The sequence below is a fragment of the Arachidicoccus sp. BS20 genome, from assembly GCF_001659705.1.
Classification (GTDB): Bacteria; Bacteroidota; Bacteroidia; order Chitinophagales; family Chitinophagaceae; genus Arachidicoccus.
This window is the reverse complement of the sequence record NZ_CP015971.1, coordinates 922,743-980,413: the sequence shown is the minus strand read 5'-3', so window position 1 is coordinate 980,413 and position 57,671 is coordinate 922,743. Positions and strand designations below refer to the sequence as shown.

Sequence of the window (57,671 nt, the reverse complement as noted above, 5' to 3'; positions counted from 1 at the left end):
GAAAGAGCATTCGGTAGATATTCTTCCTCTGTTTGAAACGATTGAAGATTTGCAAACTGCCGGCGAAGTGATGGAAAAATTGTACAACAACAAAACTTATCGCAATCATTTGCAGCATCGCAATAATACGCAAAGCATTATGCTTGGCTTTTCCGATGGTACAAAAGACGGTGGTTACCTCATGGCTAACTGGTGCATTTATAAAGCGAAAGAAGAGCTTACGCGCATTTCGAGAAAATACGACATTAATGTAGTGTTCTTCGACGGACGCGGCGGTCCGCCGGCGCGCGGTGGTGGAAAAACCCATAAGTTTTATGCATCAATGGGCAGCAATATTGAGAATAAAGAAATTCAGGTAACTGTGCAGGGACAAACTGTAAGTTCCAATTTTGGAACAGTACAATCTGCCCAATACAACATCGAGCAATTGTTAAACGCAGGCATTTCAAACGATGTTTTATTTTCCAAAAAAGAAACATTGACCAAAGAGGAGGAAACCTTATTGTCTCAGCTTTCTGAAGAGGGTTTTGCTTCGTACAGCGAGTTAAAAGAGCATCCTTATTTCATGGAATATCTTTCTTACGCAAGTCCCTTGAAGTTTTATGGTGCCACCAATATCGGCAGTCGTCCAACCAAAAGGAACGCTTCGGCAAAACTCACATTGAACGATTTACGGGCTATTCCTTACGTGGGCGCATGGAGCCAGTTAAAACAAAATGTAACAGGCTATTATGGTGTTGGAACAGCTTTGCAAAAGCTGGAAAAAGCGGGCAAATTCAAGGCTTTGAAAGATTTGTACAAAAATTCATTATTCTTCCGTGCGCTGATTGATAACAGTGAAATGTCTATGAAAAAATGTTTCTTTCCATTGACACAATTTCATGCAAAGCACCCTAAGTACGGCGAGATTTGGAAAAAGATTTACGAGGAATATTTACTTACCGAAAAAATGGTATTACGCCTCAGCGGACAAACAGAACTGATGGCGAATTATCCTGTAGAGTCTTTGTCTATTCAAATGCGCGAACGTATAGTACTGCCGCTTGTAACTATTCAGCAATTCGGCTTGCACAAATACACGGAGCTTGAACAATCCGGCGCCAAAAGCAATTTAAAAGAAGTATATGAAAAGCTGATTATGCGTTGCTCTTTCGGTATCATCAATGCAGGAAGAAATTCGGCGTAAGAAGGATGATAATAATTAAAAAAAACGCAGGCATCAAGCCTGCGTTTTTTTTATCCTTTCCACTCATTATTACTTCTGTCAATATCCGGCAATTGGTGTTGCGGGTCAAGAATAATATCGGTTACTTTTGAAGTCGTGGGAGCGAGTAAAGTCCATGTGCCGCTGCGCTGCCATATTTCCACAGGGAGATGAATGGTTTGCGTTTTACCATTCTCTTCTTTTATTTCAACGCTTACAGGCATTGGTAATTGTTCTTTGTTTTCAATCGTAACCAATGCGCCTTTTGACACATCATCATCTTTATATTTCACGGAAGTAATGGCTTGGTCCAGTAACCAGTTATTAGCAAACCAACCGCGCCAGAACCAGGTTAAATCTTCGCCCGCGGCGTTGTCCATTGTCCTGAAAAAATCTGTTGGCGAAGGATGTTTGAACGCCCAGTTTTTTGAGTAAGTGCGAAACGCATAATCAAAACGCGCGCTGTCGAGAATTACATCGCGCAGCAAAACCAATCCAAATGCTGCTTTAAAATATGCCAGCGGGTGCACGTCTTTAGAATCGTACCAGTCGGGAGGAGTAAGTAATGTTGCGCCATTTTGTAAAGCCTTAATTACCGGTACAATTTCATCCGCCGGATTGCCGCCTTTTGGTGCATATTCTCCATCGCGCTTGGGCGCAAACTCGCCGTTGTTGAAATCACGCTGAGAATAAATATCGATGAATGTGTTAAATCCCTCGTCCATAAAAGGATAGCGACGCTCGTTCGAACCGTCAATCATCGGATACCATGTATGACCAATCTCGTGAGAAACCAATGACCAGAAACCTTTGCCGTTGCCTTTGTAATGGTCAAATGCCAATGCCGGAAATTCCATACCGCCGATAGGTCCGCCTACGTTTACCGCTTCTGGATAAGGAAACTCAAACCAGCGTTTTGAAAAATCTTCTACCGATGCTTTTAAATATTCCGTTGCACGTGTCCAATCGCTTTTTCCTTTAATGCCTTCCACCGGATAAACAGATTGAGAGAAGACTGTTTTTCCGCTTGGTAAATCAGTTTTAGCGCCGTCATAAATAAATGCTTTGGAAAGCGCAAAAGCTACGTCGCGCGTGTTTTTCATGGCAAAATGCCAGGTTACGTTTCCTGAACTTTTCTTCGTAGGAGAGATGCCTTTTTCTACATCTTCAGCAGAGCGGATAATGACGGTCTTTTCTGATTTTTTTGCTTCGGCAATGTTGTTTATAATTGTTGAATTAAAGACTTCGTTTCCATTTAATAATTCGCCCGAACCAACTGCTAACATATTTGCGGGCGCTGTAATTTTGTAGTCTATATCGCCGTACTCGAAATAAAATTCGCCGCTGCCGATGAATGGCAAAGTGTTCCAACCCAACAAATCATCATATACACATAAACGTGGAAACCAATAACCGAAATCATAAATTTTCCCGTTTTTCGTTTCCAGAATTCCGGCGCGGTCGCCCGCCGAAGATTTTAATAATTTGAATGAATAAGCAATGCGTATTTTCAACGTACTTTTTGCTGCAAGCGCATTTTTCAAACGCAATTGCATACGAGTGTCGTTAATCAAATAATCAGCATTTTGCCATTCTCCGTTTTGAAATACTTGAATCTGTTTGAACTTGAAACCCTTATCCTCAGAAACTTTCAAGCCTGCCGCGCCGGCAAGAGCATGCGCGCGCGAGTCTTCTCTGTCATTATTTTGGTCAAGCTCAAACCATAGATAATCAAGATTGTCAGGACTGTTGTTGATGTAATTGATTTCTTCTGTTCCGCTCAAAATATTGGAAGTTGTGTCAAAAGAAACATTGAGCCGGTAATCAACTTTGTTTTGCCAATAATTGCCGCCCGGCGCACCGTTTGCACTACGGAAGGAATTGCCGTTGCTTGTATAAAAATCAGGAGCAAATGCTTCCCGCGGATTGTAATGTTGCGCGCTTGCAGTCAAAGCGACGCCCGCAAAACACAATGATAATAAAGATGTACGCATGATAGAGATTTTTTAACAGAGAAAAACCAAATATAAATGTTTTAAGCCTTTTCTTAAATTATGACAAGATAAAAAATACAATATGTATGTTATGTGTAGTATTGTTTTTAATTTGCTTTTAAATCATCATTACTTAATCTTTTTTGTTCTCTTGGTTCTCCAACCTTTAAATTTCCCAGTCTGAAATTAAATGAAATACCAAATTTTAAAGCAGGCGTATATGTGAAATTATAGCGAGAAAATCCGATACCAGATATTTCTGTTCCTTCTTTAATATTTTTATTTAAGAAGTTTTCAAAATAAGCAGTAATAGAGCCTCTATTTTTTATTACTGTCTTGGATATTGACAGTGTATAATTGGAAGAATATATTTGTTTACCTTGATAAGACGGAGCGTTACTTATATAACGGCTAATAAATGAAATATTTATATTTTTTAAAATAGAATAACGAATATTGCAGTTTAACTGATTCAAATTGCCATTATAAACAATATTATCTATTTGATTGCGCAATGAATAAATTGATAAACTATTGTACATATCTATAAAAATCTTATTCTTTAGGTTCAAATTGAATCCAGTTATAATGTCAAAACTTTTTGAAGCTCCAATATTTTTATATTGGTAAATGGTTTGGGAAGTGGTACTATCAAAATAAATATATGATGCGAAATTGTCGGGAATATAATTGTAGTTATCCTCTATATAATAGGAAACAGTATTTGTTTTAGAAATATTTATACTGCTTTCTAAGCCTACGGCTATCTTATTCAGTATTTGTTGGGTCAATTTGTTATTGCCGATAACAATTGTTTGCGGGTCGTAATAATTAACGCTAATGCCGAGAATTTTGTCAGCAGCTCTTCGAACATCTCTATTATATTTAAGATAGAATATATTGTTTTTTCTTTTTGATGGCTTTATTCTAAATATAAGCGAAGGTAGAAAGTTATATTTTGTAGTAAATAATACATTATTTTCATTAAGAGTAGATTTATATAGAGATTTATCTATATTGCCTCCAAGTTTGATTAGGAAAGACTTTTGTCGATAAGTAAATCCTTGGTATGCCCATATAATTTCCTGTTGATAGGTTCCTATCCCAACTTTATATGCACGTGTTTGCTCTATATTATCAATGATAGAATCAGAAGTATATGAATCGTTGTAATTTCTGTTTATATATCGAAAGAAAGTTTCCCATTGTAATTTTTTGAATATTGGCGAATTATAACTAATCTCAAAACTTAAATCATTCTCAGCATCTTTTTCATAAGAACCCATCAAAAAAGAATTATCCTGATTGAAGATATTAGTGGATGAATTGGGTATGCTTCGAACATTTCGAAAAGAAAAATTTAATTTCCGACTTTTACTAAATGATTTTGTAATGTCTCCTCCCAATTCATAAGATGTAAATTGATTTTTGTCTAATAGAAATAAATTGTATGTACTATCTGTTATATCATTTTTAATAGAGTAAAAATTTTTCCCGTCTCTATTACTAATGCTTTTTCCTATTTTTGAATATATTGTAGCGTCTAAACTGCTATCAAACATATAGTTTAAAGACAGGTCTCCGTCTATTAGTTTTGTTTTCCTATTTTGAGAAGTATTTGTTTGCTGAATGTTTGTTTCTCCATTATTTGAAAGTATAATGTTGTTATGTATTTGAGATAATGTGCCATCTTTGCTTCCATATATATTTAACTGAATTCCTAATTTATTTTTTTGATAATAAAGAAACGGCTGATAACTTCCATTTATATTTTGTTTAGTGTAAGTCAAATCAACATTATTATTTCCTATTATTCCTTTTAGATAGCCGTTAGTTACAATATTCACAATTACAGCGTACCCCTCACTTCTGTATTTCTCGGGAGGGAGTGTGTTGACTTCTATTTTTTTTATTAAATCGACAGGAATAACCTTTAAGGCATTTGATAAGTTGTCATTGAAAGCTTTATAGTGCAGTCCATTTAAAAGTACCAAAAATTTTTGAGCATTTTTATACCCAATTTTATTTCTATCATATTGAAAAAAGAAAGGCAATTTTAATACAGCTTCGTATCCGCTTTTGTTCTTTATGGAAGAATCTTTATCTACTAAATAAATCATTTTATCAACTGTTATCTCCATGGCATTGGTATTACCTGAGATTGTTACATCTTTAAGTGTATGATAAGAAGGAGATAATAAAAATATTTTATCCTTTAGATAATATGGGTTGGAAGGAGTATATTTTACGAATAAATCTTTATATCCCAAACATTTTATATGTAAGATAATTGCCGTTGAAGAATCGATATATATACTAAAATTCCCCAAATTATCGGCTGATATATTTTTGATTGTAGAAGAATCCTTGGCATTCAATATTATGATAGTAGAACTCAATGGCTGATTCGTTAATGAGTCCAATGTCACACCTTTTATAATATATTCCTGTGAAAAGATGGGGGACGCATAAAACAAAATAATAGCAGAAAGTAGGATATGCTTCATCTCTTATTCAATTTGCTTAATAGATGTTCTATTCCCTCATTTTGCGGGCTTTGATATTCTATATTTATTACCTTTTTCGTATCTGTTGTAATGATTGCCGGATATATGTTATTATTGTCTTCGGGATATGTAAAAATATTTAAAGTGTCTAAAATAATTTTATTACTCCTTAGAGCATTAAGCCCAACTCTGACAAGAACTAATTTTATACTATTCATTCTCGTAAAGATGAATTTTAAATTTTGATATTTATTATAGTTTTCTCTTACGAACGCTTCTGTGTAACTTATACATCCTTCACATCCCTGATTAGGAATCACAACATAATATTTTGATAAGTATGAATTATCTTTTTTATCAATTTTTTTCAAGTTTGCAGACACATCATCGTAATTCTGTTTTGTGTTACATGAAACAACCATTATTATAGAGAAAAACAATCTATATAGTAATTTTAACTTTGACATATTCACAAGTGTTTAAGTTTTTATTGTTAGAGTTTAAAAAATATATTCCATTTTTGTTGATAAAATAGTTATCAAGTGATAACCCTTGGGGAAATAAGGTTTCTCCTATATAATTCAAGTTGCTATTTAATCAGTAAGTCTATTCAAGGTATAAGCGAAAATAAACATCAATATTTTCAGTAAAAAACCTTTAAAAGTTACAGCGTGAATCTTTCTAAGGAACAGATTTTTGATTTCGCTGAATGTTGTTTCAATTCTTTTTCTGCTGTGTTCTTTCAAAAATCTTACCCAAGGTTCATCCTTTCTTTTGCTGTTGGACTTCCTGCCAATCATTAAATGAATGTTCTCTGCTTCCAACATATCATCTTCGATGGTGTAATCCGTATAAGCGGCATCGCCGTAAATACAACTTTCAGGCGCTACGCTTAACGGCAGCTTTTTCAATGCCTGCACATCGCTCTCACTGCCGGGAACAAAACCAAATTCAACCGGTATGCCTTTCGCTGTTGTCAGCACTTGCACCTTTACTCCGTAAAAATATCTGCGCATACTGCTTTGCCTGCCACGCCATTGTTTGCCTTTCAGCATCTTGCTGCGCGATATTCTTATATTGTCGCAAACCGCTACAGGAAAGGAATCTATCACATAACTGCTTGCTCCGCTGATGTCTTTCAAATACCCGCCAAGCTGAAAAAACATACTGCACAACAATGGCTCTAATCTGTGCAAACGCCTGTTGTATCTGCTTTTGTCCAACATCTGAGGACACATGCCCGTCATTTGCATAAAACCTCTCGCATTATCATGATGTCCCCCCAAATAAAGAGCCGCTACGATTGCCGTTGTTATCACTTCGCTATCGCTTACTCGACAACGTACATCTTCCTGATGACCAATTCCTTTTAATAAATCATCTACCAAACAAAATATTCTTATAACTTTATCCCCGTTGAGCATCGATAAATACCGTTTTAAGTGTGGTAACTCAAAACTATTATTTTATTCGATGCTCTTCGCTTTTTATACCATAACCCGCAACTTGGGTTATATAGTTGAATGATTTATCAAAGCATATGAGGTCAATCTGTTTATATTCTTTTCCTTGCTTAGTAATTGGTATTTCTAAGAATCTGTAATACAAATTACGATATTTGTCATAAATAATATTTCGATAACTTGGAGTTTCTAAGTAATAATTAAATAAAAACCTTCTATTATCCATATTTTTATCTTCCTTATTTATATCTAAAGGGACAATACAGAAGTCTTTTCTACTGCTTGCATCATATGGCATCACGCTAAGAGAGGTGTTGTCTATCTCAAGGGCTTTATGACTTGCTGGCAAACTAATGACAGTAGAATTGTTGTCTGGGTTATAGGCTGAATAAGTGATTCGATAATTGCTCCCACCCCAATTATAATTCCAATATATCTTTGGATATGGGATTAAAGTTTTAATTATTCCGGATTTCAAATCAAGAATAGAATATATTGTACGGTGTAATGGTTGCTCTTTACTGTTTTCTCCAACAAAATAACCAATTCCATAAGCAAGATTGTTATTAATAACAATAGGAGAACAATTTGTTGCAAATGGGCGCGATGGCTCATATTCAAAAGAGGGTCTTTTATCAGAAAAGAAGTTATACTTTTTAATTATTTTTTTCTTCTTTATTGAATAAATAAATAAACTGGAATTGTCGTTACAATAACAATAACAACTATCCGCGTTTATAAAAGTAAAAAAATCGATTTTGGTGTTGACATAAAAATTAACAACAGAAGATAACACAGTTTTTTCTTTCAATATTTCGCTATAAAACAACATTCTATGGTTATATTGGTCATAGATTATTAAAATATCTTTGCCCGAATCATATTGAAGAGGTGTACTGTTCGCAATGACCAATGTGCTATCTATATAAAATTTAATCGTATCTATACATAATATATTGACTTTTCTTTCATTTTTATATTCTGTACAATTGGTAATATTATTGTTATTATTGCATGAGAGAAAAAGGATTAAAACAGGATTTAATAAAAAAGTTAATATTTTTATTGCTTTTTTATTCATATTTAATTTATGTAGATGTAATTTTTAATGGGATTTAGTATAAGATATATAAACCATATATTTATTATTATTCCAAAATAAAAGAGGCTGCCTTCTAAAAAATCAAGACAGCCTCCAAATCAATCCTCTTATGAAGGCTCAGTAGAAGAAGATTTTACGCAATCATTACTTTGATACCAAGCGGAATTTGCGCAAGTATATGTGGTAGTACCATCAGCTGTACTTTCCACACAGTGACCATTGTTTTCACTAGGACGATTTAAGCATCCGTTACCCCCAACAGGCGGCTCTTCAATGTTGGGAGAAATGTCATTAATGCTGCTAAAGGACATTAGTAATAAGCCGCTCATGCAGATTGGAATTAATAATCTTTTCATAATTATTTCTTTAAAAAAGTTAAATAATAGCCAAATCTATCTATTTTTTATAATAAAAACAATTTTTAATACAATTATTTTTTTAGGATAAAATAATATTTTATATGTATTTGATTATAAATTAAATATAAATTAATTTATAATATGTTATTAATATTTCGGTTATGCTTATTAAATAAAAGAGTTCAAACAGTACTTTTGCATAAAAATTTTTTATGGGTATAGCAGATATTTTATTTCAAAAAAATCAGGAAAAAGCAACAGCCAATTTAAAAGCAGGGGAGGAGTTTCTTGCAGAAAATGCAAAGAAGGAAAATGTAATTGCATTGGAAAGCGGTTTGCAATACGAAGTATTGAAAGAAGGCGACGGTGCAAAGCCAACTGTAACAAGCAATGTAACTTGTCATTATCACGGAACGCTGATAAACGGTACTATTTTCGACAGTTCGGTGCAGCGCGGACAGCCGGCAACTTTTCCGTTGAACAGAGTTATTAAAGGCTGGACGGAAGGCTTGCAACTGATGAATGTAGGCAGCAAATTCCGTTTCTACATTCCTTCGCATCTGGCTTATGGAAACCGTGCTGTAAGTGCGGAAATAGGTGCAAATTCTACATTGATATTTGATGTGGAATTGCTGGGGGTTTCATAGCCTTTGATTGCAGATGTGAATGCAAAAAGAAATAGCGGACTCATTTTTCTGAGTCCGCTATTTCTTTTTTTATAGATAAAGAAAATTATTTTTTTTCATCTACTGTACCTTCAATCGATAAATTGACGGGGCGTTGAGCCTGTGCAAATTTTACATCAACCGAGCGTACAAAATGCCCCACAGCCGCGGCATTGTAAGTAACTTTAATTTCGCCTTTTTTACCTGCAAGAATAGGTTTTTTGGGATATACCGGCGTTGTACATCCGCAAGTTGCTGTTGCCGTTTCTATAACCAACGGCGTTTTTCCTTTGTTTTCAAAAGTAAAAATGGTTGTTGCCGGAACGCCTTGCGGAATATTGCCGAACTGATGTCTTAACTCGCTAAACTTGGCTTGGGGAACCGGTGTATTTTGTTCTTTTTCCTGAGCCATTGTGGCTGTTGCGCCTGCGCAAATGAATAATACCGCGAAGATTATTTTTTTCATTTTCGTATTTTTTTATGTTAGATATATTTTACCAGTTAAAGTTTATTGTGTGTCTTTATCTTTTTTAATGCCTGTGCCTTTGAAGTGTAATGTTTTTACAATTTGCCCTACTTTATTGTCTTGAAATAAGATACTCAAGTTTTTTTGAAAATTGCCTTCTTCGTATCCGTTAAAGCCTATTGTTATATCCATTTCCGCTCCCGGCGGATATGAGCCTTTTTTGTATTCCGGCGTTGTGCAACCGCAACTTACAACTACGTTGGTCAATGCCAATGTATCATTACTGATATTCTTCATCTTTACGGTATATTTGACGGTTTTTCCGTATTCGATATTGCCGAAATCATGGTCGGCATCATCTATATGTACATATTTATAACCGTTTACCGGAGGTGTATGTTTTATGGTTTGCGCTGTGGCGCCGATATAACAAACGGTTGTGAGAAATAGAAAAAATATTTTATACATAATCGATTTGATGAATTATTTTTGCGCAATGCTGATTGCTTAGCATGACAAAAATAATGCTAACTCTTCATTAATCGAAATCGGATAATAATCTTGATATGATATTTAACTTTGCCTTATGCAGTGCTTAATTATTAAACAAAAAGAATCACTGAGTGAATATTCCTATGCCACCTATGTATATAATATTATTGCGGATGAATTTTTGGCAAGAGGAAATACTTTGATAGAAGTGATAGATGAAGAAAATTTTGTACCACTCGACGATGTATCTAAAGATGTTCTCTATGTCGTAAATGCCCCGGACAATAAAGAAATGATGATGAAGCTTTGGTATAGCATATCATTGCCCAAAATCATTAAGCAACTTCGGGCAGATAAAATAATTTACCTGAACGGATTGCTTGGTTCTCATAAGCTGATAAGACAGCCGCAAATTATGCTGCTTTTCGGTACGGATTATTTTGTAAATCCCAAAAATGCAACAAAATGGCAACAGCTTAGCCTGAAAAAGATTGCCAAAAATGTAACGTATGCGAGTTTGGTTTTTACCTATTCCGAGTCTGCGATTGACACGCTGGCAACCATTTTGAATAGCTGCTTGTCGGCGAAAATAAAAACACTTTATCCTTTGCCAAGAAAGATTTTTAGTGTGCTGAACTGGGACGAACGTGAAAAAGCAAAAGCCGCATTCAGCAATGGAGAAGAATATTTTTTGCTGAAATCTTCCGGCGACGATATTACTGAAATCGTACTTTATTTAAAGGCATTTTCTTATTTCAAAAAATGGCAAAAAAGTTCTATGAAGCTGGTATTGCTGGCGTCTGAGGAGCTGTTGAACAATGCAAAATTTAAAGAAATTTTTTCGACTTATCATTTCAGGGAAGACGTGGTTTTCTATTCTCAAATGGCACGTGAAGATTACCATCTGCTGCTTGCTGCCGCTTACGGATTTTTGATGCTTACAGGAAGAGACAGTGATTTGCCTTATTTACTGGAATCGTTTCAGTGCGGAACTCCGGCGCTTACCTATACTAGTAATTCTATTAAAGAAATTGCAGACGACGCGCCCTACTATTTTTTAGGAAAAAGTTATACGGATATCGCCCAGGGAATGATTGCCATGTATAAATCGGAAATGATGCGCGCTACGCATATTGAAAAAGGACTTGCTGTAGCGGCAACATTTGACTATGATGCCAACAAGCAAAAGCTGATGAACTGGATATTTGAGGCATAATATTACAAAGCCTTGTATTTTCTTTCATAAGCAATCAGCCATGCCGTAACTAAATTATAAGTGTTGATGCCTTGCGGTTGATGATTGGCTTTTAAATATTGGCTGTAAATTTTGGTCGTAAGCTTTTCAACAGGATTTTCGTGAGCTTTGATGTAGTTGCGTTGTTCATACAAATCCGCCTTTACGAGTGTATCCAGCATTTTATAATTATTTTTTGCCAGCGCAGAATCTCTTTGCCACAATTCCCAATTTGCATATTCATACAAATTGAGATAAGCCGAATATTTGAACAAAGGGTCGAAAGAATTTGATGCCGCAAGATAACCTACAAAATTTGCTTCGTCTTCCGTGGCATAACCAAGCTGGTGCGCCATTTCGTGGCAAGTTGTATAAGGTAGTCCAAACTTTGGTAAGGCTGTGTTTACCTGCGCTTCGCCCGTGAAGGGATTGTAATATCCGGCAGTACCCAAATAACTGTTGAGCATATTGTAAACAGATGTTTTTACACTTTTAGCTTCATAATGCAAAAACGGATATGTTTTCTCAATATTCGCATAAGCCTGCAATGCCTCATTGAACATTGTTTGGTTATTGGGATAAATTGCTTTTTTGCCAAGCAAAATTCTTCCGGCATTTGTTTTTACAACCAGATTTTTTACCAGCGAATCCAATTGTTTGGTAGAATATTTTTGGGAAATATTGAGTTGCAATTGATGTGCAATTCCTTGTCTTGAATAATTCATTCCCCAAAGAGCATAAAACAGAAAATAAACCGTCAAAACCGTGAAAAGTAGCGTGTAGATTGATTTTGCGAGATATGTTTTATCAATTTTTCTTTTGAATAATTTTATAAAGAACCGAACTATTCTGAATAAAACAAACGCGAAGAATATTGTATAAAACACATCGCCGATGCTGAACGGAATTTTTCCGAAAATGCTTCTCATCGTTTTTCCGATAAAAGGATAAATGCCCGTCGCGTACCAATTTTCGACCAAAGTTTCGCTTCGTGAAAAAAGACTAAGCAACGCGCACAATAAGAGCAAAACGATTAATGTGATATTCTTTCTTTGCTTAAAAAATTTTTTCATCATTCGTTCAAAAATAAATCATACATCACATAAATCACAAATCTAAATTCACTATTCAAATATTATCTTTGCAGCATGGAATTGAGCAAAAATTTTATCCCTTCGGAAGCAGAGCAAAAGTGGACTGCAATTTGGAAAGACAAAAAATATTTTAACAGTAAACCCGATAACCGCAAGGCATTCACGGTAGTGATTCCGCCGCCGAATGTTACGGGCGTACTGCACATGGGACATACATTAAACGAAACGGTTCAGGATATTTTGGTTCGCCGTGCACGTATGAGCGGCTACAACGCTTGCTGGGTTCCCGGCAGCGACCACGCTTCCATCGCCACCGAAGCAAAAGTGGTACAAATGCTGAAAGAAAAAGGCATCGATAAAAATACTTTGACGCGCGAAGAATTTCTGAAATACGCCTTTGAGTGGAAAGAAAAATACGGCGGCATTATTTATAACCAAATCGAAAGGCTTGGTTGCAGCGTTGATTGGAACAGAGTTACCTTCACGATGGACGACCATTATTACAATGCGGTTATCAAAGTGTTTGTGGATTTGTATAACAAAGGGTTACTGTATCGCGGTGCGCGTATGATTCATTGGGACCCTGCAGCACAAACGGCTTTAAGCGATGAAGAAGTAGAATATAAAGACATTCAGGGCAAGTTGTATTATGTAAAATATAAAATTGTTGATGACAATTCTGTACAAGAACCGGTTGCCGTTTATCTCAGCACAAAAGAATTGCTTGCAAGAGCAAAGAGTGTTATTCATAACTTACTCGAAAAAATCAAAAACGATAAATCGAATACGATTGAAAAAACAGTTATCGGAAATGTTACGGAAGAAGGAGCTGCATTTCTTACTGTTTTAACAGGCGAAGAAATTACAACCGAATATAAGCACACGATTGACAGGAGTGGAATTAACCACGTTTTAAATAATCACAGCAATTCAAATATTGAGGATAGTCGCGGACAAATTGCAATTACCGAACAAGATTTTGAATTAATAGTTGATGTGCTTAATCAACCTGATGAAATAATTGCTTCAGGACTCGACAAGCAGCAAAAAGAAACCATTACTTACACTAAAAAATTTGATGACGGTACTATTATTTATTTAGAGGAAATAAGAACGGGTAGAAAGGAACTGATGCTGCAAACAATGCGCAAAATGAAAGGGAAGACCGGTTTAGAATCTTCCCTTAAAAACAGGCGAGCTATGCCTTCCGATGAATCGGAATCCTTCTCTCACACGTCCGAAACGACTCCTGTTATTGCAAATATACCAAAAATTATTGATTTTAGCATATTAGGAAATATTTCCGGTACAACCGGTTATTTAACCGTTGCAACTTCACGTCCCGAAACCATTATGGGCGATGTGGCTTTATGTGTAAATCCGAATGACGAACGTTATATTCATCTCAAAGGAAAAAAAGTAATTGTGCCTTTAGTTAATCGCGAAATTCCGATTATTGAAGACGATTATATTGATATGAGTTTCGGTACAGGCGTACTGAAAGTAACGCCTGCGCACGACATTAACGACTATAATATCGGATTGAAACATAACCTCGAAGTCATCGACACTTTAAATGCCGACGGAACGTTGAGCGAAGCTGCGCAAATTTATGTTGGCATTGACCGTTTTGTTGCACGCAAAAAAGTAGTAGAAGAACTGGCGCAAAAAAATCTTTTAATCAAAGAAGAAGAATATCCGACCCGTCTTGGTTATTCGCAACGTTCGGGCGCTGTGGTGGAGCCGCGCATTTCCACACAATGGTTTCTGAAAATGCAGGAACTCGCCAAACCTGCGCTGGATGCGGTTTTGAGCGGAGAAATAAAAATTCATCCCGGCGATAAATTCCTGGCTACGTATAAACATTGGCTGGAAAATGTAAAAGACTGGTGCATTTCGCGGCAGCTTTGGTGGGGACAACAAATTCCTGCCTGGTACGATGAAGAGGGAAAATGTTACGTTGCAGAAACAGAAGAAGAAGCCCGTAAACTCACGGCTCACGACTCACAACTTACTCGTGATAACGACGTTCTCGACACATGGTTTTCTTCATGGCTGTGGCCTATGGAAGTGTTCAATGGAATTTCCAGTCCGGGCAATGAAGAACTGAAATATTATTATCCGACTTCCGTGCTTATTACCGGACAAGACATTATTTTCTTTTGGGTGGCGCGCATGGTAATGGCTGGTTTGGAATACGAAAAAACGATTCCTTTCAGCGATGTATATTTCACGGGAATGGTGCGCGACAAGCAAGGGAGAAAGATGTCTAAATCATTGGGCAATTCGCCGGATTTGCTCAACCTGATTGACACGTATGGCGCGGATGCCGTTCGTTTCGGCATTATGATTTCTTCTCCGGCAGGTAACGATTTACTGTTCGATGAAGCGTCTTTGGAACAAGGCAGGAATTTCAATAATAAAATCTGGAATGCACTGAAGCTGGTAAAGATGTGGGAAGAAAAACAGGTTGCAAGTTCAGGGTTGCAGGTTGCGGGTTTTGCCATTGATTGGTTTGAAAATCGCTTGAACGAAGTGAAAAACGAAGTTGCACAACTGCATACACAATTCAGGCTGAGTGAGGGTTTGAAAACAATTTATTCTTTAATTTGGGATGATTTCTGTTCCTGGTATCTCGAATGGATTAAACCGAACTTCGGCGAAAATATTGATACGGAAACTTACAATAAAACCGTTTATTTCTTTGAAGAATTATTGCAACTGTTACATCCGTATATGCCTTTTATCACGGAAGAAATGTATCATTTATTAAAAGAGCAAAAAGAAGATTTGTGTGTGAAACAATTTGCTGAGATTGGCGAAACGGATAAAAATATTTTGCAACAAGGCGAATTGTTAAAAACGATTATTTCTTCCATCCGCGATGTGCGCAACAAGAATAATGTAAAGCCGAAAGAAACAATTGAATTGAAAATTCAGACGGAAAACAAAAATTCTTATACAAATATCCTTTCCATTTTGCAAAAGCAAATAAATGCTGAAACCATTGATTTTACGGATGTTTCCATTGATAACAATGTAGTGATTACTTTGGAAAAAGATAAATTCTTTGTTCAGCTCAATCAGGAAATTGACAAAGATGCTTTGAAAAATGATTTACTGAAAGACTTGGAATACCAGCAGAAATTCCTGCAATCCGTTCAAAACAAATTGAGCAATGAACGCTTTGTCCAAAACGCAAAACCCGAAGTTGTTGCCATCGAAAGAAAGAAACAATCCGACGCCGAAGCGAGAATTAAAACCATTGAAGAAAGTTTGGCGAGCTTGTAAATTGATTTTTCTATAATCCTTATGCAGCGCAGGTTTCACAGCCTGCGCTTTTTTATTTTCGTCAAACTGATTTCTATCATCTTTTTCTGTGATGTTTATCACATTTGGCGCGATTGCGTGCACATAACTTTGTCGTGAAAATAAAAACATTGTTTTATGAGCAAGACGCCCGTCCCGTTTAATGATAAAGATTTCAAGCCAACAGGCGCAATTGTTTTTTTCATATTGCTGCTTGTGTTATGTATGCTGATTTGGTTTTCTGTTTACAACATTCAGGTTCAAAGACATTAAAATAAACGTTATGAACAAGTACGAAATACGAGTAATGCTGGCAACCGGCTGCATCATGATAATCTTTCTGTTTTCCCTGCTATATAATGCTTTCAGCCGAAAGATAGATGTGCCGAGTTGTGTTCCGTTCAGCAAAACATTTGAACATCCTCAATTAAAAAAGATTGATGATTCTACTTACGAATTATATGTAGTCGCACAAATGTGGGCTTTCGCACCGGACGAAATCGATATACCGACAGGCAGTACAGTGGATGTTTATCTCACATCAAAAGACGTTGTGCACGGATTTAATATTGACAGGAAAGCCGTTAATCTCATGGCTGTTCCGGGCGGTGTAAACACTGCAACCATCAAGTTTACGGAAGCCGGCGTTTACAACATTGTGTGTCACGAATATTGTGGTGCAGGACATCAGAATATGTTGGGAAAATTTGTGGTCAAAGATGAGTAAGTGTAATTAATAATTAAAAATTGGTAATTAATAATTAGTGGTTTTCAAAAATGAAGATGATTGAAAAAGAGGAAGACGTTTGCCGTCATGCTGAACTCGTTTGGCTTCGCCGATTTTCAATTCTGCATCTTATAAAATTCAAGCATAAGATTCCTAAACAATCCTGAACATATTTCAGGACGGAATGATATGTAAACATATTCGATATTTTCTGAAATGCCTGTTATAACTGCATTTCGGAAGATTTATACAATAACGTAACAAGAAATTTAATTACAAAATGAAAATAAGCAAATCACTTAAACGAGTAATTCTTACCGAATTTATACTGCCGCTTACGTTGCTCATTATCGGTATTTATCATGGATTGATGCAGGTAATTTATCGTGCCGGCGTTATTCATCAATCGAGTGCTTTAGGCTTGAACTATTATCAGGGATTAACGTTGCACGGCGTTATCAATGCGATTGTATTAACCACGTTTTTTGCAGTAGCATTTGGTCATGCAACCATGACGTATTATCTGAAGAAAGAACCGCCAAAACTTTCATATATCATCTCATTATGGCTAATGGTTGTCGGCACTTTAATGGATGCATATGCCATGCTTACAGGCAAGGCGCAAGCGCTCTATACATTTTACGCACCGTTAAAAGATTCGCCTGTTTTTTATGTGGGGACCGCCGTTCTTATTGTCGGGAGTTGGGTCGCATTTTTCGGCTGGCTGAAAATATGGTTTCAATGGAGAAAAGAAAACCCGGATAAAAAGATGCCTTTAGCCATTTTGGGAACCATTGTCAATTTTACTGTGTGGGTGGTATGCACACTGCCGGCAGCGTATTCGACCATTATTTTACTCACGCCATGGTCTGCGGGATGGGTTAGTAGCATCAATGTTCCATTAACAAGAATGTTGTTCTGGATGTTTGGTCATGCGTTGGTTTACTTTTGGTTGCTGCCGGCTTATGTTATGTATTACACCATTTTGCCAAAAGTTGCAGGCGGCAAACTATTCTCTTCAAATGCAGGCAGACTGGCATTTCTGCTGTTCTTAATCTTGTCCGTTCCTGTTGGTGTGCACCATCAGTTCAGCGAACCGGTATTTACACCCGGAACAAAATTTTTTATGTCAATTCTTACTTATGGCGTCGCTATTCCAAGTTTTATGACAGCATTCAACATTGCGGCATCGCTGGAATATGCCGGGCGAAAACGCGGCTCAAAAGGATGGCTCGGCTGGATGCTGCATTTGCCGTATTTCAAAAGTAAAAACTTTTTATTCGGTTATTTGATTTGCGGGTTAATCTTGTTCATCTTCGGCGGATTATCTGGAATTGTGAATGCTTCCTATTCGCTCAACGCTGTTATTCACAACACCGCCTGGGTGCCGGGACATTTTCACATGACTGTTGCCGGACCTGTGTTCTTATCAATTATCGGCATGAGCTTGTATTTGTATGCAAAACTTTCGGGTAAAAACATCAGGTTCAAATCTTTTGCAACAGTTGTTCCTTATATCTGGATGATTGGGCTGGTTTTTTTCTCACACGGATTAATGGCTGGCGGACTGATGGGCGAACCGAGAAGAACAAATTTAGGTATGAGTTATACAAACCCAAGTAGTCCGTTGTTTAATCAACATTGGGTTCCTACAACAACATCTACATTGGTCGGCGGCATTATAATGACTGTTGCCGCAGTATTGTATTTCATTTCATTTTTCGGAACAGTGTTTGGCAAGCCCGTACGCGAGCAATCGCTTGAATTGCCTGTTGCAGAGGATTTACATGAAGAAAAACCGGTGCCGATATTTATGAATATGAAACCTTGGTTAGTCATCATGTTTGTACTGATTTTGTTCGCATACATTCCTGCGCTGACGAGCGTTTTCAAATACAGCTCTTCCGTAAAAGCGAAGTATGATGTGGAAAGCCCGATGATAATTCAGGATTCTACGAATGTAGAGCAAGGGACGAGATAAATGAATAATGAATGCGCTTATTCGTCATTCCTGCGCAGGCGGAAATCTCTTGGTAAATGTTTTTTGAGATGCGGGATTGAAAATCGGCGAAGCCAAACAAGTTCGGAATGACAGCTGGTGTATTTTAATTCAACTTGGATATTCAATAAGTAAAATATTATCAAAAATGAAGAATAAGAAACAAATATCATTGCTGTTTTTTACAGTCGTTATTGTAGCGCCGTTAATGATTTTTGGCGCGGTTAACTGGTATCAGCATTCAGTTTCGGGGCTTCCTTATTACGGCGAAAAATATGCGATAGAGAAATCGAAACCTTATTTTACTGTTCCCGATTTTGAATTTACAAACCAAGATAGTACGGTCGTAAATCAGTCATTTATAAAAAATAAAGTTTGGGTCGCAAATTATTTCTTCACGAGCTGTCCGTCTATTTGTCCGCAAATGATGCATAATTTAACAAAAGTACAAGCGGCATTTGCAAGCGATAATGATGTGCGCATTGTCTCTTTTACGGTTGACCCTGAACATGATTTGCCGACAAGATTGAAATGGTATGCGCAACGCTACGGTATTAATGCGGCGCAATGGCAATTGGCAACAGGTACGAAAAAAGACTTGTATCAATTCGCGCGCAAAGGATTGTCCGTTGTTGCAACAGATGGCGATGGCGGCGAAGGAGATTTTATTCACAGCGACCATTTGGTATTGGTAGATAAAGACAATCACATCCGCGGATATTATGATGGTACAAGTGATTTGGACGTGAAAAAACTAATTGCAGATATTAAAACATTACAATAAACATTTTATGAAAGTTCGATTACTGATTGCAATATCATTCCTACTTTTTTGGAGAAATACTCTATCGGCGCAGGTTTCTGCCGATGCGGGCAAGGCTATTTTTACTACAAGATGCACTGCTTGTCATGGAATAGGTAAGCAGGTTGTAGGTCCCGATTTGAGAGACGTGGAAAATATTCGCTCCGAAGAATGGATTATAAAGTTCGTTCATTCGTCGCAAACGGTCATTAAATCCGGTGATACGGCGGCAGTAAATTTATTCAGCGAGTTTAATAAAACCGTAATGCCCGACCATCCCGATTTGAGCGATAATGATATTAAAAATGTTATTGCTTACATCAAACAAGAAAGTGAAAACGTTGCGAAGAACGCGGCAAATACCAATCTGAATTTGGATAAAGTGCCTTATCCAAATTCGGATGGCGGCTTTTTACATCGTGTAATTTTCCTTGATATTCCCGGCAATCATATGCCGCTGGAACTCACGGATTATACGGCTTGGATGACAATTGCCGTTGCTGTGATTTTTCTCGTAGTTGCGCTTGTAGTGCGTGTGAAAATGGAAGATGTGAAAGAAAAAGATAGGGAAGACGACAGTGTATAATAACCTTGTGTATTATTTTTGATGCACAAAATCAATTATGGTCATACGAGCTACAACTACCGATATTCCTGTAATTCGTGCGATTGCGCACGAGACATGGTTCCCTACTTACGGAAAAATTTTATTAGAAGCACAAATACATTATATGCTTAAATTAATTTACTCCGAAAAATCTTTGGAAGAGCAAATGAACAACGGACATCAATTTTTTCTTTTGAAAGAAGGTGTTGAAACTATTGGTTTTATTGATGTAGAAAAAATTTCAGACACCAAAACTAAACTGCACAAAATTTATTTATTGCCAAATCAACAAGGTAAAGGTTACGGAAAATTATTAATCAACACAGCAATCATACAAGCTGAAACGAACGGTTCCTCAATACTTCAGTTGAATGTAAATCGTTGCAACAAGGCAAAAAGTTTTTACGAAAAATCGGGATTCAACATCGTCGAAGAAGTTGATATTCCGATTGGTAACGATTATTTTATGAATGATTATGTAATGGAAAAGATATTGTAATTTATTATTTGATGACATAATGTATTACATCGTTTATTTTATAAGACATTACAAAGATGTAGATGATATTGGTTTTGTATTCCGGAATTAAATCAAACAATTCTTTTTCAATTGCTTAAACTTTATAACTAAGTAAACTGGTTTTGTGTGCTAAAATTATTAGTATAATTGTGCTGTAAGTTCCAAATAAAGATATGTATATCCGGGAATTATGACGATACTGTAAAAGGCTCTAAAACCGGAATTGCTATATAGCAGCTCATGTTTTATTATTTGACTTCCGAAATGAAACCGAAGAAATTTTATACTTCCGTTTGGGGATGTTTTTTCTCTTTGGGTATCATCCAAAGATTTACACGTGATATTTTTCCCGATATCCTTTCGGAGATATACCAAAGTACTTTTTAAATTCGTTGCTGAAATATTTGGCATCTTTATAACCTACGGTGTCTGCTATTTCCAATATTCCGTATCGCGTTTCGAGCAGAAGCTGCGCAGATTTTTTCATTTTTTGCGACTTTATAAAATCGTTTACTGTTAAGCCTGTAACTGCAAATAATTTTTTATATAAAATCGGCGGACTCATGCCCGCTTTTCTCGAAAGCACCCCTACACCAAAGCCGTCTTTATTCATGTTATCGTTCACAATTGTAATTAATTCTGCTAAGAATTCTTCGTCCACCTGTCCTAATTCGGGAATGGAATTTTCTTTTGCAACGGCAACTTCGGGAGATGTGATTTTTTCATAAATCACGCGGCGCATCCGCTCGCGGGAAGACAATATATTCTTTACGCTCAACAACAATACCTGTGTACTGAAAGGTTTGGTAAGATAAATATCTGCACCGTTTTCAAGTCCGTTAATGTGGTCTGTTTGCGTATTCTTTGCCGTTAATAATATAATGGGAATATGGCTTGTTTTTTCATCTTCTTTTAAGGTAGTACATACGCTGAAACCATCCATTTTCGGCATCATTACGTCGCTTATCACGATATCCGGAATTTCTCTCATGGCTATATCAACACCGTCTTCGCCATTGCTGGCTTCCAGCAAACGGTATGTTCCCGCGAAAGTTTCTTTTAATAGTTCTCTCAATTCGTCATTATCTTCTATGATTAATACACAAGGCAATTGCAAGGCAGATTGCTTACCGGACAATGGCGTTGATATCTTCTTTTCATTTGTGGCAACAATAGCAGAAGAGGTAAGATTTTTTTCATTCTTAATAATAATATATGGCAGTTCTGAAAGATGATTTAGCCCTTTTTGCAAACTTATATGAAAACGAGTTTCTCCTGCAGCATCTTTGGAAGCCGGGATACTTTGAACATGGATTTCGCCTTTATGCAGTTCTATAATACTTTTACACATGGCAAGCCCGACACCGTAACCGGTATTTTGCATTTCCATATCTGCAACCTGATAAAAATTATTGAAAATCTTTTCGATAAATTCTTCTTTAATACCCATTCCATTGTCGCATACCTGTATTGTAACTTCTTTCGCATCTTCTTCAATATTAATACATATTCTGCCGCCCGATTGCGTGTATTTAAACGCATTGCTGATAAGATTGACAAAGACTTTGGTTATCTGGTTTTTATCGAAGTACAAGGGAATGTCGGGATTGTTATACACAATCTGCATAGATATCATTCGTTCCTGCGCCGTTTCTTCAAAAGATGCAACGATATCTTCCAACAATTCAACGATATTATATTGAGTTACGTAAAGATTAATGCTGCCGGATTCTACTTTTCGAAAGTCCATTAATTCATTGACGAGCGTAAGCAGCCGGGATGAATTCTTTTTTACTTTTTCAATTTGCTGGGCATCCTGTTTATCAAGATTGTTTCTGACTATAACCTGCTCAAGCGGCGTAATAATCAAAGTAAGATGCGTTCTTATCTCATGCGAAATATTGGTAAAGAAATTGAGCTTGTTTTGATGCAGCGTTTCTTCTTTTTTCAATATTTCTCGAAGGAAGAAATAACGGATAATCATAAATCCGACTGCCGATAATACAAGAAGATAAACAAGATACGCCCACCATGTGCGCCAAAACGGCGATGCAATATCAATTGTAAGCAGAATAGGTTTTCCCCAAATGCCGTCATTGTTTGCGCCTTTTACTTCAAAGGTATATTTGCCCGGCGGAACGTTGGTGAACGTTGCAGATGTTGCGCTGGTTTGTATCCAGTTTTGATTAAAGCCGTCCAATTTATAAGCATAATGATTTTTGCCCGGTCGAATAAAATTGAGCAGCGCATAGCTTATGGTAAAAACGTTTTGGTCGTGGTTCAGATGAAGCGTTTGCGTATTCAGAATATTGTTTTGCAGAATATCGTCTTTGTTATTTCCAACATTGATAATGCTGTCGAGCAATTTGAATTCTGTAAAAACAATGGGAGAAACGGTTTTGTTGATTTCTATTTTATCGGGCTGAAATACAGTGATACCGCGTATTCCGCCGAAGAGCATTTCATTATTGTTAGAACGTACAAAGGAGTTGTAGTTAAAATTCTCATTAATCAATCCGTCTTTCTTTGTAAATATTCTTTGAGAGTGGTTGGTTAAGTTGTATTCAATAATTCCTCTGTCGGTACTCAGCCAAAGAGAATTGTTTTTATCATCGGGAAGTATGCCGATAATATTTCTTCCGCCAAAATTATTCAGCGCAGCAACAGATTGAAACAACCCTGTTTTATAACTGTACATACCCAAACCGAAATTGTTCAGTGCAAGCCATATATTTCCATCGCCGGCTTCTGCAATACTGTTAGCTGCGTAACTTGTGATTTTGGTATATTTATGAGAGCCGCCGTAATGAAGATATGTGCCGTAAGCAGTTCCTATCCATATATTGCCATAAGAATCTTTGGAAAGTGTGCGAATGTAGGTGTGCCTTAACGCTGTATCAATATAATAATTGGAAGGGGACAATTGTTTATTTGTTCTGTCAAATATGTAAAGCCCCGAATGTGTGCCCACCCATAAATGTTGCTTTCCGTCGTCAAGCACAGATGCAATTTCCATAAAGGAAGACGCTGCATCATTCGGGTTGAAAAGAAAATGTTCAAAACTGTTTTCTTCGGGTTTGTATAAGTTTAAGCCGCCGCCGTGCGTGCCTATCCATATATTGCCGTCGTTGTCGCAATAAACGGTTTTAATATTGTTGCTTCCGAGCGAACCTGCATTGGAACGCTGATTGGTAAAGGTTTCTGACTTTCCCGTTTGCAGGTTTACTTTGTGCAAACCGCCGCCCTCAGTTCCTATCCAAAGGTTTTGGTTTCGGTCTTCCGTCATTCCGCTTACCACATCGTTGAACAAGTCGCCGGATGTGTGAAAATAAGCAGTAAAATCAAAAAACGGCGTGTTGTAATTGTTGATGATGTTTACGCCGCCAAAATAAGTTCCTATCCACAGTGAACCGTTGTTGTCGGAAAAAATGCTGTATATGGAATTTTGGCTTAACGTATTTTGAGCAAGAATGTTGTGCGTGTATCTGGTTACTTTTTTATTTTCCTGCACATAATTCAACAATCCGTCTTGCGTGCCAATCCAAAGGTCGCCGTTGTTTTCGATAAATATTTTCCTGATGTGTTCATTTTGTGCAATTCCTTGTAACGGCTGAAATGTATCGTTTTCCGATTGATACATACAAACGCCGTTGTCCTGCGTGCCAATCCAAATATTTCCTGCATGGTCTTCAGCAAGAGAATTGATAAAATTTCCCGGCAGGGAAGAAGCTGCATCTTTTTCGTGGCGGAATGTTTTAAAGTTCATTCCTTTATCGGTAAAAGAAATTTTCGTCAAACCGGTGGTTGTGCCAATCCAAATGTTTGCATCTTCGTCCTGAATAATGGTGCGGATATTTGTTCCTGCGAGTTGGTTTGTATAAGGAAATGCGACACATTTGTCGGGATTGTTTTTATTGATTTGAAACAATCCGTCGAATGTGCCAATCCACAAATTGCCGCTTTTATCTTCATACAAAGTCGAAACAATAGTTGATTGCGGATGTTTTGGCAATGCAGGAATTGGAATTCGTACAAAATTGTCTTTCTGTTCATTGTATAATTCTAAGCCAACAGAATTGCCAATCCATAAACGACCTTTTGTGTCGCACAGCAAAGCGATTATATAATTATTGCTAAGTCCGAATGTATCTTTTGCATCGTAGACATATTGTTTAAAATGTTGTCCGTCAAATCTGTTCAATCCGTAGCCCGTTCCCAACCAAATAAATCCTTTTTTATCCTGAGCAATGGATAATACAGCATTATGAGACAACCCGTTTTCTGTGGTCAGGGATGTAAAATTGACTATTTGTGCTTGTGTAGTAAAAGCACAAAATATACTACATAGCAGGATGTGCCAACCAACAAGTATATGTTTAATTTTCTGTTTGATAATATTTAGAGTAATAGTTTCTGTTGAAATAAAGCTATCAATATTTTTAAAATTTTATAAAAATATTCCAAAATTTAGTTTCAGCAAAGGCAGAACCGCTTAAAGATAGTTAATACAATTGGCTAATAATTAGTCGATTAGTAAATGTTTAAGATTTTCTTCCATAATTTTTAAGAAATTCTCCTGCTTCTGTATGGGAAGTCTGCAAATTTGAATTGTAAATAGAGGCGACTACCTATCGTCTTGCTTGTTAAACCACTTTATTGATTATTATGAACAGAAATCAGAACTCACTAAAAATTAGCTGTTGTCTTTGGAGTATAATATTCTTCCTCGTATTTCCTGGAATATTATCTGCACAAACAAGACCTGTTTCCGGAAAAGTAACGGACGAAACAGGAAAGGTATTACAAGGGGTAACTATCTTAATTAAAGGCACCAAGTTGTGGACTTTGTCAGATGCCTTGGGAAAATTTTCCATTCCAAATGCTCCTTCAGCCGGAACACTTCATTTTTCTATTGTCGGTTATGAAGAAAAAGACATTACGGTAAAAGCCGGAACTCAAACATATAACGTTGTTCTTAAGTCAATATCCGGAAATCTTAATGATGTGATGGTGGTCGGTTATGGAACAGTAAAAAAGAAAGACCTGACGGGAGCAGTTGGGAGTGTGGACATGAATGATTTTCATCAGGCGCCCGTAACTTCATTTGATCAAGGGCTTGCCGGGCGTTTGGCCGGTGTTCAGGTATCAAATAGCGACGGACAACCGGGTTCCAATGCTAATATTGTGATTCGTGGTGTATCGTCCATCACGAATTCTACTTCGCCACTCATTGTTGTGGATGGATTTCCGCTTGCCGACGGAAACTTAAATTCTATCAATCCAGATGATATTGAATCCATTAATGTATTAAAAGATGCTTCTGCTTCTGCCTTATATGGCTCAAGGGCATCTGCAGGCGTAATCATTATTACAACCAAGCGTGGCAAAACAGGCGCACCTGAGATTACTTATGACGGCTACGTAGGCATGCAGGAAAATCCTAAGGAAATACCTGTAATGGATGCATACAATTATCTTAAAATGGCATCCGAATTAGATTCTGTGAATGTTGCTGAAACTTATTTTACAGATGGAAAAACGTTGGATTCATATAAGAACAGCCCAAGCCTGAACTTTCAGAAACTGGTATTCAGAAATGCTTTGTATCAAAATCATAATCTTACACTGCGAGGCGGCTCGGGTGGAACTAAATATTCACTATCTGCTAATGCGCTGAATCAAAACGGTGTGGTTATCAATTCAGGGTTTAAGCGTTATCAAAGCCGTTTTACCCTTGACCAAAACGTAGGTAAAAATCTTAAAGTAGGCATCAACACAAACTATGCTTATAGCGAAGCACACGGAGCACCACTATCTGCCCCCGGAGCCAATTCATATACTTCCAATGTTTTGTATGGCGTGTGGGGTTACAGACCCATTGCCGGTCCGGGTATTGACCTTTTGTCCCAGGCAAACGACCCGAGTTTGCAATTTGGAAATGTTTACAGCGACTATATTACCAATCCACTAATAGATTTAGAAAATAGTCTGAACTTAACTAAAAATACCGCTATTACAGCTAATGCCTATGCCGAGTATTCATTTATTCCTGCACTAAAGCTGAGAGTAACAGGCGGATACACTCACACGCTTGTTGAAGTAGATGCGTTATATAATGCAAATACAAGTCGCGGAGGTTTGTATAGCAATTCCGGTCCGAACGGTTCTATTTATTATCGTTCATACACCAGTTTATTGAATGAAAATACGCTTACTTATAATAAAACGTTTAACCGGAAGCATCATCTGAATGTTTTGGCCGGCTTTACCAATCAATCTACCAAAACAGGTAACCATGGTTTTTCTGCTACACAAATACCAAACGCCGATATTCTTGCACAAGGTTTGGATGCCTTGGCAAATGGACCTGCCGGTAATGTAATTGCGACTTCTACTTCCTCAAGATGGGCATTGGTTTCCTATCTCGCGCGGGTCAATTATGATTATAATTCGACCTATTTGCTTACTGCTTCTTATAGAAGAGATGGGGTATCCAGATTTGCACCGGGTCAAAAATGGGGCAATTTCCCTTCGGTCGCTCTTGCATGGCGAATGATTAATGAAAATTTTATGAAGCGGATTAAATTTTTGTCCGATGCAAAACTAAGGCTAAGTTGGGGCGAAACAGGAAATAGTAACGTAAGCGATTTCGCTTATTTATCGCAAATTACTTTTCCTGTTGCTAATGGTTATTCTTACAACAACGGCACTCCTTCAAACGGTGCAATCATTAGCGCATTGGGCAACAGCGCTTTGAAATGGGAAACTACTTATCAGACAGATATTGGTTACGACATAGGATTTTTAAATCAAAGAATATCACTGACATTTGATTACTACAAAAAAATCATAGATAATCTTTTGCTGAATGCAAGCCTTCCTTATACGACAGGCGTATCAAACGCTTTTGAAAATATAGGAAAGATGCAAAACTCCGGCGAAGAGTTTACGCTGAATACGGTTAATATACAAACGAAGAAATTTTCATGGACATCCAATTTCAATATCAGCTTTAACCGGAACAAAGTATTGGCATTAGCGAATGGTCAGAAATATATGACTACGACTATCGGTTGGAATACCAATTATAACAACAGTGCACCGTACATATCCGTAGTAGGACAGCCGATTGGCCAGATGTACGGATATATATTCGATGGCATCTATCAATATTCCGATTTTAATAAATTGCCTAATGGCGCCTATGCACTCAAACCCGATATTCCAACCAATGGCAATGCAAGAGCGAATATTAAACCCGGCGACGAAAAAATAAAAGACATTAATGGCGATGGCGTTGTAAATGCTTATGACCAGACTATTATCGGAAACGGTCTTCCAAAGTATGTAGGAGGCTTCGGCAACAATTTTACGTATGCAGGGTTTAATTTAGGAGTATTCCTGCAATGGTCGGTCGGCAACGATATATTGGATGCTAATGACCTTGTATTTGCAGGCGGAAGCAACAATCCATACACCAATCAATACGCTGTGTATGAAAACAGGTGGTCGCCAACCAATCCAAGCAATGTTTATGCAAGGGCGGGCGGAACCAGAGTTGGATATTATACATCTAATGTAATTAAAGACGGTTCTTTTTTAAGAGTGAAAACAGTGTCATTGGGTTATTCATTTTCCAAAGCTGTTTTAAAGCATCTGCATTTGAAACAATTGAAGATATATGTTTCTGCCCAAAATCTTTTTACCATAACCAAATATCCCGGCGAAGACCCGGAAGTTTCCACACATAATTCGGCATTAACTCCGGGTTTTGATTATTCCGCTTATCCTAATGCCCGAACAATTGTGTTTGGTTTAAGTACGACATTTTAAACATACAATAATTCTAAAGATATGAGATACAAATATTTTTTCGCTGTATTGTTGATTATCGGTATAGCTTCCTGTAAAAAAGAATTAAATACTACGCCCACGGCTTTTATTACGCCTGTAAATTATTATGAAACTGCGGACGAGTTGCAAACTGCGCTCAATGGCGTATATGATGAATTAGGCAGCGCCGGGTTGTACGCAGTTTATTACGGATGGACGTTGAATATAAGTACTGACGAAAGCTGTACAAGAGCAACAGGCGTTCCGTCCGAAGCTTACTATACATACAATGCGAGCGATGCAGCCGTTACTACTTTCTGGCAAAGCTGCTATTTCGGAATTGCGCGCGCCAATCTGTTATTAGCCAATATCAACAAGCCGGATATGGATTCAACGGCAAGAAACGTGATTGAAGGTCAGGCTTTATTCCTGAGAGGATATTATTATTTTCTGCTGACAAGCAATTTCGGCGATGTGCCTTTAATACTTGAGCCAACGTCTTCCTTGACAAATGTAAACATTGCTCGTACACCCATTAAACAAGTTTATGCGCAGATATTGACCGATATGACTACGGCGGAAGGATTATTGCAAACCCAACAGGCAGATTCAATTGGTTATGGCGGTAAAATTTCTCAAACTGCTGTTGACGGCATATTAGCCCGTGTGTGCCTTACTATGGCTGGTTATCCTTTGAATGATGTTTCCAAATACAAAGACGCTTTAACCTGGGCTACCAAAGTTGTGAACTCCGGGCAGCATGCACTTAATCCTGATTACGCACAAATTTTCCAAAACCTTGAAGAAGATAAATATGATGTAAAAGAGTGTATTTGGGAAGTAGAGTTTTATGGCAATAATATCGGAAGCGCCGAAGGCGGCAATGTTTTAGGTAATTACGCCGGCATTCAGTGTGCCGACCCGAATATCGGAAACTCTGCCGGATGGACTACGGTTAGTAAAAAATTATTTGATTCTTATGGAATTGATTCAGCGAGCAAGACTACGCCGCAGGCATCATTTGATTTGCGCAGGGATTGGAATTGCGCCAATTATAATTACGGCAGTTCCGTACCCGCTACAAAAACTACGGTTACAAACCCTTGGTTAATGAATGCCGGTAAGTTTAGAAGAGAATACGAAGTGGTAACACCCAAAGCCAAAAACACTACGCCATGCAATTATCCGCTGCTGCGTTATTCCGATGTATTGCTGATGCAGGCGGAAGCAGAGAATCAGGTAAACGGCCCCGACGCGCTTGCTTATGGTGACATTAACCAAGTGAGAAGACGAGGCTGGGGAATTTTAAATGGAAACAAAGTAAAATCAATTGCTGTAACCAACGGCGGCTCCGGTTATACATCTGCCCCAACCGTAACTATTACAGGCGGCGGTGGTTCAGGAGCCACTGCAACTGCTACGGTTGCAAATGGCATTGTTACTTCCATAATAATTACTAATTCGGGAAATATATCAACCGGTCCATATTATACCTCCGCACCCACAGTTACACTCAGCGGGGGCGGTGGCACAGGCGCAACAGCTATTGCAACAATAACCTCAGGTACCGATGCAGATTTAACACCCGGACTTTCCAAAACGGAATTTCAACAAGCTATCCGCGATGAACGGGCAAGAGAACTGTGTTTTGAAAATTTAAGACGTTCCGATTTAATCCGGTGGGGCAATTTTATCAACGACATGAAAGATTTTCTGGCTTATGCTTTAGCCAACGGTGTTCCTAATTTAACCGGCGGGCAGCCCGGTGCAACAGGTCCCGCTGTAGCTGCATATAACATAAGTGCAAGAAACCTGCTGCTTCCTATACCGCAGTATGAATTGTCTTTGAACAATCTTTTAACTCAGAATACAGGATACTAATAACCTTATAAATTAATTTTTATGAACTTCAAACGACTTATTTATCTAACATTTTTTTCCGTACTTCTCTTATTGGAAGCATGTAAAAAGGAAATTCATGTTTCATCGCCGTCAGCAGATGTAACCATTGCTAATACGCAAGCCGTACAGGATACTTTTACATATAAACTTGGCGATACGGTTCGATTTATGATTACGGGCAATGCAGAAAACATTGCAGTTTATACCGGCGATGCGGGTCATAATTATGCTTATCGAAACCGCTCAACGGTAACGGGAGCTGTTCCTGAATTGTCGTTTACTTCAACCTTACAATGGGGAGCCCAAAGTAATACGTTAAAGGTTCTGGCTACCAATAGTCTGCTTTCCTTAGATTCTGCGGATATTGTGAATGCAGACTGGACAGATATTACAAACAGGGCAACGCTTGCAACGTCAGCTACTGCTACCAATTCAGGCATAATCAGGTTAGACGATATTGTAAAAAATCCCACAGATTCTTTGATGATAGCTTTTCTTTATACAGGCGCTACCGGTTCTACACAACGCACATGGACTATTACCAATTATGTAGTTAATGCTTTGTTACCGGACAGTACCGAACTGCCGGTTTCAACCACAGCAACAGCTAATGCATATTGGACCAAATTTAAAATTGACGGCTCTTCTGCCAACTGGACAAGCACCACCGCTCAATTACAGGTTGTTGGCGGCAATGCAACTGCGCCGAATAATACAAGCTGGATAGTAAGTCAGCCATTATATGTAAACCAGGTTGCACCGGATGCATCTGTTCCGATTAAGAATATCGGTTCGCCGGATGTTCCCGAATATGATTATGCGTATGCTGCCACGGGAACATACACGGCAACATTTGTTATATTCAACAGTTCTGCTGACGATGAGAAAACGGTAATCAAACAGTTCAATATCAAAGTTACGCAGTAAGAAGATATGCAGAATTTGACGATTGCTTGTCAGTGAATGCAAACAATAAAATATACTATGAAAATAAGAGGCGGTATTTTAGCAATCATGTTTTTGGTAATAAATGCAGGACAGGTCAAATCTCAAATTAAAAGACAGTTGATATGGTCAGACGAATTTAATTACACTGGATTGCCGGACAGTACAAAGTGGGGCTATGAAAAAGGCTTGGTAAGAAACCATGAACCGCAATATTATACAATCGGAAGAACGGAAAATTGCAGTGTCGAAAATGGTTGTCTTGTAATTGAAGCAAGAAAAGAAAACTACAAAGATTCAAAATATACTTCTGCAAGTATAACAACACAAGGCAAGGCATCTTTTCAATATGGAAGAATTGAAATGCGGGCAAAAGTTCCGAAAGGTCTTGGAAGCTGGTCGGCATTCTGGATGTTGGGTGTAAATCATGGAAGAATAAAATGGCCCGACTGCGGAGAAATTGACATCATGGAATATGTAGGTAAAGATTCTTCCAAAGTATATGGAACTTTGCATTATGCCAATCGTCTTGGAGAGTATGAACATCAAGGCGCGCAACCTATTGTGGGCGCGCCGTATGATGGATTCCATATTTATGCCGTTGAAAGAAATAAAGACAACATCTGTTTTTATTACGACAGCATCAAATATCTTGCAGTTGATTTAACTAAGGTCGATAAAAAAGCAAGAAAGATTCTCGATGGAAAGTTTTATCTATTGATTAATTTAGCGTTGGGCAGACCCGGAACGCTGGGCGGGAAGCTGAGCGACGGCATATTGCCTTTAAAATATTACATTGATTACGTCAGAGTCTATAAATGAATTGAACTTGAAGTAATGCCGGCAAAAAAATCTTGTAAAATGCAAAAACACTTTTCCTTTATATTTTTTCTGTTTCTGTTTCTTCAAGCGAATGCTCAAAATATTGACTGGCAAAAGTTTCTTTCGCGTAACGATATGTCGTTTGATACGCTTACTACAAAGTGGGGGGAAGGAGTTTTTACAGGCAATGGTTTGCTCGGCGATATGATTTATATGAAAGATACTAACTCGTTGCGCATTGAAATTGGAAGAACCGATGTTGCAGACCATCGAAACGATACAACAGTTTCTGAACTCTATACAAAAGCTCGTTTGCCAATCGGGTATTTTTTATTAAAACCTGTTGGGAAAATTATAAAAAACACGGCACGGTTAAATCTCTGGAACGCAGAAGCGACGGGTGTTGTAGAAACGGACAAAGGAAAAATATTTTGGCGGAGCCTTTCCGTCGCGAAAGAAAATGTCGTTATTTTTCAAACAAAAACCGAAGGCGACGAAAATAACTTTTCATGGGACTGGGTGGCGGAAAAATCCATCAGTCCGCGATTCAGTTTTCATCCCATAAAAAATTTCCCTGCCAATCCCGAAAATAAAACCGGTAAACAAAATAGCATCAATTATTCTTTGCAACCAATGCTTGCCGGCGGCGATTATACGACTGCATGGGAAACATTCTCCGACAACCAAAATGCAAAAACAACTTTTATTACGGTCGCTTACGACACCTCACATTCATCTTTGCAACAGGCTGTAAGTGCCGTAAACACTGCATCTCATAAAGATTTTGGAAAAATAATTTCTGCACACCAAGCATGGTGGCATCAATATTATCAAAAAAGTTTTTTGTCTTTACCCGATGCGAAAGCCGAGAGCTTTTACTGGATTCAGTTATACAAAATAGCATCCGCCACGCGCAGCAATACTTTACCGATTGATTTGATGGGACCTTGGTTTGCGCCCACGCCATGGCCCGCATATTGGAACAATTTAAACACCGAGCTTACTTATTCGCCGATGTTTAATTCGAATCATTTGGAAATGGTTGAGCCATTCATTAAAAACATTGATAAGAATTTTCAGCATTTAATCAATAATGCGCCACAGCAATATCGCTACAACGCAGCAGCCATCGCACGTTCGAGCAGTTTGGATATGATTTCGCCGCTGAAAGTTTTTAAAGAATATGATTCGACTGCATCGCCGAGCGAACTGGAACTTGGCGATTTAACCTGGCTCTTGTATTATTACTGGCAGTATTATTCTTATTCAAAGGATGAAACCATTGCGCAAAATTTATTACCGGTTCTCAAGCGCAGCGTTAATTATTTTATCGATGTAATGCACAAAGAAGCTGACGGGAAATATCATCTTCCAAAAACATATTCGCCTGAATATCCCGATGGTATTACGCGAGATTGCAATTATGCTTTGTCGCTGTTTCGCTGGGGCTGTGAAACATTATTGAACATTGCGCCGAACGATAGTCTTGCAAATACATGGAAAGATGTTATGCAAAGTCTTACGCCGTATCCCGCGGACAGCACGGGGTTGCGCATCGGACGCGATGTTGCGTTTGCACAATCGCACAGGCATTATTCGCATTTGCTGATGATTTATCCCTTGCATTTGCTGAATTGGGATAACGAAAACGAGCGCAGTTTAATTGCAAAATCTTTGGAGCACTGGCACAGTTTGAAAGGCGCGTTTCAGGGCTATTCTTTCACGGGCGGCGCGTCCATTTATGCAACTATGGGAAAAGGAGATGAAGCATTAAATTACTTAAACGAATTATTTAGTCGTTATGTAAAACCGAATACTTTGTATCTCGAGAGCGGACCTGTCATTGAAACACCACTGGCTGCCGCAACTTCTTTGCAGGAATTATTGTTGCAAAGCCGGAACGGCAAAATCCGTGTGTTTCCGGCTGTTCCAATGAGCTGGCAGAATGTTTCATTTGAAAATATGAGAACAGACGGCGCGTTTTTAATTTCGGCAGTCCGCAAAAGCGGTAAAACAAAGTGGCTAAAAATCGAAAGTCTTGCGGGGGGGAAATGTACCTTTGTTACAGATATGAAAGGCAATCTTCAAACAAAAAGTAAGCAGGCTGTAACCCTTGCATATAAAGGATACGACACATATCAAGTCGGTTTGAGAAAGGGACAAACAGTAATCATTTATTCAAATGAAAACGATTTAAAAATTCCTGTCGAACCTGTTTTGCAAAACGATGGACAAAATTCTTGGGGAACAAAAAGCGCATCGTCAAAAGTATCGAACAATAATTAGCATTAAATTATTTTAATAAAAACGTGATGAAATTTAATTTAAGAATTTTTCTTTCCTTCTTTCTTTTTTCTTTTCCGATAATTGTAAATGCACAGCAAGGCAGACAGATTATTCCGCTGAACAATGATTGGCAATTTGCAAAAGCACCCGATACATCCAAGAAAGCCGCACGGTTAACGGGCTGGCAACAAGTAAATATTCCGCATACCTGGAACAAAAATGATATGCAAACTGTGGGAAAATTTTATACAGGAGATGCGTATTATAGAAAGACTTTTTCCGCCGATAAAGCATGGAAAAACAAAAAAGTTTTCATTCGTTTTGAAGGCGTGGGGCAAGTGGCGGATGTATATGTAAACAGTCATTTCATCGGCGAACACAAAGGAAGTTTTGCAGCATTTTGTTTTGAAATCGGTCATATGTTGAAGTTTGATTCCGTGAATACAATTACGGTTAAAGTAAACAATACGCCACGCAAAGACATTATCCCCATCAATAATTTTTTGTTTCCGATTTACGGCGGCATTTATCGACCTGTCTCGTTGATTGTTACAGATAAACTCAATATTACAACAACTGATTATGCTTCTTCGGGCGTGTATATTTCACAGAAAAATGTTTCGGAAAAATCGGCAGATATTGATGTAAAAATTAAGCTGGATAATGCTTACCGTACAACAAAAAATATAACATTCAAAACTGCTTTGTATGATGAAACTAATCGTTTGGTTCAACAAGAAAATCAACAAATAATTGTGTTACCGCAAGGACGACAAACTTTTGACCAGCCCATTCATTTGCAAAATCCGCATTTGTGGAACGGAAGAAAAGACCCGTATTTGTATAAAGTAATTGCAGGCATTTACAGTGGCGATACTTTGCTTGACGAAGTGACGCAACCGCTTGGTGTGCGCAGCTTTGAGATAGTTGCCGGAAAAGGTTTTTATCTTAACGGAAAGCCTTATCGTTTGTACGGCGTGTGCCGTCATCAGGATATTTTGGGTTACGGAAATGCGCTCAGCAATGCGCAGCACGACAGCGACATGGCAATGATAAAAGAGATTGGCGCCACTTCCGTTCGCTTCGGACATTATCAGCAAGACGAGCGTGTGTACAGCGATTGCGACAGCATCGGTTTTCTCGTATGGACAGAAATTCCTTTTGTAAACGCCGTTTCGGGACAAGAGGCTTATAATGCCGAACAACAAATGACCGAATTGATAAGACAGAATTATAATCATCCTTCAATTTATTGCTGGGCAACATCGAATGAAGTGTATGAAAAAACGCCGGAAGATTATACTTCTCAACTCATCGAACGGTTAAATGATATTGCAAAAACAGAAGACCCTGACAGATATTCAATAAGTACCAATGGTTATGGACAAATCAGTCGTTCAGAAAATTTTCATACCGATTTGCAAGGCGTGAACAGGTATTTCGGTTGGTACGAAGGGAAGATGAATGATTTGGAACAATGGATTGAGAATGCAGAAAAAAATTATCCGGATGCAAAAATTGCGATTGCAGAATATGGTGCAGAAGCCAACATTAATCAACAAAATGAAACAGACACCTTAACGCCGCCGCAATATGACGGACAATATTTTCCCGAAAACTATCAGACAAAATTACACGAAGTGCAATGGGGAATTATTGAAAAACATCCTTACTTGTTTGCAACATACGTTTGGAATATGTTTGACTTTGCTACACCTTTATGGAATCGAGGCGGTGTGCCTGGACGGAACATGAAAGGCTTGGTTACATTCGACAGAAAAGTGAAAAAAGATGCGTTCTATTGGTACAAAGCCAACTGGAGCGACGAACCTGTTTTATACATTACAGGCAGAAGAGATTCGCTGCGCAAAACTGTAATCACAAATGTTACGGTTTATTCCAACATCTCCACGCCGGAACTTTTTGTGAATGGAAAGAAGATTTCAAACCCCGCAATAGGCACAACCAAAGTGGATTATATTTTCAATAATGTCCGTTTGAAAAAAGGCGTAAACATTATATCTGCAAAAGGGTTTAAAAACAATCAACCTTATACGGATGAAATAAAATGGTTCTTAAAATAATCAATTAGGTTTTGATGAAAAGTCAAAGAAAGATATACGGTTTTATAAGTTACGGTATTTGAAAATAAAAACGAGGCTGTCTTCTAAAAAGGTCAGCCTCATTTTTATTTTGAGATTTAGGTGCATTTACGCTGCGGAAGCAAAATACTGCCGGTTTTATAAAATGCCCCCATTGGCAGATGAGTCCAAATAATAATTTTTGTTATTTTTATACGAAGCTTGGTTTTCAACATAGAAGACACCCTCTTTTTTGTTTTAGAAAATATTTGTACAGATGCGCTTTACTACTGTATGCAGAAATCTTTAAAGTATCCTTTCCTTATATCGCTTGTATGTTGCAGGTACCTGTTAATTATCTACGGAAATAATACGCACCTGATACGGACTTAATACGCACTTGACTCTTAATATATGGACTACTTTAAACGTTACAGTCAACCGAAAGTTTAACGGCGGTGTTGAGCAAAATGGTTCATCGCGGATAAGAAAACCGAAGGAAATTTTTTGTTATAACAGCAATAGCAACGACAGATGCAGCTACGGCACGGGAAAGACTTCATTACATTATAGATGACATTGAAGATATGCGTGTAATCAGCCTTTATGAATTTCTAAAAGTAGAAATTGATGCGGAAGAAGGTATTCAACTTTCTGACGAATTGCAAGCAGCACTTGATTAAATGGACGATGATTTGGACAAAGGAAAGCTTTCCAAGTTTGCTACGCAAGAAGATTTCAGAAACTATGTGAAAGAAAAAGTTTCAGCTAAATAACCTGTCGCGCTTTTAATAAGGGTTACACCATTATGATTTGCAAACTCATGGTAAAACGGCAAAAAATGCCTGTACTCACAGCTTAAGCAGTCTGTTTATTTGTTATTTCCGTTATGAAATTTGATAGAGGTTGTTGTTCAAAATATCATGATATGACATATAAAACGTTAAAGAGGGTGTGTAAAAAGGTTGATGAACTCTATAAGAGAATTGTATAAGCAACACTATGATTCCGTCATGTGCCTGAATAAGAAAGAGACTGTCTTGACTTTTTAGACAGTCTCTTTAATTATGCACTTGGTAGGATATATTCGTTTATTAAAACTAAAAAGCTTACCGGTATATTGTTATTTCTTTATGAGTTTGAAATGAGTAATATTACCGGCATTATCTATAACACGTATGAAGTAAACCCCGGCGGAAGATGTGGAAATATCTATTATAGCTTCGCTTGAATTTGCTTCTAATGACTTAACAAGTTTACCCGACTCATTATTTACCAAAATTCGTTCGCTGCCCGTTAAGCCTTTTAAAACCGCTTGTCCACTCGTTGGGTTAGGGGATAATGTTATAGAACTATTGTGCAGATCCAAAATACGCGTCGGGCTGTACGAGATATGCCCGTCAATATCCTCTTGCCTCAGTCGATAATAATTAATTCCAATGTTGGGGTGCTTATCGCTATATTGATAATTAAGCATTTGCTGACTATTGCCTTGATTTGCCTGACTTTGTATAAAGTTGAGTGTTTGCCATGTTTTTGAATCCGGGCTACGTTCTATATAAAAGCCTTTGTTATTTATTTCGACCGCAGTCTGCCATTGAAGAAGTACTGAAGCACCATCGTTCTGTTTTTTTGCAGTAAAGTTCTGTAGTTGAATAAGCAAAGCTACTCCTGAGCAGGGAGAAACCGTGCCGTAAGCTGCTTTTCCCCTGTTCCCGGAGGTGTCTCCCGTTGCGGTAGATAGGTCTAGAACAATAGTAGAATCCGGAGTAAATGAATTTGTGCTTGTAAATGAATTTGTAACCTTAATATAACCTGCGCCGTTAAACGCATTTTCAGAAGAAGTGTTAATTAAGCTGCCTGTTATAATCTTTGCCGGGCAGTCCATCGTTTCCGGACCGGTAGCTACCGTTAGCGTACCCGCATTATTAATGGTGCCGTAAACGTAGTTATCAGGGTTATGGAACGAAAGGTTTTCTGTGGTTAACACGGTTCCGGTGTCCAGCTTGAGCCCGCCTGAATTATAATGTGCTGTTCCGTTAACCGTAACGGTTGCCCCCGAATTATAATAATCTGAAAGGAGGTAAGTAGAACCATCATTGGAATAGTAATCTCCATTTACTGTAAGACTACCTCTGTTGTCCACCACTACAAACATGGTGGTAAGATCGCCGCCGGTAGTCATGCTTCCTCCCGGATGAACCTCCATATTACCGCCAACCTGCAATCCGCCAGTGACAATCAGATTGCCGAATACCATAAGGTCGCCGCCGCCATAACTGCCGGTTACAGTAACGGTTGTTCCCGCAGGTATTGTAATGGTTACGCCGGCAGGCCACCCCAACGAAGGGTATGAGCCATCGCTCGTAAGCGTAGAGTCATGATCAATATATTGTGCTTTGACTGCCGGGAGATTCATTATTAACAGCAGCAGCGGAAATGCTCCATACAGGAGATGCTTTTTGAAAGAAGGCAAATTGTTATTCATGGTTATGTTATTTTTATAATATTCAAAATCTTTAGAAGGTTAGTCGCTTTTTGAATTTAATTTAAAAGAAGAAGAATATAGAAAACTTTATCGCAGCAAGACTAGGCATCCACGTCAACAAAGATACTATAAAAAAATATTAACTTTATCAAAATTATTGATGACAATTATACATAGATATAACGCAACTTCCTGTACATCAGTTTTAAATGCCTGTTTTTAGAACTCGAAACTTGGTTTAATTATATTTTTTTATTTCTTTGTATAGAAAAAATGGGCAATATTCCATTCCGCTAAATATAAAACCTGAAAAATATACCTATGAAAAGGAAATTATCTGTCTGCACTTCAATTATGCTTATGTTGTCTATCCTTTTAACATACGGCAACTTTTCTGTCGCACAGACATTCACAAATAAAGTAAAACGATTCATCAGCATTGATACTCCTTTGTTCGCTATAACACATGTAACGCTCATCGACGGCACGGGAAAAGATATAAAGCAAGACCAGACTATTATTGTTAGAAATCATATAATTGAAAATGTAGGAGCATCATCGGTCGTACAAATTCCTACAGGAGTATATATTGTTGACGGCACGGGAAAAACGCTGATACCCGGACTTATAATGCTGCATGAACATCTCTTTTATCCTAAAATATTTGACGGAAACTATAGTGTCGGAGAAATGCAATTCAGCGCGCCACGTCTTTATTTGGCGGCCGGTGTTACAACTATTCGTACCGGTGGCAGTATCGAGCCGCAAACCGATTTGAATATTAAAGATTGGATTAATGAAGGAAAAGAGGTTGGTCCGAATATGGATGTTACGGGACCTTACATTGAACGAGCGGGTTTGGAAATTCCCGAACTCGGTTTTATGAAGAAACCGAATGAAGCAACCCAATTAGTGAATTATTGGGCAGACAGAGGTGTAACTTCTTTTAAACTATATAATAATGTTACGCGTGAAGATGTTCGTCAAACCGTTGAAGCGGCGCACAAGCGCGGCTTGAAAGTAACGGCTCATCTATGTTCTGTAACTTATGCCGAAGCATCAAATCCCGGTATTGATAATCTGGAACATAGTTTCAGGGTGGCGAGTGATTTTGTTCCCGGTAAAAAGGAAGATGTTTGCAATCAGGCTGCCGTATATCAATCGTTGCAGAAGCTTCGGGAAGACGACCCGAAGATACAAGCGCTTATCGGACTATTAATAAAAAATAAAACAGCGTTAACGGTAACGCCGAACGTATTTGAGCCATACACCGGACGTGATACAGTTCCGGGCGGCGGTATGGAAGCGCTGGCTCCGCAGTTCAGGAAAAAGATAAAAATGATATACAATACTTATCTGAACAGAGATTCGGCAGACGCCGCTATGTATAAAAAAGATATGCATTGGGTAAGGGAATTTTACGATAGAGGCGGCTTGCTTTTAGCCGGAACAGACCCAACCGGTGTAGGTAGAGTTGTTCCGGGGTATGCCAATCGTCATACCGTTGAGCTTTTAGTCGAAAGCGGCTTCTCACTACCTGAAGCTATTAAAATATGTTCGCTGAATGGCGCTCAATATCTAAACATTATCAACAAGACGGGCACAATAGAAAAGGGCAAGATTGCAGATTTTACTTTAATAAACGGGGACCTTGAGAAAAACGTTAAGAATATTCGCAATACCGAAATGGTTTTCAAAAATGGTATAGGCTACGATTCTAAGAAATTATTCGAGTCGGTTAAGGGAATGGTAGGAATAGAATAAATAATTACGGGCTATTTCTGAATTTTCAACAATTAGAATAAAAGAAGCAGTCTTTTGTAATGATAAAATTAAGTTGCTTGGATATTGATTTTATTAATTTTATGCATTATTTTCCTCATTCTACATACATTTTAATTATATTAAAAGTCTAAAAAAAATATCTCAAACGTTAATTTGAGATTTCGACTGCAGAGAGAAATGATGTTGTCTGCGTTCTTAATTATCACTAAAATTAATGATGATATGAGGAAAAAATCAAAAACTGCTCCCTTATTTCGGGGAAAGTATGACCGAGAAATCTCATTATGATTTTCAATTTATAAACAGACTCTTAATTTGAGACTTATATATCCCTGGATTGAATGAATTCGTATGGCGTTTTTCCAAACTGCTTTTTAAATTGTTTACTGAAGTATTTAGGGTCGCTAAAACCTGTCATCGCATCCTTAAGCGCTGTCAATGCCGTAACATGGGATATCCCTACGAAAACGCTGACAAGTATTGTCGAATTATAGGCAACTTATACGAATGCATATAATGTGGCAGCCAAAGTAAGCCTGCCGAACACAGGAAACGACCTCTAAACAAACGTTTTCGTTCGCAACCATCAACCAAATCGATTATTTTTAAATTTCAAAAAATTGTAGGATGTATAAGAAAATATTTGTCTTGTTAATGATTGCGTTCTTATGTCGTATTGTGCAAGCGCAGCAAATATTAAAAAATCAATCTTGGTATTTACAAATAAATAATAACGGAACACTTGATTCGCTTGCGCAAAACAAGCAAGGAAAGTGGACAAGTATTCCAGTGCGAAAAGATGCGTACAAAGGTTTTTCGTTTTATTTTATCGACGGAAAAAATAGCGAAAAAGAAACAACGGTTGATTTGCATCAGCAGGCAAATAATGTGTATGAAGGAACAATCAACAATGTTCATCTTTCTTTAGAATATAAAATCGAAAACGCTCAACTTGCCATTGTTGCAACGGCTGAAAACCTTTCAGGTACAGTGTTCGAGCCTCAAACATTGGGATTAAAAATAGGTATTTCCAATTATATGACGGGTTATCCGCAATGGAATGATGTTTATTTCCCAACGATGCTGCGTTGTGAAAAAACACATTTTACAGGTTACTTGCAAACACCCGACGGACAGTTGCTTGGCGTGGCTTCGCCCGATGCGATTGCTTCGTATAGTTTGGAATATAATTTCGGTTACGGCGACCCGAACGGAGCATATTTTTACGGGCATCGCATTTATACTTTTAATCTTGATTTACTTAACGCAAATCCTTTACCGGCGCGGCATCCGCAAAATTTAGCATCGCTTGCGCCGCACGAAAAAAAGTCTTGGACAATCTATTTTAAAAATATCGACAGCGGAAAAAATGTTGCGCAAACATTGCAACAATTAACGCAAGCGCCGTCGTTCGATATTCCTGTTACTTCGCTGGATGAAGGCGAAAATTTCCGTTTTAAAATTTATGCGCAGGATGTAAAATTATCGGTACAAAATCCTGACGGAAAAATTGTTTCTGTTCCTGCAAAGAAAATTTCCGATAATATTTATCAGGTGGATTGTTTGCCAAAATCCGGCACAGGTGTTTACACTTTTGAGGCAACTAATAACTTAGGTAAAACCACCGAAGCAAAAATTTCTGTACTAAAATCTTTCGGTTGGTATATACAACAAGCAAGGCTCGGCGCGTTGAAATATACACAGAAAGCAAGTTATAATTGTGAGAACTGGTACGGCTTTTATTCTGCATATTTAGCGCAGCAATATTTTCCTGATAATGCGCTGAACACCGCGACAGATAAGCGTTTCAGCTTGGTGATGTCTTTAATGTACGACACGGCGCATCATTGGAAACCTACCGAAGATATTTACCGCATTCAAAATCATACAACCACCATCGGTATTTTGGTGGATAAATATTTAGCCGATAAAAACATTCAGGATTTAGAAGCCGCGAAAAGTTTGACAGATTGGATTATTGCTCACACACAATCTGCGGACGGCGCATTTCGTCGCGGAAAAACGCATTACACAAGCGTTATCTATATTGCAAAAAGTATTATGGAACTGATGGCTGCGGAAAAAACTTTGGCGCATGACAACAACGAATGGGCGCAGGCTTACGAAAAACATTACAACTCTGTAAAACGTGCAATCGACCAATTGACGGGCGGTTTCGATGCAGTTGATACCGAAGGCGAATTGACTTTTGAAGACGGAATGATTTCGTGTTCGGCTTTGCAAATTGCAGAATTTGCTTTGCTGCAAACCGATGCTGAAAAAAGAAAATTTTATACAGAGGCGGCAAAGAAATTTTTAGACGCGCATGATTGTCTGGAACAATTATTCATCAACGATTCACGTATGCGCGGTGGTTCGCTGCGTTTTTGGGAAGCGCAATATGATGTGCTGCTTGGACATAATTTTATGAACTCGCCGCACGGCTGGAGCGCGTGGACAACGTATGCAACTTACTATTTGTACTTGCTTACGGGCGAAGAAAAATATTTGGTGCAAACCATGAATGCGCTCGGCAGCGGAATGCAATTGATTGATTTTAAAACGGGCGATTTGCGCTGGGCGTTTTGTGCAGACCCGTATATTAAAACCATTCAGGCGGAAAATTTTGCAGGCTCAAATCCTGATAAGTATAACGATAATCAATACAGTCCGTATGAAGGAAAGTACGACAGCATCACGATTGGCGAACAATACGTGAACATGATTGCCGATAAGTTTGATGCCAACAGTTCGGACAACGATGTGCATGAACAATTCAAATGTATGGCGGAAGTTGTGCTTACATCGGCGTATGTATTGGAAAGAAAAGACGGCAGCTTGTTGTACTTTAATTGTGTGGCAAAGAAGAACGGCAATACAATTATTATTGCACCGAATGAAAAAATTATTTCAAAAATTCATTTGAATTTACAAAATAATAATCGTGTGAAAGTCCTGTGGAATAAGAGTTTCAGCAAAAGTTACAATGCGGAAAAAGGAGTGAAGTGGATAGATAGGTAAAACAAATTTTAAACAATACATGATGTTTACCTAATTAACCCAAGTTGCTATTTATTAGTGGAGCAATGCAAATTAATACTGCTCAACCGTGCTAAGCGGGTTACTTTGCGGCTTCAGCGTTTTTCTTTGCCATCCTTTCTTTTGCAAAAGAGAGGATGCCGGACGACGACACCATTTAAGCGTACAATACGCTTGCAATAAACACAAAGAAATTAAAGAGCTGTTTTATAGCAACCCTTTATCCGCAAAGGAAGTAAACCCTCTGCGGTAATAATCAGGTGGTCAAAAAATTTATTTCCGGCAGCTTGCAGCCGGCTTTAATTTTTTCGGTCAGCTTCTTGTCCGCTTCGCTGGGCAGCAGGTTGCCGCTCGGATGATTGTGCGAAATAAGCAAAGCCGAAGCTGCCGATTTCAAAGCGGCTGCAAATACCAGTTTCGGGTCGATAACTGTGCAAGCCATGCCTCCCGAAGAAATTTCCACGATGACCAATAACCTGCGGTTGGCGTATCGAATGAAGTTGTATCTTATTCCCCTGTTGCTGAAATTTACTTTTAATTGAATGTTTTCTAAAAAATATCATAGTAATCACTTTTAAAATAGAAATAATCAAAAATATTTTGTCATTACTATATAATTTCTAATCTTGCATAAAAATAACGATTGTAAGTATTTCTGATAACTAATTCCTTCTTTTTATGCAGACAGTCATGGAAAGCCTCGAAAACGCTTTGCAGCTCGAAGCCGCTAAAATACATTACCAGCTTCCTTCGGGCAAATTAACGGAACAAACCTTAGCCTTAGGGCAGGGTAGCCTGAGCGATGCAGGCGCTTTGTGCGTAAACACCGGGAAATTTACCGGGCGCTCGCCCAAAGACCGGTTTATCGTGATGGACGACATAACCAAAAACGCGGTGGACTGGGGCGAAGTCAATATCCCTTTTGCCTCCAAAGCATTTGACAGGCTTTGCGACAAAGTCTGCGGTTATCTTTCCGGGAAAGAAATATGGGTACGCGACGCTTTCGCCTGCTCCAACGAAAAGTACCGTATGAATATCCGTGTGGTTACGGAAACACCCTGGGCAAACCTGTTCTGCCATAATTTATTTTTACGCCCCGAACCGGAAGAACTCCCTTTTGAAAAAACGGACTGGCTGATTATCCACGCACCGGGCTTTTCGGCCAACCCGCTGGCGGACTGTACCCGGCAGGAAAATTTTACCATTCTCAACTTCACCAGGAAAATAATTTTAATCGGCGGAACGGCTTACACCGGCGAGATCAAGAAAGGAGTTTTCAGCGTGCTGAATTTTATCCTGCCGCATTATCATAAAGTATTGTCCATGCACTGCTCCGCCAATGAAGGAAAGCGTAAAGACGTTGCTTTGTTCTTCGGGTTGAGCGGTACAGGCAAAACAACGTTAAGCGCCGACCCGCAGCGCAAACTCATCGGCGATGACGAACACGGCTGGGCGGAAGGCTCCGTATTTAATTTTGAAGGCGGCTGTTATGCAAAGTGTGTCAATTTATCGGAAGAAAAAGAACCGCAGATATTCCACGCCGTCAGAAAAGGAACCTTGCTGGAAAACACGGTGTTCTTTGCAAACAGTAACAGGGTGGATTTCGACAATATTTCCCTTACGGAAAATACGCGGGCGGCTTATCCCATTGATTTTATACCCAACGCTAAAACGCTTTCCGCCGGCAATAATCCCAAAAATATTTTCTTCCTTACCTGCGACGCTTTCGGGGTGTTGCCACCCATTAGTAAATTGTCCAAAGGGCAGGCGATGTACCATTATGTATCCGGTTATACGGCAAAGATTGCCGGGACGGAAATAGGAATAAATGAACCGCAACCCGTTTTCTCCGCCTGCTTCGGCAAAGTGTTCCTGCCGCTCAACCCGGTGGCGTATGCCGAACTCTTGGGCGGCTTATTGGAAAAGCACCCGGACATCAATGTCTGGTTAATCAATACCGGCTGGAGCGGCGGCGGCTACGGCGTGGGCAAACGTATCAGCTTACGCTATACCCGTGCCATGATGAACGCTGCGCTGGACGGCAGTCTTAACGATGTCGCTTATCAGCCTCATGCGCATTTCGGGGTACAAATCCCGAAGTCTGTGCCGGGCGTACCTGCGGAAATCCTTCATCCGCGCGAACTGTGGGAAGATAAAGACCTGTATGATGAAGCAGCGAACAGGCTGGCTCAGCTATTTATTAGTAACTTTGAACAATATGCCGCAAAAGCGGGCAGGGAAACCAGGGCCGGCGCGCCGGTTATTTCAGATACCATTATTTCATAATTGACGATTGTAACCGATCATTATTTCCATGACTACCTTAGACGAATTTACCATACAGCAGCTACGGCTGTATCCGCAGGCGACCGGCGAGTTATCCGGGCTGCTGCGCGGCATCGGTCTTGCCGCTAAAATGGTCAGCAACCTGGTAAACAAAGCCGCCATCGCAGACATCCTCGGCGCGGAAGGTTCCGTCAACATCCAGGGCGAAAACGTGCAGAAGCTGGATGTGCTGGCCAACAACACTTTTATCCATGTATTGCGCAACAGTATTTATTGCGCCGGCATGGTATCGGAAGAAAACGAGGATATCATTGTTTTTGACGATGCCAAGAACAACCAGTCCAAATACGTGGTATTGATGGATCCGCTGGACGGCTCCGCCAATATTGACGTGAATATGCCCATAGGTACCATCTTCAGTATTTACCGCCGCGTTTCGGAATTGGGTAAGCCTTGCACCAAAGAAGATTTTTTGCAGAAGGGAGATAACCAATTCGCTGCCGGTTATGTGCTCTACGGTTCTTCAACCATATTCGTCTATGGCACCAAAAGGCACAGCGTGAACGGCTTTACATTAGATAACAGTGTGGGTGAATTTTACCTCAGCCACCCGCAGATGAAAATACCGGCAGAAGGGAAAAGCTATGCCTTTGACTACCGTTACTATCACAGCGTGGACAAGCCCGTCCGTGATTTTCTCGACGAATGCAACGCCTCCGAAAACGGCAGCGACGGCAGGTATGCCAATAAAAACGCCGGCTGCATGGTAGCCGATATGCACAGGATATTGTTAAGCGGCGGCATCTTTCTGTACCCCGCCAGAAAAGAAAAACCCAAAGGGAAATTACGGTTGATGTATGAATGCAACCCCTTTGCTTTCCTTACCGAATTATGCGGTGGCGGCGCAACAGACGGCAGGCAGAGAATCATGGAGATAGTCCCGCAGTATGTTCACGAAAGAAGCCCGGTATTTATCGGCAGCAGCGATATGGTGGATAAATTGTTTCAATATATAAACACATCCGAAACAGTGATAAAAAATGTTTATTAAAATATTTGAAAGTGCGGGTTATATTTTTATTATCGGTGTGTAAAAAAAACAGTATTTTGATAGTATCAAATGATAGTATCATAAATGAAGCCACCTTATACCATAACGCCGGAAATTTTAAAAACGGTTACTTCCGTTTCCGCTAAAATCGGGGAAATCAACGCCCGGTATTTAACAAGGCAATCGTCCACACTGCGCAAACAGAACCAGATAAAAACCATTCATTCCTCTTTAAAGATTGAAGGCAATACTTTGTCGGAAGAACAGATAACAGCCATTCTCGAACATAAAAGAGTGATTGGTCCGAAGAAAGATATTCTTGAAGTCAAAAATGCCTTTGAAGTCTATAACCGGCTATAGAATTTTGATTACCGTTCAGAAAAAAGTTTTTTATCCGCACATAAATTACTGATGCAGGATTTGGTGCAGAACGCCGGCAAATACAGAAGCCAGGGCGTAGGCATTGTAAAAGATTCAAAAGTGGAACACGTGGCGCCGCCTTCTAAAAATGTGCCTTCCCTGATGCGGGCGCTGTTTCAATACCTAAAAGATAAGAAAGAATTATCCCTCATTAAAAGCTGCGTCTTTCATTATGAAATGGAATTCATTCATCCGTTTATGGACGGTAACGGCAGAATGGGCAGGCTGTGGCAAACGGTGATACTGATGCAGGAATATCCCTTCTTTGAATTTCTGCCTTTTGAATCCTTAATCAGTAAAAACCAAACGGCTTATTACAAAGCATTAGCCCAAAGCGATAAGGAAGGGCAATCCACGAGTTTTATTGAATATATGCTTGCTATCATAGACCGGTCGCTGGATGAGCTGCTCTCGCAGGCAGCCAAAAAATTAAATGATGAGGAACGTATGATGTTGTTCCTGGAAGAAACCGGCGGAACGTTTACACGTAAAGATTATATGAACCGATTTAAAGAGTTGTCATCCGCTACCGCCAGCCTCGACCTGAAAAAAGCCGTCGAAAAAAAACGGATAAAAAAATACGGTGATAAAAAAACGACAACGTACAAAAAAAGATGATGATTGTTTATTTTTATACCCTCCATAAATACCGGTGCTTGAATGGTTATTTCTGACTTAGGGAGCTAAGTCTTTCGTTTAATTCACTCAACCCACCTTTGTCCAATAATCTCTGCGCTATATTTTTTAATTCATCGATCGTTTCTTTATCCATCACGGAAAGTACGCCATCTCTTAAATCTTCTTTGTTTATTCCTTGCTTAATAATCTTCGCCAGCATCAATAACGTTTTACGTTTTACAGTCAAAGGAATCTTTACATTGTCATTCATACCCGGAAACATCAACAGTGTTTCATACACGAGGGTGGCATCTTTTGTACTTAACATGGTCATTCATTTTTAATCTTCACAAAATCATTTTCACAAGTGCAAATGTAGAGGGCTTACAAATGTCCGCAACATAAAAAGGGTTTTCTGTTTTGGATACGGTTCGGCGTTTTGTGTATTTTTTTCAAAGAGGCATTTTATTTTTGTCCGGTCATTGATTGGAAAACCCACCGATCTTAACCCCCATATTCCGGGGGATACTTTCAGTGGGATTCAAAATGCGTTATTAAAAAATGCAGACGGTGAAATGGCAGATGATGATTTCCAGGAAGTGAAGAAATTGACCAAGGGGAACATTGAAAAATTGGAGCAACGATTAAATGACTTAGCCATAGTAGGAACTGAAATTAAAGACTTGGTAGCTTCTGCTTTAAAAAAGGTCGCAAACATTGATAGACGCTATGAAAACGGCGATATTGAGGAAAAACGTGCTATAATTGGTTCGATGTTCCCCGAATTTTTGGAATTTGACGGTACACAACATCGAACCGCTCGGCTAAATTCTGCGGTCGTTCTTATCTATCAGAATAACAGCAAGTTACAGAGCAAAAAAAATGGGACAAATCTGTTATTTTCAGACTTGTCCCAAGAGGTGATCCCGTTGGGACTCGAACCCAAGACCCATACATTAAAAGTGTATTGCTCTACCAACTGAGCTACGGAATCTTCTCATTTTCCAAGTAAAATACACTGTGTCGTGTATGTCGCTTTTCAAATGGAGTGCAAAAATAAAAGAAATACTTTGACTGCCAAATTTTTTTGGAAATTTTATTGAAAAAAATAAAAAAGCATCATCGTGTTTTATTTCTACAAATATTTTACCTTTACACTACCAGTGCATCACAAGTGCATTCTTTTACAAACCTGATATGTGGTTTGGTTCACAAAAGAACAATAGCGAGAGAGTTTACGCTCCCTCGCTTTTTTTATGCGGTTTATTCCGATTATTTTTGTCGTGTCATTATGTAAATTTTATGTCTAAATTTTTAATTGTTGGTTTAGGAAATCCCGGAAGCGAATATGTGCATACAAGGCACAATGCGGGTTTTGATGTGGTGGATGCTTTCGTGCAAAAACATGGCGGTGCATTTCGTGTGGACAGGCTTGCAGAAGTTGCAGAGGTCAAATGGAAAGGAAAAATGTTTATTTGTATCAAGCCTACAACATATATGAATCTTAGCGGGAAGGCTTTTAAATATTGGATGGATAAAGAAAAAGTTCCTTTGGAAAATACGCTGACTGTAGTGGACGATTTAGCTTTACCTGTTGATAAAATCCGTATTCGTCCGGCGGGCAGCGATGCGGGGCACAATGGCTTGCGAGATATTCAATCCCTTCTTGGAACGGACGCTTATCCCAAATTGCGTTTCGGCATCGGGAATAATTTTCCTAAGGGAATGCAGGCGGAATTTGTACTGGGAAAATGGTTCCCCGAAGAACGGGAAATTATTCAAAAGAAAATAGAAAAGTGTGTTGAAGTGATTGAAAGCATTGCGGCAATGGGCATTACACGTGCCATGAACGATTATAACAAGCAAAGTTTCGGAAAATAAATATTATAAAGTCGTATGCAAATCAAAATGCGCAACATTGCCGAAGTCAGGAAGTTTACAAACGGATACTATTGGTATTTTGGCATGCGGCTTACATTTGCCATTTTGCTGCCAAGCATTATTCTGTATCATTACGGAATTTTGAATCAGTATATTCTCGTGCCTTTCGGAACGTTGATGCTTGGCTTTACAGATGTTATCGGTTCGCTGCATCGTAGAACAGGCGCGCTTTTCACAGGGGTAGTCTGTTTTTTTATTTGCGCACTGATTGCCGGTTTTGCCCGCGATATACTTTGGCTGCAATTGATTGTGCTTGTCCTTATATCATTTGTTTTTTCGCTCATCGGTTTGTATGGAACACGTATGATAAATATCGGACTGAACTGCATTATCATTACCATATTTTTTATGGATAAGCATTTTGTTGCAGGTAATATTTTTCTTAATGCCGTGTTGATGAGTTGTGGTTGCGCATTTTATATCTTTATCTTTTTTATTTCGTTTAAACTTCGACCGTACAAGTTAATTCAGCAAATGCTGGGCGAACATATCATTGAAATTGGAAAATTACTTGACGCAAGAAGTGAATTTTATCAACGCGATGCAGACGAGAAAACATTGATGGATAAAATGATTCGGGAACTGGTCGTCATTCGTGAACAGCAGGAAAGCCTGCGCGAAATTATTTTGAGAACCGATATTTCGGCTGATAAAGTTTCCCGTAAAAGTCGTGGTTTATTGATGATGTATATTGACACGGTGGATGCCTTCGAGTTAATCATTACTTCGCAACAAGATTACAATAAGCTGCACCAAGCATTTGACGAAACCCGCATACTGACTTACTTTGGCATTTATATCAATATGCTTGCAGATGAATTACAGCATTTCGGTTTGGCTGTTCAGTCCGGAAAAAATGCTGTGCCAAAAAGAGACCTGGATTTGCTGCTTCATAAATGCGAACGTGTTTTTTATACGCTGCGCAAAAGCAAAATGAACCATGATAATGTGGAAGATTTTATTTCTCTCCGACAAATTTTGTACACGTTTCAGCATTTGACGGAACGGATAAAAAAATTGTATTCCATTGCAGCATTTGACGAAAATGTAATCGTGGCAACGCCTGCGGAAGATTATACATTGTTCATTCCAAAGCAGAGTTATGATTACAAACTTTTCTTCAATAGCTTTACATTAAAGTCCGGAATGTTTCGCCATGCTGTGCGTGTAACAGTTGCGTTGGTCATTGGTTGGATTATCGGTCAAGTACTCGACATTTATAATATCGGGCACGTTTACTGGAGTCTGATGACAATTGTGATTGTGGTAAAACCTGCATACAGCCAGTCGCGAATTAAGAATACCGACAGGTTGCTTGGTACATTGATGGGCGGCGTTATCAGTTTAATTATTATTTTGACGATTCATAATGAAAGGTTGATTTTTCTTTTAGTATCTATTGCAACTATTATCACATGCACATTTTCAAAAATCAATTATCGTTTTTATACCATCGGCATTACGATGCTTGTTGTATTGGCATATAATTTTATGGCGCCTAAAGCGATTGAATCTGTCCTGGTGGAGCGGTTGCTCAACAGCATCATCGGCGTTATAATCGGTTATCTGGTTTCTTTGTTTATATTGCCCAACTGGGAAAATGAATATGTACAAAATTATATACACAATATGCTCGAAACGAGCAGGAAATATTTTTTGGATGTGGTCGAAGTGTTTTCCGGAAAGCCGTATAATTCAATGGCAATAAGATTTTCAAGAAGAAGTGTAACTATTGCACTGGCAAATCTTTCCGATAATTTTCAGCGTATGATGTCCGACCCGAAACGGCAACGGCAGAACCTGAAGTTGCTTTTTCAGTTGGTTTCCATTAACCATACGCTTACTTCTTACATTGTTTCGCTGGCGCAATACGCTAAAGAATTTGACGATAAATTTTCGCCCGAAGAATTTATACAAGCCATTCGGCAAATAGAAAATAATTTTCAAATAACGCTGGGATTACAGGAAGATAAATCGCAAATCAATAACCTCAAATTGAGCCTGCCCGATAACGCGAACCTTGAAAGAATACTTGAAGATGCACGTTCCGGTTTGCGCTTTGCAAAACCTGCTGAAAAAGAGAAAATAATTTCTATCAGAAAATCTATAACCGATTACAGAACGGTTAATGAATTGCTCAGGCTGATAAATACTTCCGTTTGTGATGAAGGAAAAATAATTGCGCAAATGCAGCAGGCTTAGTTTTAACATTTTGGTTTTGCGGCGCGGGTTATTTTTGTGTTGTTGAAAAAAGTCGTTTCCATATTACTTCTTTGTTTGTACGCTTTTGCTTCTTCGGGAGCGAGTGTAAAAATGCACTATTGCGGAGCGCATCTTTCTTCTGTCTCGGTTGAAATGAATAATCGCGTTGGCGATTGCTGCTGCGGAAAAAAGATGCACACGCTTCGGAAAAGATGCTGTTCCGAAAAAGTTATCCGTCCGCAAATTTCACAAGACAGGCAATTAACGTCGATAGATTACGGAAAGTATTTTGTGTTGCACGTTGCAGCAATTGCTACGCCTTATTCTTATACAAATACTTTTCTTGTTGCACAGGAAAACGATATTGTTTTTTACACAAACGCACCGCCGGGTTCGTGGCGCACAATCCCTCTTTATAAGCTCCATTGCCGTTTCACTTATTATGGTTGAATAACTGTGTTTACTGTTTAGTACGATACAATTTTATTCCCATTTAAAATTCAATGACTATCTGTAATTAAGAACATATTCGACCTCGAAGAGGTTAAACGTTAATGCTTGAAATGCATTCAGTTGTACCTACGACCCCATTGGGCTTAAGCTGTGTGAAGCGTCCTCGCTTCGCACAATTATTCTATTGCCTCGTGGCAATCGGCAGGAGCCGATGGAATGAAAATGCGCGGCGAAGACGCCACGCATAGCGTTCCTTAACTTTATGACATTGCCCATTGGGGGCGAGCAAACCGAACATTATTTCTCTATAAACGTGATACTCCTTCGGAGTAAAATCCGGATTGCGGATAGACATTTAAAACTCATAATAATGAAACATATTATCAGCCTTTTGGCTTTAATGCTATTTATCTCGGGCATTTCTTTTGCCCAAAATAAGTCTGTAAAAACAGATACTATCTACGTTGCGGGACTTTGTGAAAAGTGTGAAAAACGCATCGAAAATGCCGCTTACATCAAAGGCGTAAAACGCGCGGACTGGAATGTGGAAACTAAAAAATTAGTCGTTATTTATTCTGCCGAAAAAACTTCTTTGAAAGCAATAGAAGAAAGCATCGCCCATGCGGGACACGATGCGGGCGACATACGCGCGACGGATGAAGATTACAAAAAATTACCTCACTGCTGCGCGTATAAAGATGTTGCGGGTGCAGGCAATTAGACATAGTCTCAAACATTTTCTTTTCGCCGAAAGTCTTTTGATTATAGCATCTTTATTGGTTTTGCGGGTATCTGCGCAGGATACCGTAAAGCATACTTTTACCCGAAAGGTAACGGGAACGATAATGGATTCGGTAAGCAAAAAGCCGCTTGGCGGAGCAACAGTTACATTGATTCATGGAGACAAAGGCGTTATTTCAAACGAGAACGGACAATTCAATATTGACCTGCCTCAAGGTGTAAATAAGTTGGTTGCAAGTTTTACAGGTTATATGAATGACACAATACTTGTAACAAATGACAGCTTAGTTATCATCCTGAAACCGTTGCAAAATTTGAAAGAAGTAAAAGTAAATGCAACACTTCAAAGTACATCAACAAGTCTGCTCGGTCCGTATAAAACAGAAAATATCGGGGTTAAAGAATTGTTGCGTGCCGCTTGCTGCAATATCAGCGAGAGCTTTGAAACCACGCCGTCCGTCGATGTAGCTTATACCGATGCAATAAGCGGTTACAAGCAAATTGAAATGCTCGGTTTGTCGGGAACAAACACTTCTTTTACGAGGGAAAATATTCCGAGCACACACGGGCTTGCATCCATTACCGGCTTGACTTTTACGCCCGGAACCTGGCTCGACGGTGTTCAGTTAAGCAAGGGCGCAGGCAGCGTGGTTAACGGATTTGAAGGCATTGCAGGGCAAATAAATACCGAGTGGATTAAACCTTTCTCGCCATCCGCGCCAAAGCTGATACTGAACGGTTATCAAAGCGTGCAAGGACGTTCGGAAGGCAACCTTGTGTTGAATCATTCTTTTAAAGACAGTGTGAGTTCCAACTTGTTTTTATACGCGCGTTCCGACTGGCATAGAAACGATTTGAACCACGACGGATTTATGGATAATCCAATCGGGAAAACGCTGGTAGGCGCTAACCGTTGGTTTTATTTCAGTCCGAAAGGATTGGATTTGCAAGCCGGAATAAAAGGTTATTATCTTGACAATACGGGTGGACAGTTGAATTATCATAAAAATTCCAACGACAATTTGTGGGGCTATCAAAATGATATAAAACGTGTGGAAGGCTGGGCAAAAATCGGTAAAGTATATTTAGACAAGCCTTACGAAAGTATGGGGCTTCAATTGTCGGGCGTTTATCATCAACAGAAAAGTCTGTACGGTATGAGAAATTATGATGCTGTGCAGCATAGCTTTTATGCCAATTATATTTTCCAGACAAGGCTTTTCAACGATAATAATGTGATTAAAACCGGCGCGAGTTTTCAGCTGGATAATTATGAAGAACGTTTTGTAAATGCCGTGTTTAACAGGCGCGAAATTGTACCCGGCGCCTTTGCGGAATACAGTTACAATTACGGTACAAAGCTGAATCTTACAGCAGGTGCGCGTATAGACCGGCATAATTTGTTCGGCACATTTGCAACGCCGAGATTAGCGGTTCGCTATGCTTTGACGGACAGAACTGCGCTTCGGGCATCATTCGGAAGAGCGCAGCGCACGAGCAATTTTTTATCGGAAAATGCAGGCTTTATGGCAAGCAGCCGCGTGTTTGAGATTAACGGCGCACCCATTGCGGATGAGCATTCCGATGCTTATCCGTTCAAGCCCGAAGTCGGCTGGAATGCAGGCATCAACCTTACGCAAAAATTCAGGTTGAATTATAATGACGGAACATTTTCCATAGATTATTATTACACCGATTTTCGTAATCAAGTGGTCGCCGATTTTGAAACGCCGGGCGTTCTTAATTTTTATAATCTTTCGGGAAAATCTTATGCGCACAGTTTGCAGGCGCAGTTGGATTACGAGCTGATACATAATTTCAATATTCGTCTGGCATATCGCTATTACAACGTGAAAGCCACGTACGACGGGGTTTTGAAAGATAAACCGCTTACGGCAAACGACAGGGCATTTGCCAATTTTAATTATGCAACAAAAAATAACTGGAGCATCAATTATACATTTCAATGGATAGGAACGAAGCGATTGCCCGAATCATTTGATTATTCAGCAAAACGTTCGCCGTCATTTGTTCAGATGAATTTGCAGGTAAACAAAAGTTTTGCGAATGATGTATTTGTGTTGTATGCGGGTGCGGAAAATCTGACCAATTATATGCAGAAGCCTTTGATATTGGGCGCGGAAAATCCGTTTGAAAATACGTTCGACGCTTCGCAGGTTTGGGGACCGGCTATGGGCAGAAATATTTATGTTGGGTTTAAGTGGAATATTCCGCGCAGTTAGGCATCTCTTGATTAATTCGATGATGAGAGATAATTGATAAACTCTTAAATAAAAATGCAGATGATTTTAATCATCTGCATTTTACACTTTTAATTTACTTTCTATATCCACTTTGCCGTTCAACCATCCAGCCGGGATATTCCGGTGTTAAAGCACTTACGGCATCTAATTTAGACAAGTCGTCCTCATCAAAAACAATATTTACGGAATCAATATTTTGTCGTAATTGTTCGGGACGTTTTGCCCCGATAATCGTACTTGTAATTCCAGATTGCACACGTACCCAAGCAAGCGCAATGCCTGCAATAGATGTGTTGTGTTTCTTCGCAATCTCGTCCATCACATCGATAATGTTATAGGCTTTTTCTTTGTTGATGGGAGGGAAGTCGAATGCATCGCGGCGAGAGTCGCCTGCGCTTGAAGTATCACGCCTGTATTTCCCGGAAAGGAAGCCGCCGGCCAGCGGACTCCACGGCATAATGGACAAATGCTGGTCTTTCGCCAGCGGCACAATTTCTCTTTCAATATCGCGCGAGGCAATAGAATAATAATATTGTAAGCCGACAAATTTATTCCATCCTTTTTCGCGTGCAATTCCCTGCGCTTTCATTACCATCCACGCGGGCAAATTACAAACGGCAATGTAGCGTACTTTTCCTGACAAAACAATATCGTTTAACGAGTGCATTATTTCTTCAACAGGAGTAAGCAAGTCCACGCCATGAATATACAAAACGTCGATGTGGTCTAATTGCAAACGCTGCAAACTTTCATCCACGGAATTAAAAATATGATAACGGGAAAGCCCCGCACTATTAGGCTTTTCTTTCATTTGACCTAAAACTTTAGTTGCAATAACAACTTCATCCCGTTTAATACCTAAGTCTTTAATTGCCTGCCCAAGTAATTGTTCCGACTGACCAAAGGAGTAAACATTCGCTGTATCTATAAAGTTGATGCCTGCATCGATTACAGCCTTAATCATATCGTTTACTTCCTGCTGTTGCAGCTTGCCGATATTGTCCCACATACCTGCATTCTGTCCGCCGAAAGTCATTGTGCCAAAGCAGATTTCGGATACCAAAAGTCCGGTATCGCCTAAAAGATTGTATTTCATACTTCGTTTGTTTTGTTAGTGAGAATAATATTCCAAAGTTCATAAATGTTGAACATCTTTCTTTGTTTTAATCAAACAAAAAATAGAAAAAATCAAACAATCGGGCGACTAACGCTTATTAAATTCCGCAAAGGTTGGATATTGCATATAATTCAAATTATCTATGACTAAAAAACGAAACGGATGGCTCATTTTGTTGCTTGGTTCTCTTGCAGCGTTGGGACCATTTTCCATTGATATGTATTTGCCCGGTTTTGGCGATATTGCCAAAGATTTACAGATAGATGAATCGGCTGTGCCATTGTCGCTGTCAAGTTTTTTTATCGGTATTTCCGCGGGGCAATTATTGTATGGTCCGTTGCTGGACAAATATGGAAGAAAGAAGCCTTTATATATCGGATTGATATTATACATCATTGCGGCAATCAGTTGTTTGGTTGTACAAAATTTACATCAGTTAATCATCGTAAGATTTGTACAAGCGATTGGTTGTTGCGCGGCATCGGTCGCATCGATTGCTATGGTACGCGATTTATTCAGCGTCAAAGAAAGTCCTAAAATATTTTCATTGATAATGCTTGTAATAGCTGCTTCGCCTATGTTTGCACCGACTATTGGCGGGTATATTGTTGCCTTGTTAGGCTGGAAATATGTGTTTGTATTTTTAAGTTTTGTTGCGATTGTCATGTTGCTTGCATCGATTTTCAGATTGCCCGAAAGCGGCAAGCACGACCCGCATTATTCCTTGATGCCGCGACCGATTATTAATGGATTTTTGTCTGTAATTAAAGTGCCGCAATTTTATACGTATGTATCTATTTATGCCGTTGCTTTTGCGGGTTTGTTTGCTTACGTCGCGGCTTCGCCGAATACT

The 57,671-nt window shown here is 38.9% G+C and carries 41 protein-coding genes, 1 tRNA gene and 1 pseudogene (2 of these 43 cut by a window edge); 28 read left to right on the top strand and 15 right to left on the bottom strand.

Features of this window, described 5'->3' with window-relative positions; translation table 11 throughout:
- A protein-coding gene (locus tag A9P82_RS04435) for a phosphoenolpyruvate carboxylase (protein WP_066204555.1) crosses the window boundary here: on the top strand, window positions 1-1,186 show its final stretch. The gene continues 1,385 nt to the left of window position 1, outside the view; only the last 1,186 of its 2,571 coding nucleotides appear in the window; its start codon lies beyond the left edge, outside the window; the stop codon is at window positions 1,184-1,186.
- 50 nt (window positions 1,187-1,236) lie between these two features.
- Here A9P82_RS04435 and A9P82_RS04430 read toward each other — a convergent pair whose 3' ends face one another.
- From A9P82_RS04430 to A9P82_RS04410, 5 genes are all read right to left on the bottom strand, one after another.
- Window positions 1,237-3,198 carry a M1 family metallopeptidase gene (locus A9P82_RS04430; protein WP_066204552.1) on the bottom strand — a complete coding sequence of 654 codons (1,962 nt, stop codon included), beginning with the start codon at window positions 3,196-3,198 and terminating at the stop codon, window positions 1,237-1,239.
- A 107-nt stretch (window positions 3,199-3,305) separates the two neighbouring features.
- Entirely contained in the window at window positions 3,306-5,705 is a 2,400-nt protein-coding gene (locus A9P82_RS04425; RefSeq protein WP_066204550.1) for an outer membrane beta-barrel protein, read from the bottom strand.
- The gene (locus A9P82_RS04420; RefSeq protein WP_066204549.1) at window positions 5,702-6,172 is read right to left on the bottom strand and encodes a hypothetical protein; all 471 of its coding nucleotides are present in this window, start codon (window positions 6,170-6,172) and stop codon (window positions 5,702-5,704) included. Before A9P82_RS04420 ends, A9P82_RS04425 begins: the two co-directional genes overlap by 4 nt.
- Before the next feature lie 126 nt (window positions 6,173-6,298).
- Complete coding sequence (locus A9P82_RS04415; RefSeq protein ID WP_066202942.1) at window positions 6,299-7,129, bottom strand: IS982 family transposase; 831 nt, start codon at window positions 7,127-7,129, stop codon at window positions 6,299-6,301.
- Window positions 7,130-7,166: 37 nt separating this feature from the next.
- Window positions 7,167-8,249 (bottom strand): DUF4221 family protein, encoded by a 1,083-nt coding sequence (locus tag A9P82_RS04410; RefSeq protein WP_066204546.1) that lies wholly within the window; start codon window positions 8,247-8,249, stop codon window positions 7,167-7,169.
- Between the two features lie 592 nt (window positions 8,250-8,841).
- On the opposite strand from A9P82_RS04410, the gene A9P82_RS04405 reads away from it, so the two are divergent.
- Complete coding sequence (locus A9P82_RS04405) at window positions 8,842-9,276, top strand: FKBP-type peptidyl-prolyl cis-trans isomerase (RefSeq protein WP_082915228.1); 435 nt, start codon at window positions 8,842-8,844, stop codon at window positions 9,274-9,276.
- Between the two features lie 85 nt (window positions 9,277-9,361).
- Here A9P82_RS04405 and A9P82_RS04400 read toward each other — a convergent pair whose 3' ends face one another.
- Together A9P82_RS04400 and A9P82_RS04395 are read right to left on the bottom strand one after the other, a co-directional pair.
- Window positions 9,362-9,760, bottom strand: a complete 399-nt coding sequence (locus tag A9P82_RS04400; protein ID WP_066204543.1) for a DUF1573 domain-containing protein — start codon at window positions 9,758-9,760, stop codon at window positions 9,362-9,364.
- 42 nt (window positions 9,761-9,802) lie between these two features.
- Window positions 9,803-10,228 (bottom strand): DUF1573 domain-containing protein, encoded by a 426-nt coding sequence (locus tag A9P82_RS04395; protein WP_066204540.1) that lies wholly within the window; start codon window positions 10,226-10,228, stop codon window positions 9,803-9,805.
- Between the two features lie 118 nt (window positions 10,229-10,346).
- On the opposite strand from A9P82_RS04395, the gene A9P82_RS04390 reads away from it, so the two are divergent.
- Window positions 10,347-11,468 (top strand): glycosyltransferase, encoded by a 1,122-nt coding sequence (locus A9P82_RS04390; RefSeq protein WP_066204538.1) that lies wholly within the window; start codon window positions 10,347-10,349, stop codon window positions 11,466-11,468.
- Window positions 11,469-11,470: 2 nt separating this feature from the next.
- Here A9P82_RS04390 and A9P82_RS04385 read toward each other — a convergent pair whose 3' ends face one another.
- A complete protein-coding gene (locus A9P82_RS04385; protein WP_082915227.1) occupies window positions 11,471-12,562 on the bottom strand; it encodes a DUF3810 domain-containing protein in 1,092 nt (363 codons plus the stop codon).
- Window positions 12,563-12,634: 72 nt separating this feature from the next.
- Here A9P82_RS04385 and A9P82_RS04380 point away from each other — a divergent pair, with 72 nt between their 5' ends.
- From A9P82_RS04380 to A9P82_RS04355, 7 genes are all read left to right on the top strand, one after another.
- Window positions 12,635-15,871 carry a valine--tRNA ligase gene (locus A9P82_RS04380; RefSeq protein WP_066204535.1) on the top strand — a complete coding sequence of 1,079 codons (3,237 nt, stop codon included), beginning with the start codon at window positions 12,635-12,637 and terminating at the stop codon, window positions 15,869-15,871.
- A 156-nt stretch (window positions 15,872-16,027) separates the two neighbouring features.
- Entirely contained in the window at window positions 16,028-16,162 is a 135-nt protein-coding gene (locus A9P82_RS15760; RefSeq protein ID WP_255364048.1) for a hypothetical protein, read from the top strand.
- A gap of 10 nt (window positions 16,163-16,172) precedes the next feature.
- Entirely contained in the window at window positions 16,173-16,616 is a 444-nt protein-coding gene (locus A9P82_RS04375; protein ID WP_066204532.1) for a cytochrome c oxidase subunit II, read from the top strand.
- A 280-nt stretch (window positions 16,617-16,896) separates the two neighbouring features.
- Window positions 16,897-18,597, top strand: a complete 1,701-nt coding sequence (locus tag A9P82_RS04370; RefSeq protein WP_066204531.1) for a cbb3-type cytochrome c oxidase subunit I — start codon at window positions 16,897-16,899, stop codon at window positions 18,595-18,597.
- 166 nt (window positions 18,598-18,763) lie between these two features.
- Complete coding sequence (locus A9P82_RS04365) at window positions 18,764-19,399, top strand: SCO family protein (protein WP_066209589.1); 636 nt, start codon at window positions 18,764-18,766, stop codon at window positions 19,397-19,399.
- A 7-nt stretch (window positions 19,400-19,406) separates the two neighbouring features.
- Entirely contained in the window at window positions 19,407-20,003 is a 597-nt protein-coding gene (locus A9P82_RS04360) for a c-type cytochrome (RefSeq protein ID WP_066204527.1), read from the top strand.
- Between the two features lie 37 nt (window positions 20,004-20,040).
- A complete protein-coding gene (locus tag A9P82_RS04355; protein WP_066204524.1) occupies window positions 20,041-20,523 on the top strand; it encodes a GNAT family N-acetyltransferase in 483 nt (160 codons plus the stop codon).
- Window positions 20,524-20,875: 352 nt separating this feature from the next.
- Here the strand turns inward: A9P82_RS04355 and A9P82_RS04350 are convergent, their stop codons facing one another.
- Complete coding sequence (locus A9P82_RS04350) at window positions 20,876-24,817, bottom strand: hybrid sensor histidine kinase/response regulator transcription factor (protein ID WP_066204522.1); 3,942 nt, start codon at window positions 24,815-24,817, stop codon at window positions 20,876-20,878.
- 392 nt (window positions 24,818-25,209) lie between these two features.
- On the opposite strand from A9P82_RS04350, the gene A9P82_RS04345 reads away from it, so the two are divergent.
- Genes A9P82_RS04345 through A9P82_RS04320 form a run of 6 tightly spaced genes read left to right on the top strand, consistent with a single transcriptional unit; the run spans window position 25,210 to window position 36,416 of the window.
- A complete protein-coding gene (locus tag A9P82_RS04345; protein WP_082915225.1) occupies window positions 25,210-28,377 on the top strand; it encodes a SusC/RagA family TonB-linked outer membrane protein in 3,168 nt (1,055 codons plus the stop codon).
- 21 nt (window positions 28,378-28,398) lie between these two features.
- Window positions 28,399-30,258, top strand: coding sequence for a RagB/SusD family nutrient uptake outer membrane protein (locus A9P82_RS04340; RefSeq protein WP_066204518.1), 1,860 nt, complete (start codon window positions 28,399-28,401; stop codon window positions 30,256-30,258).
- A gap of 21 nt (window positions 30,259-30,279) precedes the next feature.
- Window positions 30,280-31,206, top strand: a complete 927-nt coding sequence (locus A9P82_RS04335) for a DUF5017 domain-containing protein (protein ID WP_082915224.1) — start codon at window positions 30,280-30,282, stop codon at window positions 31,204-31,206.
- A 57-nt stretch (window positions 31,207-31,263) separates the two neighbouring features.
- Complete coding sequence (locus A9P82_RS04330) at window positions 31,264-32,046, top strand: glycoside hydrolase family 16 protein (RefSeq protein WP_066209585.1); 783 nt, start codon at window positions 31,264-31,266, stop codon at window positions 32,044-32,046.
- Window positions 32,047-32,085: 39 nt separating this feature from the next.
- Window positions 32,086-34,332, top strand: a complete 2,247-nt coding sequence (locus A9P82_RS04325; protein WP_066209584.1) for a glycosyl hydrolase family 95 catalytic domain-containing protein — start codon at window positions 32,086-32,088, stop codon at window positions 34,330-34,332.
- Window positions 34,333-34,358: 26 nt separating this feature from the next.
- Window positions 34,359-36,416: a glycoside hydrolase family 2 protein gene (locus tag A9P82_RS04320; protein WP_066204513.1), complete on the top strand. Its 2,058-nt coding sequence runs from the start codon at window positions 34,359-34,361 to the stop codon at window positions 36,414-36,416.
- A gap of 1,120 nt (window positions 36,417-37,536) precedes the next feature.
- Here A9P82_RS04320 and A9P82_RS04315 read toward each other — a convergent pair.
- Window positions 37,537-38,901 carry a T9SS type A sorting domain-containing protein gene (locus A9P82_RS04315; protein ID WP_066204510.1) on the bottom strand — a complete coding sequence of 455 codons (1,365 nt, stop codon included), beginning with the start codon at window positions 38,899-38,901 and terminating at the stop codon, window positions 37,537-37,539.
- Window positions 38,902-39,222: 321 nt separating this feature from the next.
- Here A9P82_RS04315 and A9P82_RS04310 point away from each other — a divergent pair, with 321 nt between their 5' ends.
- Window positions 39,223-40,665 carry an amidohydrolase family protein gene (locus A9P82_RS04310; protein WP_082915221.1) on the top strand — a complete coding sequence of 481 codons (1,443 nt, stop codon included), beginning with the start codon at window positions 39,223-39,225 and terminating at the stop codon, window positions 40,663-40,665.
- Window positions 40,666-41,008: 343 nt separating this feature from the next.
- On the opposite strand, the gene A9P82_RS15840 is transcribed toward A9P82_RS04310, so the two are convergent.
- Window positions 41,009-41,104, bottom strand: coding sequence for an AraC family transcriptional regulator (locus A9P82_RS15840; RefSeq protein WP_369815749.1), 96 nt, complete (start codon window positions 41,102-41,104; stop codon window positions 41,009-41,011).
- A 209-nt stretch (window positions 41,105-41,313) separates the two neighbouring features.
- On the opposite strand from A9P82_RS15840, the gene A9P82_RS04305 reads away from it, so the two are divergent.
- Window positions 41,314-43,707, top strand: coding sequence for a hypothetical protein (locus tag A9P82_RS04305; protein ID WP_156522599.1), 2,394 nt, complete (start codon window positions 41,314-41,316; stop codon window positions 43,705-43,707).
- Window positions 43,708-43,981: 274 nt separating this feature from the next.
- On the opposite strand, the gene A9P82_RS04300 is transcribed toward A9P82_RS04305, so the two are convergent.
- Entirely contained in the window at window positions 43,982-44,197 is a 216-nt protein-coding gene (locus A9P82_RS04300) for a JAB domain-containing protein (protein ID WP_156522598.1), read from the bottom strand.
- A gap of 206 nt (window positions 44,198-44,403) precedes the next feature.
- On the opposite strand from A9P82_RS04300, the gene pckA reads away from it, so the two are divergent.
- From pckA to A9P82_RS04285, 4 genes and pseudogenes are all read left to right on the top strand, one after another.
- Window positions 44,404-46,011, top strand: a complete 1,608-nt coding sequence (gene pckA, locus A9P82_RS04295) for a phosphoenolpyruvate carboxykinase (ATP) (RefSeq protein ID WP_066204499.1) — start codon at window positions 44,404-44,406, stop codon at window positions 46,009-46,011.
- Window positions 46,012-46,039: 28 nt separating this feature from the next.
- Window positions 46,040-47,062: a class 1 fructose-bisphosphatase gene (gene fbp / locus A9P82_RS04290; protein ID WP_066204496.1), complete on the top strand. Its 1,023-nt coding sequence runs from the start codon at window positions 46,040-46,042 to the stop codon at window positions 47,060-47,062.
- A gap of 84 nt (window positions 47,063-47,146) precedes the next feature.
- Window positions 47,147-47,422, top strand: coding sequence for a Fic family protein (locus A9P82_RS15715; RefSeq protein ID WP_231891205.1), 276 nt, complete (start codon window positions 47,147-47,149; stop codon window positions 47,420-47,422).
- A gap of 30 nt (window positions 47,423-47,452) precedes the next feature.
- Window positions 47,453-48,100 (top strand): annotated as a pseudogene (locus A9P82_RS04285) (Fic family protein); the annotation flags it as partial.
- 46 nt (window positions 48,101-48,146) lie between these two features.
- Here A9P82_RS04285 and A9P82_RS04280 read toward each other — a convergent pair.
- Both A9P82_RS04280 and A9P82_RS04270 read right to left on the bottom strand, forming a co-directional pair.
- Window positions 48,147-48,428: a hypothetical protein gene (locus A9P82_RS04280; RefSeq protein WP_066209582.1), complete on the bottom strand. Its 282-nt coding sequence runs from the start codon at window positions 48,426-48,428 to the stop codon at window positions 48,147-48,149.
- Window positions 48,429-49,021: 593 nt separating this feature from the next.
- Window positions 49,022-49,094, bottom strand: a tRNA-Lys gene (locus A9P82_RS04270).
- A gap of 308 nt (window positions 49,095-49,402) precedes the next feature.
- Between A9P82_RS04270 and pth the strand changes: the two genes are divergently transcribed.
- The 5 genes from pth (at window position 49,403) to A9P82_RS04245 (ending at window position 55,680) form a co-directional block, all read left to right on the top strand.
- The gene (gene pth, locus A9P82_RS04265; RefSeq protein WP_066204495.1) at window positions 49,403-49,981 is read left to right on the top strand and encodes an aminoacyl-tRNA hydrolase; all 579 of its coding nucleotides are present in this window, start codon (window positions 49,403-49,405) and stop codon (window positions 49,979-49,981) included.
- 15 nt (window positions 49,982-49,996) lie between these two features.
- On the top strand, window positions 49,997-52,243 hold the full coding sequence (locus A9P82_RS04260; protein WP_066204492.1) for an FUSC family membrane protein: 2,247 nt from the start codon (window positions 49,997-49,999) through the stop codon (window positions 52,241-52,243).
- A gap of 36 nt (window positions 52,244-52,279) precedes the next feature.
- Window positions 52,280-52,693, top strand: a complete 414-nt coding sequence (locus A9P82_RS04255) for an HYC_CC_PP family protein (protein WP_456263920.1) — start codon at window positions 52,280-52,282, stop codon at window positions 52,691-52,693.
- A 373-nt stretch (window positions 52,694-53,066) separates the two neighbouring features.
- Window positions 53,067-53,417: a heavy-metal-associated domain-containing protein gene (locus A9P82_RS04250; protein ID WP_066204486.1), complete on the top strand. Its 351-nt coding sequence runs from the start codon at window positions 53,067-53,069 to the stop codon at window positions 53,415-53,417.
- Window positions 53,404-55,680, top strand: a complete 2,277-nt coding sequence (locus A9P82_RS04245; RefSeq protein WP_197492236.1) for a TonB-dependent receptor — start codon at window positions 53,404-53,406, stop codon at window positions 55,678-55,680. The genes A9P82_RS04250 and A9P82_RS04245 overlap by 14 nt, the downstream gene beginning before the upstream one ends.
- A gap of 94 nt (window positions 55,681-55,774) precedes the next feature.
- On the opposite strand, the gene A9P82_RS04240 is transcribed toward A9P82_RS04245, so the two are convergent.
- On the bottom strand, window positions 55,775-56,797 hold the full coding sequence (locus tag A9P82_RS04240) for an aldo/keto reductase (protein WP_066204483.1): 1,023 nt from the start codon (window positions 56,795-56,797) through the stop codon (window positions 55,775-55,777).
- Between the two features lie 163 nt (window positions 56,798-56,960).
- On the opposite strand from A9P82_RS04240, the gene A9P82_RS04235 reads away from it, so the two are divergent.
- Window positions 56,961-57,671, top strand: the 5' portion of a protein-coding gene (locus A9P82_RS04235) for a multidrug effflux MFS transporter (RefSeq protein ID WP_066204479.1). Its footprint extends 516 nt past the window's final position; 711 of the gene's 1,227 nt are visible here — the first part of the coding sequence; its start codon is at window positions 56,961-56,963; the stop codon falls past the right edge of the window.

Bases quoted from the DNA above. Each gene is read 5' to 3' on its own strand.
- pckA (WP_066204499.1), top strand. From the start codon at position 44,404: ATGCAGACAGTCATGGAAAGCCTCGAAAACGCTTTGCAGCTCGAAGCC.
- A9P82_RS04250 (WP_066204486.1), top strand. From the start codon at position 53,067: ATGAAACATATTATCAGCCTTTTGGCTTTAATGCTATTTATCTCGGGC.
- A9P82_RS04410 (WP_066204546.1), bottom strand. From the start codon at position 8,249: ATGAATAAAAAAGCAATAAAAATATTAACTTTTTTATTAAATCCTGTT.
- A9P82_RS15840 (WP_369815749.1), bottom strand. From the start codon at position 41,104: ATGACAGGTTTTAGCGACCCTAAATACTTCAGTAAACAATTTAAAAAG.
- A9P82_RS04425 (WP_066204550.1), bottom strand. From the start codon at position 5,705: ATGAAGCATATCCTACTTTCTGCTATTATTTTGTTTTATGCGTCCCCC.
- A9P82_RS04380 (WP_066204535.1), top strand. From the start codon at position 12,635: ATGGAATTGAGCAAAAATTTTATCCCTTCGGAAGCAGAGCAAAAGTGG.
- fbp (WP_066204496.1), top strand. From the start codon at position 46,040: ATGACTACCTTAGACGAATTTACCATACAGCAGCTACGGCTGTATCCG.
- A9P82_RS15760 (WP_255364048.1), top strand. From the start codon at position 16,028: ATGAGCAAGACGCCCGTCCCGTTTAATGATAAAGATTTCAAGCCAACA.
- A9P82_RS04335 (WP_082915224.1), top strand. From the start codon at position 30,280: ATGAACTTCAAACGACTTATTTATCTAACATTTTTTTCCGTACTTCTC.
- A9P82_RS04240 (WP_066204483.1), bottom strand. From the start codon at position 56,797: ATGAAATACAATCTTTTAGGCGATACCGGACTTTTGGTATCCGAAATC.
- A9P82_RS04365 (WP_066209589.1), top strand. From the start codon at position 18,764: ATGAAGAATAAGAAACAAATATCATTGCTGTTTTTTACAGTCGTTATT.
- A9P82_RS04340 (WP_066204518.1), top strand. From the start codon at position 28,399: ATGAGATACAAATATTTTTTCGCTGTATTGTTGATTATCGGTATAGCT.
- A9P82_RS04395 (WP_066204540.1), bottom strand. From the start codon at position 10,228: ATGTATAAAATATTTTTTCTATTTCTCACAACCGTTTGTTATATCGGC.
- A9P82_RS04430 (WP_066204552.1), bottom strand. From the start codon at position 3,198: ATGCGTACATCTTTATTATCATTGTGTTTTGCGGGCGTCGCTTTGACT.
- A9P82_RS04415 (WP_066202942.1), bottom strand. From the start codon at position 7,129: ATGCTCAACGGGGATAAAGTTATAAGAATATTTTGTTTGGTAGATGAT.
- A9P82_RS15715 (WP_231891205.1), top strand. From the start codon at position 47,147: ATGAAGCCACCTTATACCATAACGCCGGAAATTTTAAAAACGGTTACT.
- A9P82_RS04325 (WP_066209584.1), top strand. From the start codon at position 32,086: ATGCAAAAACACTTTTCCTTTATATTTTTTCTGTTTCTGTTTCTTCAA.
- A9P82_RS04405 (WP_082915228.1), top strand. From the start codon at position 8,842: ATGGGTATAGCAGATATTTTATTTCAAAAAAATCAGGAAAAAGCAACA.
- A9P82_RS04305 (WP_156522599.1), top strand. From the start codon at position 41,314: ATGTATAAGAAAATATTTGTCTTGTTAATGATTGCGTTCTTATGTCGT.
- A9P82_RS04360 (WP_066204527.1), top strand. From the start codon at position 19,407: ATGAAAGTTCGATTACTGATTGCAATATCATTCCTACTTTTTTGGAGA.
- A9P82_RS04310 (WP_082915221.1), top strand. From the start codon at position 39,223: ATGAAAAGGAAATTATCTGTCTGCACTTCAATTATGCTTATGTTGTCT.
- A9P82_RS04400 (WP_066204543.1), bottom strand. From the start codon at position 9,760: ATGAAAAAAATAATCTTCGCGGTATTATTCATTTGCGCAGGCGCAACA.
- A9P82_RS04420 (WP_066204549.1), bottom strand. From the start codon at position 6,172: ATGTCAAAGTTAAAATTACTATATAGATTGTTTTTCTCTATAATAATG.
- A9P82_RS04345 (WP_082915225.1), top strand. From the start codon at position 25,210: ATGAACAGAAATCAGAACTCACTAAAAATTAGCTGTTGTCTTTGGAGT.
- A9P82_RS04375 (WP_066204532.1), top strand. From the start codon at position 16,173: ATGAACAAGTACGAAATACGAGTAATGCTGGCAACCGGCTGCATCATG.
- A9P82_RS04355 (WP_066204524.1), top strand. From the start codon at position 20,041: ATGGTCATACGAGCTACAACTACCGATATTCCTGTAATTCGTGCGATT.
- A9P82_RS04260 (WP_066204492.1), top strand. From the start codon at position 49,997: ATGCAAATCAAAATGCGCAACATTGCCGAAGTCAGGAAGTTTACAAAC.
- A9P82_RS04385 (WP_082915227.1), bottom strand. From the start codon at position 12,562: ATGATGAAAAAATTTTTTAAGCAAAGAAAGAATATCACATTAATCGTT.
- A9P82_RS04315 (WP_066204510.1), bottom strand. From the start codon at position 38,901: ATGAATAACAATTTGCCTTCTTTCAAAAAGCATCTCCTGTATGGAGCA.
- A9P82_RS04320 (WP_066204513.1), top strand. From the start codon at position 34,359: ATGAAATTTAATTTAAGAATTTTTCTTTCCTTCTTTCTTTTTTCTTTT.
- A9P82_RS04330 (WP_066209585.1), top strand. From the start codon at position 31,264: ATGAAAATAAGAGGCGGTATTTTAGCAATCATGTTTTTGGTAATAAAT.
- pth (WP_066204495.1), top strand. From the start codon at position 49,403: ATGTCTAAATTTTTAATTGTTGGTTTAGGAAATCCCGGAAGCGAATAT.
- A9P82_RS04370 (WP_066204531.1), top strand. From the start codon at position 16,897: ATGAAAATAAGCAAATCACTTAAACGAGTAATTCTTACCGAATTTATA.
- A9P82_RS04280 (WP_066209582.1), bottom strand. From the start codon at position 48,428: ATGTTAAGTACAAAAGATGCCACCCTCGTGTATGAAACACTGTTGATG.
- A9P82_RS04390 (WP_066204538.1), top strand. From the start codon at position 10,347: ATGCAGTGCTTAATTATTAAACAAAAAGAATCACTGAGTGAATATTCC.